The following is a 57,671-nucleotide window of genomic DNA, read 5'->3' on the forward strand; positions in this document are numbered from 1 at the left end:
GATTCAAAAACTCCGGTCGATGATGACTGGAGTTTTTTTTGCAATATGCGGAGTAAGCATCAAGAATGTTATGCAGAGTATGTGCGAGCAGACCCCGCCAAGAATGAGAACGAATGTCTCAAACCCACTGGATATGTTCCCCAAGCAGTAATACATAAAATGTTCTGCCTGGCTGAAAATCAACCGAAGCCAGAAAAAAGGAACATGATATTTCTGGGAAAAACAATTGTTTTTCTATCAAAGCCTTCTCTGTTATAATTCATAATACACACTTATACAGACTCCTAAATAAGAAATCAAATGATTGGGAGTGCGAAAATGAAGGATGTTTCAAAAAATCAAGAAGAAAATATAAGCGATACGGCTTTAACAAATGAACTGATTCATCTTCTTGGCCATTCCCGGCATGATTGGATGAATAAGCTGCAGCTAATTAAAGGAAACTTAAGCTTGCAGAAGTATGACCGCGTCTTTGAAATCATTGAAGAAATGGTGATAGACGCTAAGCACGAATCAAAGCTCTCAAACCTGAAAACACCGCATTTAGCGTTTGATTTTCTTACGTTTAATTGGAAAGCCCAATGTATGACACTTGAATATGAAGTTCTCGGGGAAATTAAGGATTTGTCAGCTTATGATCAAAAATTGGCGAAACTGATGAGAAAGCTGTTTGATCTGTTTGAACAAGCAGTCACTAGAGGCAGTGAAAATCATTTAACCGTTTCGCTTCAAACCGATCATCCTGACAGACAGCTGATTCTGTACCTTGATTTTCACGGCACTTTTGCCAATATATCTGCCTTTGACGATTTTCGGCAAAATGGATATGAGGACTTTGATATCATGCGTTTTGAGATCACAAGTCACGAATGTCTGATTGAAATTGGGTTGAACTAGCGGAGTTTTTTAACGGTTTAGAACGGAGGACATTATGTTTGTAGATCAGGTGAAAGTGTATGTAAAAGGCGGCGACGGAGGCAACGGGATGGTTGCGTTTCGCCGTGAAAAATATGTGCCGAAAGGCGGCCCTGCCGGCGGCGACGGCGGAAAAGGAGGAGACGTCGTTTTTGAAGTGGACGAAGGTCTCCGTACTCTTATGGATTTTAGATATAAAAAACACTTTAAAGCGATTCGCGGCGAGCATGGCATGTCAAAAAACCAGCACGGACGAAATGCTGATGATATGGTCATTAAAGTTCCGCCTGGCACTGTTGTGACAGACGATGATACAAAACAGGTCATTGCCGATTTAACCGAACATGGACAGCAGGCTGTCATCGCAAGGGGCGGAAGAGGCGGAAGAGGGAACTCACGCTTTGCCACACCGGCGAACCCCGCACCTCAGCTCTCAGAAAACGGTGAACCGGGAAAAGAACGCTATGTTGTTCTTGAATTAAAAGTGCTTGCAGACGTCGGGCTTGTCGGGTTCCCAAGTGTAGGGAAATCGACTTTGTTGTCCGTCGTTTCATCTGCAAAACCGAAAATTGCGGATTATCATTTTACGACACTTGTTCCGAATCTTGGCATGGTCGAAACAGATGATGGACGGAGCTTCGTTATAGCCGATTTGCCTGGACTGATTGAAGGGGCTCATCAAGGCGTCGGGCTTGGCCACCAATTTTTGCGCCATATTGAGCGGACCCGTGTTATCGTTCATGTCATTGATATGTCCGGCTTGGAAGGCCGCGATCCGTATGAGGATTATGTGACAATTAATCAGGAATTGAGCGAGTACAATTTGCGTCTCACTGAGCGCCCGCAAATTATTGTCGCAAATAAAATGGACATGCCGCAGGCGGCGGAAAATCTTGAAGGGTTTAAAGAAAAGCTGACGGATGATTATCCGGTGTTCCCGGTCAGTGCAGTGACAAGAGAAGGTCTTCGCGAGCTTCTGTATGAAGTTGCCAATCAGCTGGAAAACACTCCGGAATTCCCGCTGTATGACGAGGAAGAGCTTACGCAAAACCGTGTTATGTACACGATGGAGAATGAAGAAGTGCCATTCAGCATTACGCGAGATCCTGACGGAGTCTTTGTGCTTTCAGGAGACAGTCTTGAGCGGTTATTCAAGATGACTGATTTCTCACGTGATGAATCTGTTAAACGATTTGCAAGACAGATGCGGGGAATGGGTGTTGATGAAGCACTCAGAGAACGCGGGGCCAAAGACGGAGACATTATCAGACTTCTTGAATTCGAATTTGAATTTATTGATTAATGATGGGTGAGAGCCTGGATATCAGGCTCTCTATTTTCAAAAGGGGGGATGCAAGTGAAAGAGGAGACGTTTTATCTTGTCCGTGAAGATGTGTTGCCTGATGCGATGAGAAAAACATTGGAAGTCAAAAAACTGCTGGATCGAAAAAAAGCAGAATCAGTGGCAGATGCCGTTCAAAAGGTGGATTTAAGCAGAAGTGCATTTTATAAATACAGAGATGCCGTTTTTCCTTTTTATACAATGGTTAAAGAGCAAATTATCACACTTTTCTTTCATTTAGAGGATCGCTCCGGGGCGTTATCTCAGCTCCTTCAGGCGGTGGCTGACTCTGGAAGCAACGTTCTTTCCATTCACCAGACCATCCCGCTTCAAGGGAGAGCAAACGTAACGCTGTCTATCAGTACATCTGCAATGGAAGAGGATATTCATACATTAATGAACAAGATGAGAAAGTTTGACTTTGTAGAAAAGGTTGAAATATTAGGTTCAGGAGCGTAAGGGGAGAGAATATTGTCATGAAAGTCGGTTATTTAGGTCCAGCAGCTACATTCACACATCTAGCAGTCAGTTCTTGTTTCCAAAATGGCGCCGAGCATGTTGCTTACCGCACGATACCGGAATGTATAGATGCGGCAGTCGCAGGTGAGGTTGATTTTGCTTTTGTTCCTTTAGAGAACGCATTAGAAGGATCAGTAAATTTAACAATAGACTATTTAATACATGAACAGCCTCTGCCCATCGTAGGTGAAATGACATTACCGATTCATCAGCACTTACTCGTTCATCCTTCCAGAGAAAATGCGTGGAAAGATCTAGACAAAATTTATTCTCACTCACATGCGATTGCGCAGTGCCATAAATTTCTCCATCGGCATTTTTCTTCCGTGCCGTATGAATATGCCAATTCAACCGGAGCGGCGGCAAAGTTTGTCAGTGACCATCCCGAGCTGAATATCGGGGTGATTGCCAATGAAATGGCGGCTTCTACATACGAATTAAAAATCGTAAAACGGGATATACAGGATTATAGAGACAATCATACGCGATTTGTCATTCTGTCTCCTGATGAAAATATAACCTTTGAAGTGAATTCAAAATTGAATTCAAGACCAAAAACAACACTGATGGTGATGCTTCCGCAGGATGATCAGTCCGGAGCGCTGCATAGAGTGCTGTCTGCTTTTTCTTGGAGAAACTTAAACCTGTCAAAAATCGAATCCCGTCCGACCAAAACCGGGTTAGGGAATTATTTCTTTATTATTGATATTGAACAGGCGTTTGATGAAGTATTAATCCCTGGGGCTATGCAGGAGCTTGAAGCGCTCGGATGCAAAGTAAAGCTGCTTGGTACATATCAATCTTATCAATTATAAAAAGCCCTATTAGGGCTTTTTTTAGTCTTCAATCAAAATACCGGCTTCTTCGAGTGCTTGACAGGCTTGATCGATGCGATGTTCATCGGGTGCTGTCAGTGTATGAAGATGCACACCATCTGTCAGCTGTGATAAATAGGCGGCATTTGTGGAATTGATCTTTTTGATGAAATGTTCGACTTCTTTTCGCGTGCCGACTTGGATCGCTGCAGTTAAATCTCCGTATACAGGGTGCTCAATTTTTACGTCTTTTACAGTTACCCCTTCATCCACGATGAGCTGCAATTCTTCTTCTGTCCGTTCAGGCCCGTGCAGACACGCTATGATTCTTTCTGCCTGCTGATGCTTCTGAGCGGCGGCGTCCAGATAGACATAGCCTTGGCTTGTGGCGATAATCGGCTCGTTTCTCGCTTTTAAAAGCGAGATATCCTGAACGATCACCTGTCTCGAAACATTTGCTTTTTTTGCGAGCTCTCCTCCTGTCAGCGGCGATGTGGATTCCTTCAGCCACAAAAGAAGCTGCTCACGCCTATTGGCGCCCAAGAGCTTTAATTCTTCGGTCAATATGATATTCTCCTTTCCTTTGTTCCAAAAGCGCTGTAAACGTATGTAATAACATATCCAGCTGTTCAGTTGTTGTGTTTTTTCCGAAAGAGATGCGGATAAATTGCAGGGCTTCCTGTTCTGTTTTTCTTAACGCTTTCATCGTTTCAGACGGCCCGTGATAACCTGCAGAACAAGCGCTGCCCGTTGAAATGCAAATATTATTCCGATTACATTCTAACATAACATATTGTCCTTCAAATGAGCCAAAAAAACACCCGATAATATGGGGCAGACATTCTGTGTTTGCACCATCTGCCGCAAGGGTTACAGGGAGAGACCGAATACGGATTTGTTCTAAAAAGTATTGTCTTAACATTTGATTATGGGATATCTGACTTTCCATTTCACTTACGATCAGCTCCGCTGCCGCTGTAAAGGCTCCGATACCCGGTACGTTTATCGTGCCTGCTCGAAACCCATTCTCATGAACGGTGTCAGGGTACACCGGTTTCCAATTGACGTCCGGCCGAATATAGACAGCTCCGACTCCTTTAGGGCCGTGAATTTTATGACTGGAAATAGAGAGAGCATCCACCCCCATTTCTTCAGTATGGATGGGCAGTTTGCCGAATGTTTGTACCGCATCACAATGAAGAAGAATTTGCCTGTTGTGAAGATACGATGACAGGTGTTTAATGGGCTGAATAATTCCTGTTTCTGAATTGGCATGCTGAATAGAAACCAGGCCTGTGTCCGGGCGAATATGAGCTGCCAATATTTCCTCGGTAATAAGTCCGTACTCATTAGGCTTAATGATTGTCACGTCAAAGCCAAGATTCTGCAGTAAAGCAGCACAGTTATGGATTGATTGATGTTCCATGGCAGTCGTAATAAAATGTCTTTTTGTTTTTGGCAGGCCGTTTAACAATGATTGAATGGCAAGAAAATTGGATTCAGTGCCGCCGCTTGTAAAATATATACCGCCTGTTTCTCCGCCGATTATGTCAGCTATTTTCCCCCGGCAGTACTCCAGTATATGCTTTGCTTTTCCCCCAGCGTCATGCAAGCTGCTGGCATTCCCGTACATATCAATGCTGAGCTTCTGAAATACGTCCAGTGCTTCCTCGCAAATTGGTGTGGTTGCTGCATAATCTAAATAAATCATCCGGTCTTTCCTCCATATGTTCTTCATAAAAAACTCTTGAGTTTATTTTATCGTTGTGTAAATATAGGTGTCAAGACAGGTGTAAACAACAGGAGGTGGCATATGTCTATAAAGGCGATTGCGGTTATTGGTTCAGGAGCGGCGGCACTTGCCCTGGCTTCTGCACTTCCGCCATCATACCAGGTGACTGTCATCACGAAAAAAAGCACAAAAAACAGCAATTCAAGACATGCACAGGGCGGAATTGCGGCGGCTTATGCAAAAGATGACTCGATTGCGTCTCATATGGAGGATACGTTATATGCAGGCTGCGGACATAACGATCAAAACATCGTATCAGACGTTTTACTTGATGGAAAAACCATCATTGAGAACTTTCTGGAGAATGACTTTCCATTTGACCGGGATAAACAAGGCAAAGTCAGCCTCGGCAGGGAAGGAGCCCATACGCGCAACCGCATTTTTCATGCGGGCGGAGACGCTACAGGCAGCATGCTCATTGATTACTTGCTGAAACAAATCAATAGCCAAATCGAAGTCATCGAGAATGAAACAGCGGTTGAATTGCTGATGAAGAATGGGCGCTGTGCCGGTGTAGTGACGAAAGACGGCCGCGGCCGGATCAATTTGCGGCATGCGGATGAGGTTGTGCTGGCAGCTGGCGGATGCGGAAGCTTGTTTCAGCACCATACGAACGATCCATCTGTCACGGGTGATGGTCTTTCACTTGCTTACCGGGCCGGAGCGGAATTAACTGATTTAGAGTTTACCCAGTTTCATCCTACACTTCTCGTCAAAAATGGCGTCTCGTGTGGGCTTGTTTCAGAGGCAGTCAGAGGTGAGGGCGGTTTTATAACAGACCAAAACGGCCGCCGTATTATGGCCGGACGGCATCCGCTGGAGGATTTAGCACCACGGGACGTCGTCTCGCGGGTGATTCATGAAGAAATAGCAAAAGGAAAACGTGTGTATATTGATTGCAGCGCTATTTCTGACTTCGAAGTGCGTTTTCCCACAATCACCTCTATTTGCGAAAAGGCAGGGGTTGATATTCGTAAAAGAAAAATACCTGTTGCGCCGGGAATGCATTTCTTAATGGGAGGCGTTTCAGTCAATCGGTGGGGAGAAACAACTGTGCCCGGGCTTTACGCGATAGGGGAAACTGCATGCACCGGCTTACACGGAGCCAATCGTCTTGCGAGCAATTCCTTGCTGGAGGCACTTGTATTTGGTAAAAGAGCAGCAGAACATATCATGAGAAAACCGGTTGATAACAGGTATAGTCAATTCAACGGTGAAACCAGCGGTGTTTATGAGGTGCCGAATATTAAGCTTTCTGAACTGCAAAACAGAATGACAAGCGACATGTCCATAGTAAGAGAAAAAGACAGACTGATTGAGATGAGCAATTGGCTTTATGGGCTCCCATCTCAGAAGATAAATGTGAAGGATATCACAATTCCGCAGCTGGAGCTTTCTCACTTGTGGCAGGTCGCAAAGCTGATGACTTCGTCTGCTCTATTGCGGGAAGAAAGCAGGGGGGCGCATTTTCGAGTTGATGTTCCTCAGGCTGATGCAGGCTGGCAAGGCAGACAAATTGTCCATACAAAAAAGGGAACCAAAATGAGAAAAAACGAAGGGATTTGGAAAAATGAATCATTTGCAGCTGAAAAAATTGCTGAATCACTTTTTTCATGAGGATATAGGAACGGGAGATCTTACATCACAGTCCATCTTTGAAGGACAGAACTGTGAGGCCTCAATTGTTGCAAAGTCAGACGGCATTTTCGCCGGAGCTGCGGTGATTAAGGAAGGCTTTGCTTTATTAGATGAAAAGGTTCAGACGTTTTTACACAAAAAAGATGGAGATCATTTGCGAAAGGGTGATGTGATTGCCGTCTTACGCGGGCCGGCCGCTGCTCTTCTTTCTGGAGAGAGGGTAGTATTAAATCTTATTCAAAGGCTGTCGGGTATTGCGACGATGACAAGGCAGGCTGTTGAACGGCTTGATGATGAACAGATTAAGGTTTGTGACACAAGGAAAACGACGCCGGGGTTAAGAATGCTCGAAAAATATGCGGTCAGGGTCGGAGGAGGATATAACCATCGATTCGGCCTGTACGACGGAATCATGATCAAAGATAATCATATTGCAGCTTGCGGTTCCATTGTAAAGGCGTGTGAAAAAGCGCGGCAGGCAGCAGGGCACATGGTGAATATTGAAGTGGAAATTGAATCTGAGGAGCAGCTCAGAGAAGCCATTCTTGCTGAAGCTGATGTCATTATGTTTGACAATTGCCCGCCTGACACTGTCCGCCATTTTGCAAATATCACACCGGATCACATTAAAACCGAAGCTTCCGGAGGAATTACATTAGAATCTCTGCCCGCTTTTAGAGGGACGGGTGTGAATTATATTTCCTTAGGATTTCTGACTCATTCGGTCAGAAGCTTAGATATCAGCATGGATGTAGCGTTAACAAATCAGTCAGTGGAGGAATGCGGTTATGTCAATTCTTGATGCAATCAAACAATTTGAAATGATGCCTGATCATTATAAAGGGCTGTCAATGAAAGAGATGGAGAGACGTGTTGCAGCGATTAAGGAAAAGTTCGGGAGCAGGTTGTTTATTCCAGGCCATCATTACCAAAAGGATGAAGTAATTCAATTTGCTGACCAAACGGGCGATTCACTCCAGCTTGCCCAAATGGCGGAAAAAAATAAGGATGCGGAATATATTGTATTTTGCGGCGTACATTTTATGGCAGAGACCGCTGATATGCTGACAGGTACGGACCAAACGGTCATCCTGCCAGATATGAGAGCGGGCTGTTCTATGGCTGATATGGCTGACATGCAGCAGACGAACAGGGCGTGGGAGAAACTTCAGCATATATTCGGCGACACGATCATACCATTAACCTATGTGAATTCTACAGCGGAGATCAAGGCATTTGTCGGAAAGCACGGCGGAGCGACTGTAACCTCATCCAATGCCAAAAAAGTGCTTGAATGGGCGTTTACACAGAAAAAACGCATTTTATTTCTGCCTGATCAGCATTTAGGAAGGAACACCGCTTATGAACTGGGTATACCGCTTGAGGACATGGCTGTCTGGGACCCGATTCAAGAGCAATTAGAGAACGAGGCAGAACAAAACGATATCAAGGTTATTCTTTGGAAAGGCCACTGCTCTGTACATGAAAAATTCACCGTCAAAAACATAAATGATTTGAGAGAACGAGATTCTGACATCCGGATCATTGTTCATCCTGAATGCTCCCATGAAGTCGTAATGCAAAGCGACGACAGCGGATCAACGAAATATATTATTGATACAATCAGCCACGCTCAGCCGGGAAGCAAATGGGCAATCGGTACAGAAATGAATCTTGTTCAGCGACTGATTCAAGAGCATTCCGACAAACAGATCGAATCACTCAATCCGGATATGTGTCCATGTCTGACGATGAATCGAATTGACCTCCCGCACTTGCTCTGGTCTTTAGAACAAATAGAAAAAGGAGAACCAGCAGGCGTGATCAAAGTGCCGAAAGTCATTCAGGACGATGCCCTTCTTGCGCTGAATCGAATGCTTTCCATCACGTAAACCAGAAATATTTCCCCTCCTGTACTCATAATTTCTTTCGATCAGGCATATGTTGTGAAGAAACATATTGTAATCACAACTGAACTGTTCACGTTTTGCATAGGAGGGGAAAACGTTGAAAATCCATATCGTTCAAAAAGGCGATTCACTCTGGAAAATAGCTGAAAAATACGGAGTTGATGTTGAGGAAGTAAAAAAACTCAATACGCAGCTCAGCAATCCAGATTTAATCATGCCTGGGATGAAAATAAAAGTGCCGTCTGGAGGTGTTCCAGTCAGAAAAGAGATAAAAGCGGGCAAAAGTCCGGCGGCAGTCGGGGATGAGAAGCAAGAACACCCATTTTCTAAGGAGAAGCCTAAATCCGTTGTCGACGTAGAAGACACAAAACCGAAAGAAAAGCAGTCTGTTCCTTTTGTCCCGCCGATGCCGAATTTGCATGATAATGTGTATCCTGAAGCTGATGTGAACGATTATTATGATATGAATCAGCTTTTTCAGCCTTGGTCGCCTCCTAAACCGGAGGAGCCTAAAAAGCATCATGACGGAAATATAGATCATATGTATGACATGCAAGATCAATTTCCACAACAGGAGGCAATGAGTAATATGGAGAATGCAAATTATCCGAATATGCCTAATACGCCTAAAGCGCCAGATGTAGGCGGTATGGAAGAAGAAAACATCCACCACACTGTTCCGAATATGCCGGCAGTTCAGCCATACTATCCGTATCCAGCCCATTTTGTGCCATGTCCGGTTCCTATCTCACCGATTCTCCCTGGATCCGGCCTGTGCTACCCATACTATCCTGCACATGCATTTCCGATGCATCAGCCTTATGGCTACCAGCCAGGTTTTGTATCACCTTCGCAATATGATCCGGGTGAATATGATAACCAGCATCATGAAAACAGCCATCACGGGCATTACGGATATCAGCCTTCGCACGGCGCGCCTCAATATGCATCGCCGGCTTATGGATCTCCTTATGGGCATATGCCATATGGTCCTTATTATGGCGCTCCTCAAGTGATGGGTGCTTATCAGCCAAATATGGCGCATGGTTATATGCCGCCATTTAAGGATCATGATGATTGCGGGTGTGACGATGATCAGCAGCCATACTTCTCAGCACCTGGATATCAGGGAGGAGCATATGGAACTCCTTATATGCCTTACGGAGGAGCAAATCCGAATCCGTATGCAGCCGGAACTTCCATGCCAAATCAGCCTTCAACAAACCAGATGTTTGGACGCCCGGAAGAAGAAAGTGAATGATTGTTCGGGACGATGTAAATCGTTCCTTTTTTTATATTGTCTTACAATCGTCGAATGGTCATAACTGACACGCTTAACATATCTCCCTGATGCACATGATAAAAACGAGCACAACATGCTCAATCAGTCCTCGGGGGGTTTTTCCATTGGGTAGAAAGTTAACAATTGCAGGCCTCATTTTGATGACAGCCGGATTAACAGCATGCGGCGCAAATAATGATGCCCTTAATGATACGCGTAATAACGGTAATAACGGCAATACCCGTCCAATCGGATATTATACAAATGAGAATGATGCTGACAGACAGGGAGACGGGATGGATCACGACGGTCCGGTCTCTGAATTGATGGAGGACCAGAACGGCCAGAACGGCCGTGACCGAAACACAACCAATGTAAACGACCGTGTTACTGCAGATGATCGCGTCCCATTGGCAACTGACGGAACATATAACAACACAAATAACAGAAACATGAACCGAAATGGGACGAACAACAACGGGTATGACAACCAAGAGAACAGAAGACTTGCCGCAAAAATCGCCAATCGTGTGAAACAAGTCAAAAACGTCAACGACACACAAGTGATGGTAACGGATGACAAAGTAGTCATCGCAGTCAGAAGCCACGCTGATTTTACACAGTCTGACAGGCAAAATGTCAAAAAAGCCGCACGAAACTATGCGGATGGCCGTGACGTTCAAGTATCTACAGATAAAGGACTGTTCACAAGACTTCATAAAATGAACAGACGCTAGGACTAAGAAGGCTGCCGGAGAGTGATTCCCGGCGGTCTTTTTCTTTACAACGGCTTGCAATACCCATTAAAGTGTACATAGAAATATCAAGGAAGGTGAAAGCATGGCTGGCCATTCTAAGTGGAAAAACATCCAAAAAAGAAAAAATGCGCAAGACGCAAAGCGCGAAAAAGTATTTATGAAGCTTGCTAAAGAAATCTATGTGGCAGCAAAGCAAGGCGGAGCCGATCCTGAAGCAAATTCAGCATTGCGGCTTGTGATTGAAAAAGCAAAAGGCGCCAATATGCCAAATGATAATATAGACCGTGCCCTAAAAAAAGCCGCAGGAAGCCAGGACGGCAGCAGCTACGAGGAAATCACCTATGAAGGCTACGGTCCCTCAGGGGTTGCCGTCATGGTGGAGTGCTTAACTGATAATAAAAACCGTACGGCGACAAATGTGCGGACAGCTTTCAATAAAAACGGCGGAAGTCTCGGAGAAAGCGGATGTGTAGCATTTTTGTTTGAACGGAAGGGGTACATTGCAATTGACCGCACACATCGGCAAATAGAAGAGGATGACTTGATGCTTGATGTCATAGAAGCGGGCGGCGAAGAGCTGCAGACAGAGGATGAATTCTTTGAGGTATTAACGCGCCTGAACGTTTTGAAGAGGTAAAAACAGCACTTGAAGCAAATTATCCAGTTGATTCAGCTGAAGTAACCATGATTCCGAAAACATATGCAGAGGCTGATGATGAGGCTGTTGAAAAACTGGAAAAATTGATCGATGCGCTTGAAGACGATGATGATGTTCAGGCAGTGTATACAAATTACCAGTAAGATAAAAATGACCGGCGCGAAGTGATCTCAGGCCGGTCTTTTTTCATCTTAAGAGACGCGCTCATTTTCGTGTGTGTATTCTTTCTCCCAGAAATCAGCGTTTTTGATGCCGAGAGCTTTAGGATCAAAGACTGGGTCTAAGCCTTGTTTCTTCTGTTGCTCATAATCCTTTAACGCAATAAGCGCCGGCTTGGCGAGCAAAACAATGGCAATGACGTTCAGCCAAACCATAATGCCAAGTCCCGCGTCACCTAATGCCCAAGCAAGTGTAGCGGTTTTGACAGCACCGTAGAATGTCGCGGCTAAAATGATCAGTTTTAAGCCCAGCATTGCCCACTTGCTTTCTCTGCCTCTCGCTAAATATGCGATATTTGTTTCAGCGATGTAGTAATAAGCCATAATGGTTGTAAAAGCGAAGAAGAACAAAGCGATAGCGACAAAGCCTGCACCAAAGCCGGGCAGCACACTGTCAATGGCGGCCTGAGTGAAGCCCGGTCCAGCTTCTACACCTTTCAGGTGATTGACAATAAATGAACCGTCGGCAGCCTGTGTATTGTACATACCGGTAAATAAAATCATGAATGCTGTAGCGGAACATACAAATAAAGTGTCGATATAAACAGAAAATGCCTGAACCAATCCTTGCTTTACCGGATGAGATACCTCTGCGGCGGCAGCAGGATGAGGGCCTGTTCCTTGTCCGGCTTCGTTTGAATAAATGCCTCGTTTGACGCCCCATGAAATGGCCATGCCGATGAGACCGCCGAATGCGGAATCTAATGCAAAAGCGCTTCTGAAAATCAAAGAAATGACAGCAGGCAGTTCAGAAATATTCATCACAATGATGATCAGAGAGAGCAGAATGTATCCGACTGCCATAAACGGGACAATCATTTGTGCGGCACTGGCGATACGTTTTACACCTCCGAAAATGATAAAACCTAATAAGAGAACAAGAAAACAGCCAGTAATGGCAGGAGAGATGCCGAATGCATTTTGGACGCCCGCTGCAATGGAGTTGGACTGGACCCCTGGCATAAGGAGAGCCATTGCAATAAGGGCCGCAGCCGCAAATAAAACAGCAAACCACTTAATGCCTAATCCTTTTTCTATATAATAAGCGGGTCCGCCTCGATATTGGCCGCCTTGTTTCACTTTATAAATTTGGGCAAGAGTAGATTCAACAAAGGCGCTCGAAGCACCGATAAAAGCAATGGCCCACATCCAGAACACCGCCCCGGGTCCGCCGAACGCAATTGCTGTTGCCACACCTGCAATGTTTCCGGTCCCCACCCTGCCGGACAGAGCGATTGATAATGCTTGAAACGAAGATACCCCTGCCTCTGAGCTCTTGCCTTGAAACATCAGCACAATCATTTCCTTGATGTGTCTGACTTGTAAAAAACGGGTCACAATAGAAAAGATCAATCCAATTCCTAATAAAATATAAATGACGGGTGTACTCCATAAGACCGCGTTTAAACTAGCAACAAAATCTGCCATCAAGCTTCCTCCTCACGTTGTTTCGATTGCTTTATAAAGAGGATTTTGGGTTAATTGAACTATTTTTACAATTATTCTGTCACATTATATAACGTGTAATGATCATGAGAGGGGAGAATGGGGTGAAAAAAAGCGCAGCGTATGAAGTACGCCGCGCTTCTGTTTATAAAGGCATGTGGACACCAATTGTGAAACAGTCTTTGAGAAATAAATAGCCAAGCTGATTGCGTATATAAAAAGCAAAACGAGAAGGATATTTCATTATCTCATCTCACTGATGCTTGCGGCGGTTCCTCACGAATCCAATGATCATCCTTTCGCCAATCATAAGTTTCATCGATATCAAGATGTAAAGTCTGGCCGCCGATTTTTACTGTATTGTTGTTCAACCATTTAACAGCTGGTCTGCTGTCAGGATAATTCCAGTAGATTGTTTTTTTGACAAGTGTTTTTTCATTCACGAGTTCGCCTCTGGCGGCATCTGAGCCTAAGGTATTTTTGGATACATAAGTGTTTAGCGTATAGCTTCCGTCCGGTGATTCCACTGATTGTACGAGGCTGCCTTTCGGAACGTTTTTGAGTGAAAAAAACATCCAATAAACGGCACCGCCGAAGAACAGAAGACATGAGAATATAATAAGAGGGACTTTACTGCGTGTTTTGATGTGACTCTCTCCCTTTTTTTCTCTCATTTTATCATATCGCGGATTTTATACGATCTTTACATTTCTTTAAAATTTCCTCAATAAAGTGAAGGTATGATAAAGGAAAATAGATAAAGGGTGGGGGAGACAGAAATGGAAAACACATATTGTCATTCCAGCGAAAAGAACTCAGACGCGGTTTATTTGAGTGTGAGAGGATATCGCATCAAGCTGTCGCCTGAACAAATGAAATTGATTTCTGCTGTCAGAAAGTAAAAATAAAATGATAAAGGCAGCCGCTTATGCGGCTGCCTTTTCTATGAAGAATATTTTCTTTTCCGTTGTGCAAAGTGCTTCTGAAACCAATCTTTTTTATATAAAAAAGCAATAACCTCAAGCCAAAAGCCCGGGATTTTTTTCGGGAAAATCGGCTTTTTATAAAGCGTATGATACGCCGTTTTTAAATCGTCCCACTGCGTGCACGTTTTCGTCTGTTCAAATCTCGCAACATCAATGACCCGCACTGCTCCGGATTCTGTCAGAATCAGATTGCGCAAATGAATGTCTGACGGGTTGAGGCCAGCTGCACGGGCGTCAGAAAGTGCGTCCTCTACCTGCTGAATCATATCGTCGCTGATTGCGATGCCTTTTTTCAGGCAGTTGTAAAAGGTATCGCCTTTAATATATTCCATTAAAATAAATGAATCACCAGTTTCATAAATGTCAGGGTAGAATGCGGATCCGGCTAATTTTTCATAAATCGCTGCTTCTTTGACGGCTGTCGCTTGATACTCCGGAAAAAATACCTTCAGCGCCATTTTCCGGTCACCTTCTGTTATGGCAAACACATAGGCGCTTCGTCCCTTGCCGATCAATGTTAATTCCTCGGGTTTCTCTTTGACTTTATCAAATCTGCTGTTTTGGCGGTATATGACTGAATGGGCCAGTGCCTCTGCTTTTGTCAGCATTTCATTCACCTTCTTTGCTCTATTTTATGCAGTTGTTTATAGGAAAATCCAAAACTGTTCAGGAAAAAGAGCCTAAATATAGTGTATCTGGTCTTGGGAAAGAAGGCTACCTATAAGCTTTGATTGTGATAAAAGAGACATGAAAACGTTTATTCCACTCCTTGAAAAGCGCTTACAAATGGGATACTATTAATTTGAAATAAAGCGCTTTCGTAAACTATCAAGGGGGAACACGCTATGACGAAACAGATGGTGACAGGAATTATCGGTGCAGGGCGCATCGGCAAACTTCATGTTCAAAATATACATCGGATTCCTCATATGAAAATAAAAGCGGTTTCTGATATTTCTGCAAGCTGTTTACAGGATTGGGCCGCCAGTCACCACATTGAATACATAACCGCTGACTATAGAGATTTATTGCTTGATCCTGATATTGACGCTGTTTTTATCTGTTCGCCAACAAACACACATGCGCAAATCATCAGAGAAGCAGCCGAGGCGAAAAAACATATTTTTTGTGAAAAACCAATCAGTTTTTCTCCTGATGAAACGAAGGAGGCACTTGCGGCCGTGCGGAAACATGGGGTTAAGCTGCAAGTCGGATTTAACCGCCGTTTCGACCCTCATTTTAAGAAAATCAAAACCATTGTCTCAAATGGTGAAATCGGCCCGCCTCATTTATTAAAAATTACGTCACGGGACCCTGAACCCCCGAATGTTGATTATGTCCGCACATCAGGCGGCTTATTTATCGATATGTCGATTCACGATTTTGATATGGCGAGATACATCATGGGAAGTGAAGTGACGGAAGTGTATGCAAAAGGAGCGGCTTTGGTGAATCCGTCCTTTGCAGAGCTGGGGGACATTGATACGGCTGTCATTACCTTGACATTTGCAAACGGTGCCATGGGTGTGATAGACAACAGCCGTCAAGCTGTGTACGGATATGACCAGCGGGTCGAGGTTTTCGGCACGAAAGGCTCGGCAGCAGCGGATAACAGCAGGCCGACGACGGTAGAAGTGTCAACGGCTGACTTTGTCATGAAGGATAAACCGCATTTCTTTTTTCTTGAACGCTATAAGGAAGCCTACACAGAAGAGATTCTTCAGTTTGCAGATGCGATCAAAACCAATCGGGAGACTGCCTCCACCGGCGAGGACGGCTTTCAGGCGGAACGAATAGCAAGGGCGGCTCAGCAGTCGCTCGCTTTAGGCATGCCTGTCAGCATTGAACATACTGAAAAAATTGTTTTTTAATATTCAGATAAAGGGATTACAATACAGCAAGCTTGGGTATATACATTCCATTGATACTTTATAAAAAGTAGGCGGTGGAAATCATGAATACAGCACATGCTAAAGGAAATGCTTTAAACAAAATCGGTATTCCTTCTCACATGATTTGGGGTTATATTGGTGTGGTCATCTTTATGGTTGGAGACGGACTTGAGCAAGGATGGCTGTCTCCTTTTCTTGTTGATCACGGTCTCAGTATGCAGCAATCTGCTTCGCTGTTTACGGTGTATGGCATTGCTGTCACGATTTCGGCTTGGCTATCAGGAACCTTTGTCCAGACTTGGGGGCCAAGAAAGACGATGACGGTCGGTTTACTTGCTTTTATCCTCGGTTCGGTTGCTTTTATCGGCTGGGCGATTCCTCATATGTACTATCCGGCTCTCTTGGGCAGCTACGCGCTCAGGGGCTTGGGATACCCGCTGTTTGCATACTCGTTTCTTGTATGGGTATCATACAGCACCTCTCAGCAAATCCTTGGTAAAGCCGTCGGCTGGTTTTGGTTTATGTTTACGTGCGGCCTGAACGTGCTTGGACCGTTTTATTCGAGCTATGCGGTTCCGGCGATTGGAGAAATCAATACGCTTTGGAGCGCTTTACTATTTGTGGCAGCAGGCGGAGTTCTCGCACTGTTTTTTAATAAAGATAAATTTATGCCTGTACAAAAACAAGATCAGCCGAAATGGAAAGAGCTGTCGAAGGCGTTTACAATTATGTTTGAAAATCCTAAAGTCGGCATCGGCGGCGTAGTCAAGACAATAAATGCTATCGGACAATTCGGATTTGCGATATTTCTTCCGACCTATTTGGCGCGTTACGGCTATTCTGTTTCAGAATGGCTGCAAATTTGGGGGACGCTGTTTTTTGTCAACATTGTATTTAACATCATTTTCGGCGCGGTCGGAGATAAACTGGGCTGGCGCAATACTGTCATGTGGTTTGGCGGAGTCGGCTGCGGCATTTTTACACTGGCGCTCTATTACACGCCGCAATTGATCGGGCATCAGTACTGGGTGCTGATGATCATTGCCTGCTGCTACGGTGCGGCACTGGCCGGATATGTTCCATTAAGCGCGCTTTTGCCGACGCTTGCGCCTGATAACAAAGGTGCTGCCATGTCTGTGTTAAATCTGGGGTCGGGTCTGTGCGCTTTTATTGCTCCCGGCATCGTGAGCCTTTTTATCGGCCCGCTCGGCGCAGGCGGCGTGATATGGATTTTTGCAGCATTATATTTTCTCAGTGCTTTCCTGACACAATTTCTGACGATTTCAGAACGGCACGCCGATATGTATCCAGAGGAACGGTTTGTCAGGAAAAATGTGCAAACAAATTTTGAGGAAACGGTTAAGCAGTAGCCTCTTTGGTCAGACTAGTCATAAACGTGTGCAAAGAGGTGTAAAGGGTGAAACGATTTAGCACTGCGTATCTGTTGCTGGGGATTTTATGCTCAGCCGCAGCTTTTCTAATGGGTGCTCCCCGCGCGTCAGGGGCGGAAGTGGAACACTATGAACCGCTGCAAGTGCATGTGCAGCTTGAAAAAGTGTATTTGGATGGAGAGGTCAGCATCGAGCATAAGCGTGAAAAGGTGCTTTCCATGGATGACTTTTGGGCGGATTATGCGGGATGGACGCTTGTCGAACATAAAAATGGGTACGTTCTATTTCGGAAGCAGGTGGACGATATTTCTCCGCTCAGCAAGGTGAATGGGTATATCGGCGTTTCTGACAGCGGAGTAATTTCCACCTTTCATGGACGGCCGGAGTCGGATTCTGAACCGATTCAATCTTTTTTTCAAATTGACTTAGAAAGACTGGAGAGCCATATGCAAAAAAATCTCGAAAAAGGCATTCCGTTTCGGACGAAAGCGGAGTTTGAAGATGTCATAGAACATATCAAGACGTACAGCGGGTGACCACTGCTGATTGAAGACATGTGCTCATGTCTTTTTTTTCGTGGAACAATGAATGAGAAGCGAACATATGTTAACTTTTCTTTAAGCCTTTGGCTGTTTTTATGGTACAATGAAGAACAGTCAAAGAGGTGAATTTTCGTGATCGAATTTGTTAAAGGGACGATTGATTATGTATCTCCCCAATATATTGTGATAGAAAACGGCGGCATCGGCTATCAGATTTTTACGCCAAATCCGTTTATATATAAGGAGAGAAGTCAAGAAACCATTTTTACGTACCATCATGTAAGAGAAGATGCGTTTTTACTATACGGCTTTTCAACAAGGGAGGAAAAAGCGCTCTTTACAAAGCTGTTAAATGTGACCGGAATCGGTCCAAAAGGGGCACTCGCCATTTTGGGATCAGGTGACCCGGGAGCGGTCATTCAAGCAATTGAAAATGAAGATGAAGCCTTTTTAGTCAAGTTTCCGGGTGTCGGCAAAAAAACTGCCCGCCAGATTATCCTTGATTTAAAAGGAAAGCTGGCTGACGTCGTGCCTGAAATGATTGAAAATCTGTTCAATCATGAAGAAAGACTTGAAAAACAAACGGCAGAAACGGCGCTTGAAGAAGCACTCGAGGCCCTCAGGGTACTTGGTTATGCCGAAAAAGAAATCAAAAAGGTACTTCCTCACTTAAAAGAGGATATTGGTCTGACAACAGACCAGTACGTAAAAAAAGCATTACAAAAACTATTGAAGTAAGGTGATGTTCATGGATGAACGGCTCGTCTCAAGTGAAGCAGACAACCATGAATCAGTGATAGAGCAAAGCCTGAGGCCTCAGCGCCTGGTTCAATACATCGGGCAGCATAAGGTAAAAGAGAATTTGCGTGTTTTTATAGATGCCGCAAAAATGAGACAGGAAACGCTTGATCATGTTCTTTTATACGGTCCGCCAGGGCTTGGAAAAACGACGCTTGCTTCCATCGTTGCCAACGAAATGGGAGTGGAGTTGCGGACGACTTCGGGACCTGCGATTGAAAGGCCGGGTGATTTGGCTGCGATCTTAACGGCGCTCGAGCCGGGGGATGTATTATTTATCGATGAGATACATAGGCTGCACAGATCGATTGAAGAGGTGCTTTATCCGGCAATGGAAGATTTTTGTCTTGATATTGTCATTGGAAAAGGGCCTTCTGCCCGTTCAGTCCGTCTTGATCTTCCGCCTTTTACACTGGTCGGCGCCACGACAAGAGTAGGGCTTTTGACGGCGCCGTTAAGAGATCGATTCGGCGTCATGTCGCGGCTTGAGTATTATACACAAGAAGAGCTTGCTGATATTGTTACGAGAACGGCTGATGTGTTTGAGGTTGAAATTGATCAGCCGTCAGCGCTTGAGATTGCCAGAAGATCAAGAGGAACGCCGCGGGTGGCCAACCGCCTGCTGAGAAGGGTCCGGGATTTTGCACAGGTGTTAGGCGACAGCCGGATTACAGAAGAGGTTTCTCAGGACGCTTTGGAGCGGCTTCAAGTCGACCGTCTCGGCTTGGATCACATTGATCACAAGCTGCTGATGGGAATGATCGAAAAATTTAACGGCGGTCCGGTGGGGCTTGATACGATTTCAGCCACAATCGGCGAAGAAGCGCATACGATTGAAGATGTATACGAACCGTATCTTCTGCAAATCGGTTTTATCCAGAGAACGCCGCGGGGAAGGATCGTCACACCGGCCGTTTATCATCATTTTCAAATGGAGGCTCCCCGATATGACTGAATTTCCGAAGATCATTATGATTCTTGGTGCTGTTTTGCTTATTATCGGAGCGGTTTTGCATTTTGTCGGCAAGATGCCGGGAGATATTTTTGTGAAAAAAGGAAATGTGACGTTTTTCTTCCCGGCTGTCACTTGTATTATCATAAGTGTGGTATTATCAATCTTGCTTAATCTTTTCGGCAGAATGAAATAACAAAAGACTAGAATAAAGGTGAAATTATGAAAGTTGATTTATTTGATTTTGAACTTCCGGAACGTTTAATTGCACAGGTGCCATTGGAACAGCGTGACGCTTCAAGGCTGATGGTGCTTGATAAACATACAGGAGAGCTGACAGACAGCTCGTTTAAACAGATCATCAGTTTCTTTAAAGAAGGGGATTGTCTCGTGCTGAACAATACCCGCGTTTTGCCTGCCCGGTTATTTGGAACAAAAGAGGATACGGGGGCAAAAGTAGAACTGCTTTTGCTGAAACAGGAAGCCGGTGACAGGTGGGAAACGCTCGTCAAACCGGCAAAACGGGTAAAAAAAGGAACCGTTGTAACATTTGGGGACGGCAGATTAAAAGCTGTCTGCACGGAAGAGCTGGAGCATGGCGGCAGAAAAGTTGAGTTCCAATACGACGGTATTTTTTACGAGGTGCTGGAATCACTCGGAGAAATGCCGCTTCCGCCATATATTAAGGAACAGCTTGATGACAGAGAGCGCTACCAAACTGTGTTTTCAAAAGAAATCGGATCTGCCGCTGCGCCTACAGCCGGACTTCATTTCACGGAAGACATTTTACAGCAGCTGAAGGACAAAGGTGTTCAGATTGAGTTCATCACACTGCATGTCGGTCTCGGAACGTTTCGTCCGGTCAGTGCCGATGAAGTGGAAGAGCATAATATGCATGCAGAGTTCTATCAAATGTCAGAAGAAACGGCCGCGGCTTTAAACAGCGTAAGGGAAAAGGGCGGACGGATTATTTCTGTCGGCACGACCTCAACCCGCACGCTTGAAACGATTGCCGGTGAACATGATGGGCGATTTAAAGCATCAAGCGGATGGACATCTATTTTTATTTATCCGGGCTATGAATTCAAAGCCATTGACGGAATGATTACAAACTTTCACTTGCCGAAATCATCATTGATTATGCTGGTCAGTGCGCTTGCAGGCAGAGAAAACGTTCTGCGTGCGTATAACCATGCGGTTGAAGAAGAATACCGTTTCTTCAGCTTCGGCGACGCAATGCTGATTATATAAATTGAGAACAGGAGGCCTCATAAAAAGTGGCTGAACAACCAATACGCTATGAATTTATAAAAGAATGCAAACAAACAGGGGCGCGCCTGGGCAGAGTGCATACTCCCCACGGCTCCTTTGAAACGCCTGTTTTTATGCCGGTCGGCACACTGGCGACAGTTAAAACAATGGCGCCTGAAGAGCTGAAGGCAATGGACGCGGGCATCATATTAAGCAACACATATCACCTATGGCTTCGCCCGGGACAGGATATTGTAAAAGAAGCGGGCGGACTCCATAAATTTATGAACTGGGACCGCGCAATTTTAACAGATTCCGGCGGTTTTCAGGTCTTTTCATTAAGCAAGTTTCGTAATATAGAGGAAGAGGGCGTTCACTTCCGCAATCACTTAAATGGAGATAAGCTGTTTTTATCTCCGGAAAAAGCGATGGAGATCCAAAACGCACTCGGCTCTGATATTATGATGGCATTTGACGAATGCCCGCCATATCCGGCAGAATACGATTACATGAAACGGTCAGTTGAGCGGACAAGCCGCTGGGCTGAACGATGTCTGAATGCCCATGCCCGGCAGGACGAGCAAGGCCTGTTTGGTATTGTTCAGGGGGGAGAATACGAAGATTTGCGTACACAAAGCGCGAAAGACTTGATTTCCCTTGATTTTCCGGGATATGCTATAGGTGGATTGTCCGTTGGTGAACCGAAAGACGTTATGAACCGGGTGCTTGAATTTACGACACCGCTTTTACCGAAGGATAAGCCGAGGTATCTGATGGGAGTCGGTTCTCCGGATGCTCTGATTGACGGAGCGATCCGCGGAGTAGACATGTTTGACTGTGTGCTGCCTACCCGTATTGCACGGAACGGCACGGTGTTTACTGCTGAAGGACGGCTCAATATGAAAAACGCAAAATTTGAGAGAGACTTCCGTCCGATTGATGAAGAGTGTGATTGCTACACATGTAAAAATTACACACGGGCGTATATCAGACACTTGATTCGCTGCAATGAAACGTTTGGACTCCGATTAACAACTTACCATAACCTTCATTTTCTGTTACACTTAATGGAGCAGGTAAGACAGGCTATTCGCGAGGATCGTCTGGGTGATTTCAGAGAAGAGTTCTTTGAGCGTTACGGCTATAACAAGCCAAATGCGAAAAGCTTCTAATATAAAAAGCCATAATGGCAAGTTTGTTTCAGAAAGGGGGGAAAAAGATGACAGGTACTTTAGGTACATTAGTTCCTATTATTTTAATGTTTGCGGTTCTTTATTTCTTGCTGATCCGTCCGCAGCAGAAGCAGCAAAAAGCTGTGCGTCGAATGCAGGAGGAACTGAAAAAAGGCGATTCAGTCGTGACAATCGGTGGATTGCACGGTACAGTTGACTCTATCGACGAAAGCAAAGTCGTCATTAAGACTGGTGATAACACACGTCTTACTTTCGACCGCCGCGCGATCAGAGAAACTTCTGCTGCTGAATAACAGCAGGAGTTCATACATAGCAAACAAAAAAGAGCGGGTAACCCCCGCTCTTTTTTTATTAGGAAGATCTGCTTCCTCTCAAATTCACTCCGAAAATGCCGCCAAGCATACATACGCCTAAAAAGCCAAGATGGAAGAGCAGCTGTTCTGCTGTAAATGTTTTTCCGAATCCCAGATATTGAAACAGTAAAATAATCAAGGAAAAGCTTAAAGCAGTCAATGCCCCAATCAGCCATCCTCTTTCCTTCCCTTTCCCGCCAGATATGAATCCGCCGATAAATAAAGAAAGAAATGATACGGCGGTGATCAGCCAGTTAAATGATGATTCTTCAAGCGAGGTTGCTGTCAGTAAAAGTGAAACGGCTAAACTCGTTAGGAGCATGGCTGAAAAAATAGCGATTAAGCCGTAGAGTATGCCTTTTCCAACTTGTTTCGTTTCCTCCATGAATTTCTCCTCCCTGCCTATCTATAAAGGCTTCTGTTCTTTTTAAACAAAGCCTCAGACATGCTGATGGCTCGTCTTTGTAAAAATGTATTCCCTCGTTCCGTGAATTAGACGTAAAAGCTTTATGAAATACGATCACTTTTTCTTACATAAATCGTTTGTTTTGTTGCATGCTATGATGAGTTGGAGGTGCATGATGGAAGAGCTTCTTACTATAACGTTTCGCACAGTCGTATTATATTTTGTGATCCTGATTATTTTTCGTTTCATGGGCAAGCGGGAGATCGGAGAGCTTAGTATATTAGATCTCGTTGTCTTTATCATGATGGCAGAAATTGCTGTCCTGGCCATAGAAAACGTAGAGGACCATCTGTTTCATACCATTTTGCCAATGCTTGTGCTAATGATGATCCAAGTGACGTTTGCATACATATCCTTAAAAAATCGGAACGTACGTCAGCTTCTTGACGGCAAGCCCACCATTATCATTAAATACGGAAAAATTGACGAAAACGCCATGAAATCACAGCGTTATAATTTTGATGATTTGATGGTTCAGCTAAGAGAAAATAATATCGACAGAGTGGCTGATGTATCATTTGCTATATTAGAGCCGTCAGGCAAACTGACTGTCGTAAAAAAACAAAACAATGATGAACATAGACAGCTGGAGATGCCGCTTATCATTGACGGTGACATTCAAACTGAGAACCTGGCTCGGATCGGCAAAGATAACCAGTGGCTTGAGGAGAATTTATTGAAACAGGGATATACGAATCCTTCAGCTATATCATTTTGTTCGTTTACTGACGGCGAATTTTTTATTGATGAAAAAGATGGGCACCGCACTTGATTTTCATCGGACGATCAGGCGTCCGATAATAGGGATGCGGCGAAGCTCATCTTTTTTGATTAAACGGAAAACGAGCAGCAAGATGATATAGAAAACAGCGCTTATCGCAATCCATCCGGCAACATTCACAGCCTCCGACTCTCCGAACCGCACATATTGTTTGACAGCAGAGCTGAGGAACCCGCATATAAAAATAACCGCAAAGCAGAGCACGTACTCTTTTATTTTGATGCTGATCGGCAGCACTTTGCTCACTGTCGCTGCATGCAAAAGGGTGACGAGCACCATGCCCGTTACAATCGCTAATGCAGCACCCATGATGCCGAGAGACGGTCTCGTGGCAAGGACGAAAATAAGGCCTGTTTTTACAAGGGCTCCGATCAAGCTGTTCATCATTGCAGCTCCTGCTAAATTGAGCGCCTGCAGCACAGCCTGAAGCGGACCCTGGAAATAATAAAGCAGAAAAAACGGAGCCATGACTTTTATAAACACGGCTGCACCTGAGGACCCATACATCACGCTCATCAGCTCATCCGCAAACACATATAAAATCACTACTGAAATGCCCCCGCTAAGCAGGCACAGCCGCATGGCCTGCTCCAATCGGTATTCAACCACCTGAAGTTTTTTCTGTTCCATTCCTTCACTTATCGCAGGAACAAGCGCGGTCGACAAAGAATATGTAATAAAGCTGGGCAGAGTCAGCAGCGTCATGGCAAAGCCGGTCAGTTCCCCGTATTGCTTTGTAGCCGCAACTGTCGCCACTCCGGCAATTGCAAGGCTTTGCGCGACAACAATGGGTTCAAAAAACCAAGACAGGTTGCCGATAAAACGGCTGCCGGTTGTAGGAAGTGAGACGCTCATTAATTGAGAAAAAGTTTCTTTTCCATTTTTAATCGATTGAAAAAAATGTTTTCTGATTTTCATTGTCTTTTTGAATTTGAAACAAATGAATAAATAAACAAGTGATGCCAGCTCTCCTGCAACTGAAGAAAGCATGGCTCCCGCTGCGGCATATTCAATTCCGTAAGGGAGAAAAATCGTCGTACATACAGCCACGAGAGAAATGCGGACGACCTGTTCCAGGACTTGTGAAACGGCAAGCGGGTTCATGTTTTGTTTTCCTTGAAAATACCCTCTCAGCACACTGGATATGGCGATAATCGGCACGACCGGAGTAATGGCCAAGAGGGGGTACAGCGTCCTCTGATCTGTCAGCATGGTTTCCGCCATTACCGGGGCGAAAAATAAAAACAGCGGTGTGAAAATCAGGCTGAGAATCCCAGTGATGGTAAGAGACATGACTAAAATATTTTTCGTTTTTTGATGATCTCCGCGTGCGCTGGCTTCAGCGACAAGCTTACTGATCGCGACGGGAAGACCGAATTGAGTTAATGTAGTGGCTAAGAAAAAGGTAGGAGCCGCCATCATATAGAGCCCGACCCCTTCTTCACCGATAAATCGGGCGATGACCACCCGGTTGACAAAGCCGAGCATTCTTGTGACCATCCCTGCTGCGATAAGGATAAGAGTGCCCTTTAAAAACGTCTGTTTCGCCATTTTTACCCCCTGCCTTCTCAAACTACCTGGAATCATATACAATAAAGATATGCGTATATATCGTCCAAGCATGACAAGTCTTCTTGAAAAACAATAAAAAAGGAGCGTGGAATTCGTGGATAAGCATCCAGCCGATCTGTATAAAGACCACGTAAGGCCGTTTCTTTACAGCAAACTGGAAGAGTTTAAGATTCTGGGATATGATGATGTTGAACTCGAAAGCTTGTGGTCATACTTAAAAAACAAGAAGTGGAAAAAGAAATCGGAGCTGCACATCTATGAACTGACAAGGGATATTTTATCAGTGAAAATTGGAGAATTTATGAACTATGCAACTGTTGAGTCATTTAAAACGTCTAATTGGCTGGGCAGTGAAGAAGGTCAGGAAGCATTGGAAGAACTACTGAGGTAGCAGTTGATCTGCATAGGTTTAAGGGAGGATATACATAATGAAAAAAGGACGCTTGATTGCGTTTTTCCTTTTCGTTCTATTGATTGGCACGGGGCTGGGCTACTTTACAAAGCCTGCTGCAAACAATATTACGTTAGGATTGGATTTGCAAGGCGGATTTGAGGTGCTGTATGACGTACAGCCCGTAAAAAAAGGTGACAAAATCACAAAAGACGTTCTGGTCAGCACAGTAGAGGCTTTGAACCGCAGGGCGAATGTCCTCGGTGTCAGTGAACCGAACATCCAAATTGAAGGAAATAACCGGATTCGTGTTCAGCTCGCTGGTGTGACAAACCAAAACAGAGCGCGGGAAATTTTAGCGACTGAGGCTCAGCTTTCTTTCAGAGATACAAATGACAAAGAATTGCTGAACGGTTCTGATCTCGTTGAAAACGGGGCAAAACAAACATACGACGCCAAAACAAATGAACCGATTGTCAGTATTAAACTGAAAGATGCTGATAAATTCGGTGAAGTGACAAAAAAGGTCATGAAAATGGCGCCAAACAACCAGCTTGTCATTTGGATGGATTACGAAAAAGGAGACTCTTTTAAGAAAGAAGTTCAAAAAGAGCACCCTAAGTATGTTTCCGCTCCGAATGTAAGCCAGGAATTAAACACAAAAGACGTTACAATTGAAGGGCATTTTAAAGTCCAGGAAGCGAAAGATTTAGCCAGCATTTTAAATGCCGGGGCGCTGCCTGTTAAACTGACTGAAAAATACTCAACATCAGTAGGCGCACAATTTGGACAGCAGGCGCTGCACGATACGGTGTTTGCAGGTATTGTCGGAATAGCTATTATTTTCCTATTCATGCTTTTCTATTACCGCCTGCCAGGATTGATTGCGGTGATTACGCTATCAGTTTATGTATACATTACGCTCCAGATTTTTGACTGGATGAACGCTGTTCTCACTCTTCCGGGAATAGCCGCACTCATTTTAGGGGTCGGGATGGCTGTAGATGCCAACATCATCACCTATGAGCGGATTAAGGAAGAGCTTAAGCTAGGAAAATCCGTCCGTTCTGCCTTCCGCTCAGGAAACAGACGGTCATTTGCGACGATTTTTGACGCGAATATTACAACCATTATTGCAGCGGTTGTGCTCTTTGTCTTTGGGACAAGCTCTGTTAAAGGGTTTGCGACAATGCTGATTCTGTCGATTCTGACAAGCTTTATTACCGCAGTCTTCTTATCAAGATTTCTGCTCTCGCTTCTTGTGGAAAGCAGATGGTTAGACCGGAAAAAAGGCTGGTTTGGCGTCAAAAAGAAACATATTGTGGACATCCAGGACACAGATGAAAATACAGAACCGTATACGCCGTTCCAAAAATGGGATTTTACGAGCAAGCGAAACTTTTTCTTTATTTTCTCAAGTGCAGTTACCGTTGCCGGGATTATTATTCTGCTTGTATTTAAACTGAATCTGGGCATTGACTTTGCGAGCGGCGCACGGATTGAAGTGCAAAGTGACCATAAGCTCACGACAGAGCAGGTGGAGAAGGACTTTGCATCACTTGGCATGGAACCTGACACGGTTGTCTTGTCAGGCGAAAAGAGCAATATTGGTGTTGCCCGCTTTGTAGGAGTGCCTGATAAAGAAACCATTGCAAAAGTGAAAGATTACTTTAAAGACAAGTACGGATCCGAGCCGAATGTCAGCACGGTGTCACCTACTGTTGGTAAAGAACTGGCGAGAAATGCATTGTACGCAGTAGCCATTGCTTCAATCGGAATCATTATTTACGTTTCCATCCGATTCGAGTACAAAATGGCGATTGCTGCGATTGTTTCACTGCTTTATGATGCTTTCTTTATCGTCACATTTTTCAGCATTACAAGGCTGGAGGTAGATGTTACCTTTATTGCGGCCGTCCTGACGATTGTCGGTTATTCGATTAACGATACAATCGTTACATTTGACAGGGTTCGCGAGCATATGAAAAAGCGCAAGCCGAAAACGTTTGCCGATTTGAGCCATATCGTAAACCTAAGCTTGCAGCAAACCTTTACAAGATCCATTAATACTGTATTAACTGTAGTGATTGTTGTCATAACACTGCTGATCTTTGGGGCATCTTCTATTACAAACTTCTCAATCGCTCTATTGGTTGGGCTGTTAACAGGTGTTTATTCATCTCTCTACATTGCCGCGCAAATTTGGCTTGTTTGGAAAGGGAAAGAATTAAAAAAAGGTACGGAACTATAGAGTAACTGTCAGGCTGTCCATTATGGGCAGCCTGATTTTTTGGCGTTTGATTGATCTTAAAATAGACATTTGCTATAATGACATACGCTTACAATTAAACATATAAATGGTGTGAAGAGGATTTGTGACAGGTTTTCATTTATGTGGGAGGGTTTGGGTATGAAGGTTCGCGAGTCGGAGCTGCCGGGTATCGGGCAAAAAGTTGAGATTGTCACCAGAAACCAAGATAAAATATCAATTATCATTCATGACGACGGCAGAAGAGAGCTGTATTATTTTGACGAAAATGATCATGAAGAATGTGTGACATCCGTACAGTTTGATGATGCGGAAGCGAGGCAGATTTCTGCGATTCTGGGCGGGATGGCATATAAACCGAAAGCGTTAGAAACCGTGGAAGTGGCTCTTGACGATTTGATCATAGAATGGTTTAAAGCAGAAGCAGGAGCACCAGCCGTTCACAAGACAATCGGGGATTTGGACGTGCGGCAGGAATATCAAGCGACAGTCATCGCTATATTAAAGAAGAATCAGAAAAAGCAATTGAATCCAGGGTCTGAAACAGTGATAGAAGAAGGAGATACACTCGTCATCTCTGGAGAGAGAGACGGACTGAAGAGGCTGATCCGTGAAAAATTAACCGCACTGGGGGCTTGACTCGCGTCAAGCCATGTTTAAAACCAATGTGAATAGGGAAACTAACCTCAATAAGTGAAGTTTGGGGGTAATCGAATGAACAAACAATGGACGATTATATTTGCACTTATTTTTACGTTGCTTGTCGCTGTTTTCGCAGTCATTAATGTAAGATCCGTAGAAGTTGATTACCTGTTTGGCAGATCAGAGTGGCCGCTTATTCTAGTCATTTTAGGTTCAGTACTGATGGGGGCGCTGATCGTTTTTTCTGCCGGAATTTTTCAAGTCATGAAATTAAAGAGAGAAATAAAAGCGTTGCGGAAAGAAACCAAAACCGCACAGGATGTGATACATAACCAAGAGGATGCTCATTTGAATGATGTTCAAGCCGACACACAGGATGCATCCGCCATTATTGAGAAAAAAGACTAGTTTTCGAATTATATTTGAAACCCCTCAGCATGCTCTAGTATAATAGGGTGGTTGAGGGGTGAATTTATGTTAGCGTCAAAAATGCGATGGGAAATCCAGCGACCAGATCAGGAAAAGGTCAAATCACTCACAGAACAATTGGACATAACACCTCTTGTTGCGTCGCTGCTTGTAAAAAGAGGCTTTGATACGGCAGAAAACGCGAGGCTGTTTTTACATACAAAGGATGCCGAATTCTATGATCCCTATGAGATGAAGGGGATGAAAGAAGCGGTAGAACGAATAAAACAGGCGATTTCACAACAAGAACAGATTATGATATATGGCGATTATGACGCCGATGGAGTTACCAGTACGTCAGTGATGCTGCACACTTTGCAAAAGCTGTCGGCGCAAGTTGATTTTTATATACCTGACCGGTTTAAAGAAGGCTACGGCCCTAATGAACAGGCATTTCGCTCGATTAAAGAACGAGGCTTCTCACTCATTATTACGGTTGATACGGGGATTGCCGCTGTCCATGAAGCGAAGGTAGCAAAGGAACTTGGCTTAGATGTCATCATTACCGACCACCATGAGCCTGGACCGGAGCTTCCGGATGTCCATGCGATCGTTCACCCGAAGCAGCCTGGCTGCACCTATCCTTTTAAGGAGCTTGCAGGAGTGGGCGTGGCGTTTAAGCTTGCCCACGCATTATTGGGCGAATTGCCAGATGAACTTCTTGACCTGGCGGCAATCGGCACCATTGCCGATCTAGTTCCGTTGCATGATGAAAACAGATTAATTGCAACATTAGGTCTCGAAAAGCTCCGGCGGACGAACCGGCTTGGCTTAAAAGAACTGATTAAGCTCTCAGGCGGAGAAATCGGAGAAGCGAACGAAGAAACCGTCGGATTTCAGCTCGCACCGAGACTGAATGCAGTCGGAAGAATTGAACAGGCCGATCCTGCTGTTCATTTGCTGATGTCAGAGGACCCGTTTGAAGCGGAAGAGCTTGCCGCTGAAATCGATCAGCTTAATAAAGAACGGCAAAAGATGGTTAGCAAAATGACGGATGAAGCGATTGAAATGGTTGAACAAGAAGGGCTTAATCAAACTGCGATTGTCGTGGCAAAAGCAGGGTGGAATCCCGGAGTCGTCGGAATTGTAGCTTCAAAGCTTGTAGACCGTTTTTACCGCCCGGCCATTGTCCTTGGAATTGATGAAGAAAAAGGGATCGCCAAAGGTTCGGCACGAAGCATCAGGGGATTTAATTTGTTTGAAAGCCTTTCTGAATGCAGAGATATTCTTCCGCACTTTGGAGGCCATCCAATGGCGGCTGGCATGACGCTGAATGCCGAAGATGTGCCGGAATTGCGGAACAGGCTGAATGAGATAGCTGACAATACGCTTACAGAAGAAGATTTTATTCCTGTACAGGAAGTAGACCTCGTATGCAGCGTGGAGGACATTACGGTTGAAAGCATCACAGAGATGAATCTGCTTTCCCCCTTCGGCATGCTGAATCCGAAACCGCATGTGATGGTAGAAAACGCAGTGCTGGAAGATGTCCGCAAAATCGGGGCGAATAAAAATCATGTCAAAATGACGATTAGAAACGATTCCTCCCAGCTTGACTGCGTCGGTTTCAATAAAGGCGAGCTTGAGGAAAATATTGTGCCCGGTTCAAAAATTTCGATTGTTGGTGAAATGTCGATCAACGAATGGAATAACAGAAAAAAACCGCAGCTGATGATCAAGGATGCGGCTGTTGCTGAATGGCAGCTGTTTGACTTAAGAGGAAAACGCACGTGGAAAGATACGGTTTCCGCCCTTCCGTCTGATAAACGAGTCATTGTCTCCTTCAAAGAAGAAACCAAAGTGCTTCTTCAGTCTGAAGATTTTCGCCATGACGTGCACGTTATCAGTTCTGAGGACCAAGCGAAGGCATATGAATTTGACAATGCATATATTGTATTACTGGATTCTCCGCCTTCGCTGGACATGCTCGCACGTTTGCTGGAAGGCAAAGCGCCTGAGCGGATTTACTTCATCTTTCTCAACCATGAGGAACACTTTTTATCATCTTTTCCGGCAAGAGACCACTTTAAATGGTATTATGCATTCTTGCTGAAAAGAGGCACTTTTGACTTGAATAAACACGGCTCAGAGCTTGCGAGGCATAAAGGCTGGTCCGTTGAAACAATCAATTTCATGACAAAGGTGTTTTTTGATCTCGGTTTTGTTAAAATAGAGAATGGTGTGCTGTCTGTAATAAGCGGAGCGAAAAAACGCGATTTAACAGACTCGCAAACATATCAAGCAAAACAGCAGCTGATGGAGCTGGATCAAAAGCTGAATTATTCTGCGGCTGAAGAGCTGAAGGAATGGCTGAATAAGCTGATGAAACAAGATTCAGAGGCTTATGAAAGTACGAGGAGGACATAAAACAGATGGATTTAAAACAATACGTAACAATTGTACCGGATTACCCGAAAGAGGGCGTGCAATTTAAAGATATTACGACACTGATGGATAAAGGCGATGTCTATCGCTATGCAACAGATCAAATTGTGGAATATGCGAAAGAAAAACAAATTGATTTGGTTGTCGGTCCAGAGGCACGCGGCTTTATTATCGGCTGTCCGGTTGCCTACGCGCTTGGCGTCGGTTTTGCACCGGTGCGCAAAGAAGGCAAATTGCCGCGTGAGGTCATCAAAGTGGATTACGGTTTGGAGTATGGCAAAGACGTATTAACGATCCACAAAGATGCGATTTTACCAGGCCAGCGTGTGCTTATTACAGATGACCTGCTTGCAACAGGCGGCACAATTGAAGCAACAATCAAACTAGTTGAGGAGCTTGGCGGCATTGTAGCTGGTATCGCTTTCTTAATCGAGCTTTCTTACCTTGATGGCAGAAATAAACTTGATAATTATGACATCTTAACATTAATGAAATACTAAAGATAACCTCATAAAGGAAAAAGCACTCGATACAGGGTGCTTTTTTCCTATTGTTTTGCATTTATTTGATATATTATTTGGTGATTTGAACTTCTGCTCTTTACATCTATCGTTTTTTTCTTGATAATAAACTACAATACAGTTTACATTTTAAAAAAGGTGATTCCATGGCGAACGAACAAGTATTGACTGCCGAGCAAGTTATTGATAAAGCGCGCAGTTATCTATCCGATGAGCATATCGCATTTGTCGAAAAAGCATACCTGTACGCTGAAGATGCTCATCGCGAGCAATACCGCAAATCAGGTGAGCCTTACATCATTCATCCGATTCAGGTTGCGGGAATTCTCGTTGATCTTGAAATGGATCCATCCACAATCGCGGGCGGATTTCTGCATGATGTAGTGGAGGATACTGATGTGACGCTTGATGACCTGAAGGAAGCATTCTCCGAGGAAGTGGCAATGCTTGTGGACGGTGTAACGAAGCTCGGTAAAATTAAATATAAATCTCAAGAGGAACAGCAGGCGGAAAATCATCGCAAAATGTTTGTCGCTATGGCTCAAGATATCCGGGTCATACTGATCAAGCTGGCGGATCGTCTTCACAATATGCGGACGCTGAAACATCTTCCCCAAGAAAAACAGCGTAGAATTTCTAATGAAACGCTGGAAATTTTTGCTCCTTTGGCTCATCGCCTCGGGATTTCAAAAATTAAATGGGAACTGGAAGATACGGCGCTCCGTTATTTGAATCCTCAGCAATATTACAGAATTGTCAACCTCATGAAGAAAAAACGCGCAGAACGCGAGCTTTATGTCGACGAGGTTGTCAATGAGGTGAAAAAACGTGTCGAAGAAGTCAACATCAAGGCTGACTTCTCAGGCCGGCCGAAACATATTTACAGTATCTATAGAAAAATGGTGCTGCAAAATAAGCAATTCAATGAAATATATGATCTGCTTGCTGTCCGGATTCTCGTGAACAGTATAAAGGACTGCTACGCGGTGCTCGGCATTATTCATACATGCTGGAAGCCGATGCCCGGCAGGTTCAAAGATTATATCGCAATGCCGAAGCCGAACATGTATCAATCGCTTCATACAACAGTTATAGGGCCTAAAGGCGACCCGCTGGAAGTGCAGATCCGCACCTTTGAAATGCATGAAATCGCGGAATATGGGGTTGCGGCTCACTGGGCTTATAAAGAAGGAAAAGCAGCGAGTGAAAGCGCAACATTTGAGAAAAAGCTTTCATGGTTTCGCGAAATTTTGGAATTCCAAAATGAATCAACAGATGCCGAAGAATTTATGGAATCGCTCAAAATCGATTTGTTCTCGGATATGGTGTACGTCTTTACGCCAAAAGGAGATGTCATCGAGCTTCCGTCCGGTTCTGTCCCGATTGATTTCTCTTACCGGATTCACTCTGAAATCGGCAATAAAACAATCGGTGCGAAGGTCAACGGAAAAATGGTGACCCTTGACCATAAGCTTCGGACAGGTGATATCGTTGAAATTCTCACCTCCAAGCATTCCTATGGTCCGAGTCAGGATTGGGTGAAGCTTGCTCAAACCTCACAGGCGAAGCATAAGATCCGTCAATTCTTTAAGAAACAGCGGCGCGAAGAAAATGTCGAAAAAGGCCGTGAATTGGTTGAAAAAGAAATTAAAAATCTGGACTTTGAAGTGAAGGACGTCCTGACACCGGAGAACATCCAAAAAGTTGCAGATAAATTTAATTTCTCAAATGAAGAAGACATGTACGCAGCGGTCGGCTACAATGGCATCACAGCCCTGCAGGTGGCGAACCGGCTGACGGAAAAAGAAAGAAAACAGCGCGATCAGGAAGAACAAGAAAAAATTGTTCAGGATGTCGCTGCGGAGCCTAAACCGTATCCGCAAGGAAGAAAGCGGGAAGCTGGCGTTCGCGTCAAGGGGATCGACAATCTCCTTGTGCGTTTATCGAAATGCTGTAATCCTGTGCCTGGTGACCATATTGTCGGTTTCATTACAAAAGGCAGAGGGGTTTCCGTCCATCGTGACGACTGCCCGAATGTCAAAACGAATGAAGCGCAGGAGCGGCTGATCCCCGTAGAGTGGGAACATGAGTCACAGGTGCAAAAACGCAAGGAATACAATGTTGAGATCGAGATTCTTGGGTATGACCGCCGCGGATTGCTTAACGAGGTGCTTCAGGCAGTGAATGAAACGAAAACAAATATTTCTTCTGTCTCTGGCAAATCGGATCGCAACAAAGTGGCAACCATTCATATGGCTATTTTTATCCAGAACATCAATCATCTGCATAAAGTCGTCGAGCGCATTAAGCAAATAAGGGATATATATTCTGTGCGCCGCGTCATGAATTAAAGGAGTCAGAAAATGAAATTAGTCGTTCAGCGAGTAACAGAAGCAAGCGTAACCGTTGATGGAGATGTGATCGGCCAAATTGGACAAGGCATTATGGTCCTGGTCGGCATCACTCACGATGATACAGAAGAGGACGCCGCTTACTTAGCGGATAAAGTGGTGAATCTTCGCATTTTCGATGACAGTGATGGAAAAATGAATTTGTCGCTTCTGGATACAGGCGGAGAGGTTTTGTCTGTTTCACAGTTTACGCTTTACGGAGATACAAGAAAAGGACGGCGCCCGAACTACATGAACGCCGCAAAACCTGATAAGGCTTTGGGCCTTTATGAAAAATGGAATGATCTGCTTCGTGAAAAAGGAATCAAAGTAGAAACCGGTAAATTCGGCGCCATGATGGATGTAAAGCTCACTAACTCCGGACCGGTTACTTTGATTATGGATTCAAAATAAAAAAGCTGCCAAAAGGCAGCTTTTTTTATTGAAAATATTTCTCCAATCCGCTCTCAATTCCGTCTGTTACTTTTTCTTGATATGAATTGCTATGTACAATGGCTTCTTCCTGCGGATGGCTTACATATCCTAGCTCGTACAGCATAGCGGGCTGTTTGTTTTCACGGAGCACATAATAATCTCCGAACAGTACGCCGCGGTCAGGAATTGAAGATCGCTTAACCACTTCAGAGTGTACATCTGATGCCAGTTCCTGATCCTTTGCAGGACTGTAGTAATAAGCTGTGCTTCCCCTTGTAGAAGTATCCGCAAAGCTGTCGTAATGAATGCTGATGAAGGCGTCTGCATTGCGGTAGTGAGACGTCGAGACTCGTGACTGTAAGCTGACAAATGTATCATCCTGCCGTGTCACATACACGTCTGCTCCTGCTGATCTAAGTTTGCTGGCCAGCAGTTTCGCCGTTTTGATCGTCAGTTTTTTCTCGAATTGGCCTGAATAGCCGATTGTTCCGCTGTCTTTTCCTCCATGCCCCGGATCGACAACAATCGCTTTGTTTTTCAGCGACCCGCTTCCGGAAGCGGAATCAGCGACAGGCGGCTCTCCGGATTCTTCAGCGCTTTTAGACGTCTGTACCACCCAGTTGGCGACATAAGCGGTCTGCCCATTGTCAAGTTTTACTTCATACCAGCTGCCCTTTGATCCGGTAATGGAGTACGCATCGCCTTTGGCTGCGCGTTTAACGATAGAAGCTGATGTTGAAGCATCGCTTCTTAAATTCGTTCCTCCGTATACGATATAGGCTTTTTTTGTACTGTCTGAACTTCTGACATCAGCTGAATCTTCAGCTGGGTCAGAACTGGTCACAATGTAATGGCTTGCGACCCAGCCTTTTAGCCCATTCACTTCAATATGGAGCCAGCCGTTTTTCTCTTCGAGGATTGTAAGTTTCGTTCCTCGCGAGAGTTTTGTTATAATCGCTGCATCATGTGAGGCGGACCCTCTGACATTCAGTGAAGAAACGCCAACCGTGCCCGTTGTTGAACCAGATGATTCTGTCTGATCACTTTCCTCAGACGCTGAACTGCCGCTGCCTGAAGTGACGTATTCGGAAGATACCCATCCGGTGGAATTTCGATATGATATTTTGATCCAGCCGGAATCCTTGTCAATCACTGCGGCTTGGCTGCCCTGCGGGAATTTGCCGATGACTTCGTATGAAGTACCAGGGCCTGTTCTCATCCGTAAATCGGGATCTGTTGATGTTACAGTTTCACTGCTGTCTGTAGAGCTTGTGCCTGACTGTTTTTCCTTAGTAATAAGCCAGGAGACAACCCACCCTTTATCTCCGGAACCAAGCTGTATTTGCACCCAGTCTCCGTCTTCTTTCAAGATGGGGTAGCGTTCTCCTTTTTTCACCTCCGCCATGATGCCGTAGCTAAGCCCCGGGCCGCTTCTGACGTTCATTTCATCTGTTGCGATGACCGCTTCTCCCTGAGCGGCTGTAACGGCAGAAAAAGGCGGGAAAAGCGCCCCGGCGACGATAATACATACAATAAGGACAAAGTGTTTCTTGCTCATTGTGTCCTCCTTTCTAATGATCATAAAAAAAAGCATTCTTTCTTAATATCGTAAAGTCCTTTCTGATTTTTAAATAAAAATAAAATGATTTGTTTATACTAGGCATAAATCCAATGAAAAAGGTGTGCAAATCATGAAATATCATCCAAAAATGGGACGTGCATTTCACGACGGCGAAGGAAACCTGCATTTCAGTGATCATGCCGATCCTGATACAATCGGTTATCTCACTGAAACGGCAACGGAATTTGGTCTTATGTCCAAAGAAGCATCACAGCAGAAAAACAACCGGAATAAAGCTTGACAGAGTACAGCAATGCCATTATTATAATAGAAATCGAGTACATAATAAATAATAATTAAACTGAACCAATAATGGAGAAGAGTAGGTCAGATTGCATGGCTAGAGAGGAACCGCCCCAGGCTGAAAGCGGCTCCCATTGCGTCTTTCTCGAAACAACACTCCGGAGGTTTCCTGCTGAACGCGTGATACCGTCATTAGGCAGTGAACGTGAACCTGCGTTAAAGGATCGAGCGGGAATACGAAAATATTCCAACTAGGGTGGCACCACGGGTATAACTCTCGTCCCTACTATATGTGTATAGTAGGGGCGGGAGTTTTTTTATTTTTCATCATTGACGATAAATGTATATTTTATAAGGGATACATAAGGAGGTCTACACATGGGATATAACATTCCAAGAGGAACACAAGATATTCTGCCCGGAGAATCAGAGCGCTGGCAGTATGTTGAACAAATCATGAGAGACACTTGCCGAACTTATCAATATAAAGAAATCCGCACGCCGATTTTTGAGCATACAGAATTGTTCGCCAGAGGCGTCGGGGAGTCTACGGATATTGTACAAAAAGAAATGTACACCTTCCAGGACCGCAAAGGCAGAAGCCTGACGCTTCGCCCCGAGGGAACTGCTGCAGCAGTTCGCGCTTTTAATGAAAATAAATTATTTGCGAATCCTGTTCAGCCGACAAAGCTGTATTATGTCGGGCCGATGTTCCGTTACGAACGTCCGCAGACAGGCCGTTACCGCCAGTTTTATCAGTTTGGAATCGAAGCGATTGGATCGAAAGACCCTGCAATAGATGCTGAAGTAATGGCGCTGGCGATGGGTATTTATCAGAAGGCCGGATTGAAAAACGTCAAGCTTGTGATAAACAGTCTTGGCGATCGGGACAGCCGCAAAAGCTACAGAGAAGCGCTCGTGAAACACTTTGAGCCGCGCATCGAGGAATTTTGTTCAGACTGTCAGTCACGTCTGCACACCAATCCGCTCAGAATTTTGGATTGCAAAAAGGACCGGGATCATGAGCTGATGAAATCGGCACCTTCTATTCTTACTTACTTAAATGAAGAATCAGCCGCTTATTTTGAAAAAGTGAAGCAATATTTAAACGATCTCGGCATTTCTTATGAAATTGATCCTAACCTTGTGAGAGGGCTGGATTATTATAATCATACCGCATTCGAAATCATGAGCAATGCGGAAGGCTTTGGCGCTATTACAACGCTTGCCGGCGGCGGACGCTATGACGGATTGGTCGAGCAAATCGGCGGACCAGAAGCGCCCGGTATCGGATTTGCGATGAGCATTGAACGCCTGCTTGCCGCAATTGATGCTGAAAAAAGAGAACTGCCTGTTGATCAGGGGATTGACTGCTATATCGTGACGCTTGGCGAAAAAGCGAAGGATTATTCCGTTTCGTTGGTGTACAAACTGAGAGAAGCAGGCATTTCCAGTGAAATTGATTACGAAAATAAGAAAATGAAAGGCCAGTTTAAAACCGCTGACCGCCTCAACGCCAGATTTATTGCGATTTTGGGAGAGGATGAGCTTGCTCAAAACAAAATCAATGTAAAGGATGCAAAAACAGGCGAACAGATTGTAGTGGCTCTTGATGAATTTATACATGTGATGAAAGCAAACCAAAAGGGATAAGGAGTGGAACGCATTGTTTGGAAGAACATATTATTGCGGCGAAATGACTGAAAAAGCAATTGGCGAATCTGTAACGCTGAAAGGCTGGGTCCAAAAAAGACGGGACCTCGGCGGATTGATTTTTATTGACTTGCGTGACCGTACGGGAATTGTTCAAGTCGTTTTTAACCCTGATGTATCAAAAGAAGCGCTTGCTATTGCGGAAGGCATCAGAAACGAATACGTACTTGATATTCAAGGAAAAGTGGTTGCGCGCGAAGAAGGTACAGTGAATAAGAATTTGAAAACAGGCGCGATTGAAATTCACGCTGATGCAGTGACTGTATTGAGTGCTGCGAAGACGCCTCCGTTCGCCATTTCTGATCAAGCGGATGATGTATCAGAGGACGTGCGTTTAAAATACCGTTACTTAGATTTGCGCAGACCGGCTATGTTTCAAACGATCCAGCTGCGCCATAACGTGACGAGAGCTGCTCGGAGCTTTTTAGATGAAAAAGGGTTTCTTGATATTGAAACGCCGATTTTAACAGGAAGCACACCTGAGGGCGCACGTGACTACTTGGTGCCGAGCCGTGTGCACGAAGGTGAATTCTATGCGCTCCCTCAATCTCCGCAGCTATTTAAACAGCTTCTGATGGTCTCAGGCGTTGAACGCTATTATCAGATTGCCCGCTGTTTCCGCGATGAGGACTTGCGTGCGGACCGCCAGCCTGAGTTTACGCAAATCGATATTGAAATGTCCTTTATGAGCCAGGAAGACATTATGTCATTGGCTGAGGATATGATGGCAAAGATTATGCGTGAAACGAAAGGTGTGGAACTCAAGCTTCCTCTGCCTCGAATGACGTATGACGAGGCGATGAACAAATACGGTTCTGATAAACCGGATACTCGCTTTGACATGCTGTTGACAGATGTATCTGACATTGTAAAAGATACTGAATTTAAGGTGTTCTCATCAGCTGTGGCAAACGGCGGAGTAGTCAAAGCCATCAATGTAAAAGGCGGGGCAGGCGATTACTCAAGAAAAGACATCGATGCTCTAGGTGCGTTTGCTGCAAATTACGGAGCGAAAGGACTTGCTTGGGTGAAGGTCGAAGCGGACGGAGTGAAAGGCCCGATCGCCAAATTCTTTGATGATGAAAAGCAGTCTAAGCTGATTGAAGCACTTAATGCCGCTGAGGGTGACTTGCTGCTGTTCGGAGCGGATAAATTCGAAGTTGTTGCCGCATCACTCGGCGCCCTGCGCTTAAAGCTTGGGAAAGAACGGGGACTCATTGACGAAAACCTCTTCAATTTCTTATGGGTTATTGACTGGCCGCTCTTAGAGCATGATGCTGAGGAAGGCCGTTTTTACGCAGCGCACCATCCGTTTACAATGCCTGTCCGTGAAGACCTTGAGCTGATTGAAACAGCGCCTGAGGACATGAAAGCGCAAGCCTATGACCTCGTCTTAAACGGCTATGAGCTTGGCGGCGGTTCGATCCGTATTTTCGAAAAGGATATTCAGGAAAAAATGTTTGCACTGCTTGGTTTCACAAAAGAAGAAGCAGCAGAACAGTTTGGATTCCTTCTTGAGGCATTTGAATACGGCGCTCCTCCGCACGGCGGAATCGCGCTTGGCTTAGACCGTCTCGTGATGCTTCTTGCCGGCCGGACGAATCTGAGAGATACGATTGCTTTCCCGAAAACGGCAAGTGCAAGCTGTCTGATGACAGATGCGCCGGGAGAAGTAAGCGACGCGCAGCTTGATGAACTTCATCTTTCTATTAAAACAAAAGTAAAGAACTGAATGTGCAGTTCGATTCTTGAAAATCAAAATCGTCTATGATATGATTTTGACAAGTTAAATAAAGTCCTGATGTGTTAGTTGTACACCTAGTTTTGACCGAACATTTTTTTGATTTGGGAGCCCGCATTTTTAAATGGCGTACATGCCTCTTTTCATTCGGTAAAGAGGACTTACAAGATTTAAAAGAGGGCACCCACCTGCTGAGAGCGGGTTCAAAACAAAGGAAAGCTGCAACGGCACGATTGGGACTTTATTTTTTATGCGCAGAAAAAACGGCTGTTTCTGTAATAGCCATTTATCATATGAAAACCAGATTACGAATGTGGAGTGAGGTTCTTGTTACACCAGTTTTCACGCAATGAATTAGCTATCGGAAAAGAAGGCCTTGAAACGCTGAAAAACAGCACGGTTGCTGTGCTTGGAGTTGGAGGCGTCGGATCGTTCGCAGCGGAGGCGCTTGCACGTTCAGGCGTTGGACGCATCCTGCTTGTCGATAAGGATGATGTGGACATCACAAACGTAAACCGTCAGCTTCACGCTCTTCTTTCAACTGTCGGTCAGCCGAAAGTGGATTTAATGAAAGCGCGTATTGCAGACATTAACCCTGAGTGTGAAGTGATTTCGTTAAAAATGTTCTATACGGAAGAAACGTATGAGCAATTCTTTGAGTATAACCTTGACTACGTAATTGATGCGTCAGACACCATTCATTATAAAATCCATTTAATGAAAGAATGTCTGAAACGGGATATTCCGCTGATCTCCAGCATGGGTGCGGCGAATAAGACAGACCCGGCACGTTTCCAAATTGCAGATATTTCTAAAACACATACTGACCCAATTGCAAAGGTAGTTCGTACGAGACTCCGTAAAGAAGGCATCAAAAAGGGCGTTCAAGTGATTTTCTCCGATGAAAGCCCGATTGTAATCCGGGAAGACGTCAGAAAAGAAGTCGGAAATGACGATGCGAAAATCCGCAAAGCCAAAATGCCGCCGTCCTCTAATGCTTTTGTGCCGTCAGTTGCGGGATTGATTATGGGCGGTCATGTTGTCATGGATCTTTTGAAAGATATTGAAATCAAACGCGTGAAGGATAAATAATGAATAAAAAACAGCCTTGAAGCATATTCAAGGCTGTTTTTTTATTTTCTTTTTATTAATTTATCGTACACTTGCTTTAACGCAGATTCAAATTTACCAGTTTGCTTCGGTTTGTAATATTGCTTGTTCTTTAAAGGATCAGGGAGGTACTGCTGTTCAACCCATCCATTTTCGTAATTATGAGGGTATTTATAGTCGATTCCTCTTCCAAGTTCCTGTGCTCCTTTATAATGCGCGTCTTTTAAATGTTTTGGGACATCGCCGATTTTTCCTGCTCTGATGTCCGCGAGCGCTTCATCGATTGCTAAAATAGCTGAATTGGATTTTGGCGAGAGACAGAGCTCAATGACCGCATTGGCCAGCGGTATGCGCGCTTCAGGGAAGCCGATACGTTCGGCGGTCTGAACTGCATGCAGCACTCTCGGCCCGGCCTGCGGGCTGGCTAAGCCGATATCCTCATAGGCGATAACCAACAGTCTTCTCGCGATGCTTTCCAAGTCACCCGCTTCAATTAATCTGCCCAAATAGTGAAGAGCGGCGTTGGCATCAGAGCCGCGGATCGATTTTTGAAAAGCGGACAAGACGTCATAATGCGCATCACCGTCTTTATCGTGAGAAAAACTCTTTTTCTGCAGGCATTCTTCCGCAGACTCTAACGTGATGTCAATCACGCCGTCCGCAGACTCCTTCGTTGACAATACGGCAAGCTCAAGCGCATTTAAAGCGGAACGGACATCTCCTCCGCATCCGTGGGCAAAATGCTCCATCGCCTGGTCATCAATTGAAACGGAATATGTGCCAAGCCCCCGGTGCTCATCATGAAGAGCTCGCTCTAATGCCTGTTTAATCAATTCAGGTGTTAATGGCTCTAGCTCAAAAATCTGCGTTCGGCTTCTGATGGCCGGATTTATGGCGTGATATGGGTTAGCTGTAGTGGCGCCGATTAAAATAATCATGCCATTTTCTAAATAAGGCAAAAGAAAATCCTGTTTTCCTTTATCCAGTCTGTGGACTTCATCCAAAATCAAAATGACCTGGCCGGACATTTTGGCTTCTTGGGCTACGATCTCCATATCCTTTTTATTGTTAATAACGGCATTCAGCTTGCGGAAAGCAATACTTGTTGAACCGGCGATTGCTGTTGCGATTGAGGTTTTTCCAATTCCGGGCGGCCCGTACAAAATCATGGATGACAAATGTTTTGCCTGAACCATTCTGCCGATAATTTTATCTTCAGCCACCAGATGCTGCTGGCCGATAATATCCTCTATTTTCGTCGGACGCATCCGATATGCCAATGGCTTCATCATCATCTCTCCTTACTTAATTACAGGGTAACGGAAAACCGGAAATTAGAAAAGGGGGAAGCCCCGTTTCCGCCAGCTTCCATGAAAATTCGCAGAAGGTATGCTATAATAGCAGTTGGTCTATTATTTAATAAACGGACGAATTATATAGAAATTACCATTATATATGTGGAAAATCATGAAATAACAGAGGTGTTCATGTTGAAAATATCAACTAAAGGAAGATACGGTCTCACCATTATGATCGAGCTCGCGAAAAAGCATGGTGAAGGCCCGACTTCATTAAAAAGCATCGCACAGACAAATAATTTGTCAGAGCATTATTTAGAGCAGCTGGTCTCACCGCTCAGAAATGCCGGCTTAGTCAAAAGCATCAGAGGCGCATACGGCGGATACGTATTAGGCAGTGAGCCGGATGCCATTACAGCTGGAGACATCATCCGCGTGCTTGAAGGTCCGATCAGCCCTGTGGAAGTGCTCGAAGACGAGGAGCCTGCCAAGCGGGAGCTGTGGATCCGCATACGGGATGCCGTCAAAGAAGTGTTAGACAGCACAACATTAGAGGACCTTGCCAGCTATACAGATGGGGAGCAAGAAGCTTATATGTTCTATATTTAAATCAGAGGTGTAAAACAAAATGGAACGGATTTATTTGGATCACGCCGCAACGTCTCCGATGGATGATCGCGTGCTGGAGAAAATGATACCGCATTTCTCCGGAAATTTCGGCAATCCATCCAGCATTCATTCATTTGGAAGAGAATCACGCAAATGGGTGGACGAAGCAAGAGCGCAGATTGCAGCTGAAATTGGTGCGGCAGAACAGGAAATTATTTTCACTAGCGGGGGAACGGAAGCCGACAACTTAGCGATAATGGGAACTGCGCTTGCCAGAAAAGATCAGGGAAAACATATCATCACGACAAAAATTGAGCATCACGCCGTGCTTCACACTTGCGAAAAACTGGAGGAAGACGGATTTGAAGTGACGTATCTGGATGTTGATGAAAACGGCAGAGTCAGTGCAAATCAGGTGAAAGAAGCACTACGTGATGATACAATCCTTGTGACAGTGATGTATGGAAATAACGAAGTCGGAACTGTGCAGCCGATCGATGAAATCGGCGAGCTGCTGAAGGAACACACGGCTTATTTTCATACCGATGCTGTTCAGGCATTCGGGTTTTTTTCCAATTGATGTGAAAAGCAGCCATATTGACCTTCTGTCTGTTTCTGGGCACAAGCTCAACGGGCCAAAAGGGACAGGCTTTTTATATGCAAGTAAGGATGTAAAGCTTTCTCCGCTGTTATTCGGAGGAGAGCAAGAAAGAAAACGCCGTGCCGGAACAGAAAATGTTCCGGGAATTGTCGGGCTGAAAGAAGCGGTCAAGCTGTCGGGCGAAGAACGGGACGAAAAAAACGAGAAGTATCAATCGTTTAAAACAATCATTGCCGGTACGCTTAAGGATGCCGATGTGGCATTCGAGATCAATGGAGATCAAGAGCATAGCCTTCCGCATGTCATGAACCTTTATTTTCCCGGTGCATCTGTGGAGGCACTGCTGGTAAATCTTGATATGGCGGGAGTTGCGGTCTCCAGCGGATCAGCGTGCACCGCTGGTTCAGTCCTGCCGTCACACGTTCTGACTGCCATGTTCGGTGAAGAGAGCGACCGGCTGACGTCCTCAATTCGAATCAGCTTCGGTCTCGGCAATACGGCTGAGCAAGTGAAAACCGCTGCCGAACATGTGGCTGCTGTTGTAAAGCGGCTGACACAATAAGGCGGACTTAATTATTGGAGTGAATGAAATGGAAAAACGGCCGGAGGATACAAGAGTCGTTGTCGGCATGTCCGGCGGAGTAGACTCATCTGTGGCGGCTCTGCTGTTAAAAGAACAGGGCTATGACGTGATCGGAATCTTTATGAAAAACTGGGATGATACGGACGAAAACGGTTTTTGCACGGCGACAGAGGATTATGAAGATGTCATCCGCGTCTGCAATCAAATCGGAATTCCGTACTATGCCGTTAATTTTGAAAAGCAATATTACGAGAAGGTATTTCAATACTTCCTCGATGAATATAAAGCAGGCAGAACACCAAACCCGGATGTGCTGTGCAACAAAGAAATTAAATTCAAGGCATTTTTGGAGCATGCCCTGTCACTTGGCGCCGATTATTTAGCGACTGGCCACTATGCAAGGGTCGACAGAAGCGGCGGCAAAGTAAGAATGCTGCGCGGCATTGATGAAAACAAAGATCAAACGTACTTCTTGAATCAGCTGACAGAAGATACGCTAAGCAAAGTCATGTTCCCGATCGGCGAGCTTCAAAAAAGCCGTGTGCGTGAAATTGCCAAAGAAGCAGAACTTGCAACGGCAACGAAAAAAGACAGCACAGGCATCTGTTTTATCGGCGAACGCAACTTCAAAACGTTTCTTAGCCAATATCTCCCTGCACAGCCGGGCGATATGATGACGATGGACGGCGAAGTAAAAGGACGCCATGACGGGTTAATGTACTACACGATCGGACAGCGTCACGGCCTTGGCATCGGCGGAAGCGGCGAGCCGTGGTTTGCGGTCGGTAAAGATCTTGAAAAGAACATCCTTTACGTGGATCAAGGGTTCCACAACCCGCTCCTTTACTCCGATAAAATCACAGCAACCAATATCAGCTGGGTTCGTTCGGATATCATGAAGGGCGAAGAGATTTCCTGCACGGCTAAATTCCGTTACCGTCAAGAAGACCATAAAGTCACGGTTCGAATGACTGGGGAAGGCGAAGCGGAGGTTATCTTCGACGAACAGGTCCGTGCTGTCACACCGGGACAAGCCGTTGTCTTTTATGATGGCGAAGAATGCCTTGGCGGCGGAACCATCGATGACGTATATAAAGACGGAACAAAATTGTGGTATGTATAAAATGAAAAAAACCTCAACAGCGAGTTGGGGTTTTTTAATGAAAGGAAGATGTCTGTGGACTACAATCAAGCCGGTATAGAGGCAATGCAGGAAGGCGATTACGAAAAAGCGGCAGAGGCTTTTACAAAAGCGATTGAAGAGAACAAAGAAGACGCAATTCCGTATATTAACTTTGCTAACCTGCTTTCATCAGTAAATGAACTGGAACGGGCGCTTGCGTTTTATGAAAAAGCGCTTGACTTAGACAGTGGGGCAGCCACTGCTTATTATGGAGCAGGAAATGTCTATGTTGTAAAAGAAATGTACAAAGAAGCGAAAGACATGTTTGAAAAAGCGCTGCGTGCCGGAATGGAGAACGGTGATCTTTTCTACATGCTTGGAACCGTTCTCGTAAAGCTTGAGCAGCCTAAGCTCGCTCTGCCATATTTACAAAGAGCCGTCGAGCTGAATGAAAACGATGCAGAAGCGCGTTTCCAATTCGGGATGTGCTTAGCGAACGAAGGCATGCTGGACGAAGCACTCAGCCAATTCGAAGCTGTAACAGAGCAAGACCCGGGGCACGCGGATGCGTTTTATAACTCCGGTGTCGCTTATGCTTATAAAGAAAATCGTGAAAAAGCGCTTGAAATGCTGGACAAGGCAATCGAAATCCAGCCCGATCATATGCTGGCGCTTCATGCAAAAAAACTGATCGACCCATCATAAAAAGCTCAGGAGGAGGGACGGCTCGTGCAGCAGCACCCGGATCAGCTGAAAATGGAGGAGGAGCCCTTTTTAAAAGGGACAGTAAACACCGTCATTTATCACAATGACGCCAATTTATATACGGTTCTGAAAGTGAAAGTCACAGAGACCTCCGAAGCTATTGAAGATAAAGTCGTATCCGTGACGGGCTACTTCCCTGCGCTTCAAGAAGAAGAGACCTACACGTTTTACGGAAAAACCGTTACTCACCCAAAGTTCGGACTGCAATTTCAAGCTGAGCATTTCAAAAAGGAGATCCCGACAACAAAAGAAGGCGTCATTCAGTATTTGTCGAGCGATCTGTTTGAAGGAATCGGTAAAAAAACCGCTGAAGAGATTGTGAAAAAACTGGGTGACAGTGCGATTAATAAAATTTTGGCTGATTCTTCAGTCCTTTATGATGTTCCGAGACTGTCAAAAAAGAAAGCTGACACCCTTGCCGGTGCTTTGCAGCGGCATCAGGGACTGGAGCAAATTATGATTTCGCTGAATCAATTTGGGTTCGGCCCTCAGCTGTCTATGAAAATCTATCAGGCCTATGAATCCGAGACGCTGGAGAAAATTCAGGAAAACCCTTATCAGCTTGTGAGAGACGTGGAAGGCATAGGCTTTGGAAAAGCAGATGAGCTTGGCGGAAGAATGGGGCTCTCAGGTAATCATCCTGAGCGGATAAAAGCGGCTATTTTGTACACGCTTGAAACGACATGCCTTTCAGAAGGGCATACGTACATAGAAACGAAGCAGCTGATTATCGAAACCCAAACGCTGTTAAATCAGTCAGCGGCAGATGGACAGCGCATTACAGAAATGGATGCCGCTAATGCAATGATTGCGCTAGGAGAGAATAAGGATATTGTCATTGAAGATGAACGATGTTACTTTCCGTCGCTGTTTTTCGCTGAACAAAATGTTGCAAAGCGTGTGAAACAGATCGCAAGCCAAACCGAATATGACGACCAGTTTCCTGAATCAGAATTCCTTCTGGCTTTAGGGGAATTGGAAGAGCGTATGAATGTTCAGTACGCGCCGAGTCAGAAGGAAGCGATACAAAAAGCGCTGTCGTCACCGATGCTTCTTTTAACGGGAGGACCGGGTACCGGTAAAACAACGGTCATCAGAGGCATTGTGGAATTGTATGGAGAACTCCACGGTGCTTCGCTTGATCCGTCGGATTATAAAAAAGATGAAGCCTTTCCGATTGTGCTGGCCGCGCCTACAGGTAGAGCGGCGAAACGAATGAGTGAGTCAACGGGGCTTCCGGCGGTTACGATACACCGGCTGCTCGGCTGGAACGGCGCGGAAGGATTTACTCATACAGAGGACCAGCCGATTGAAGGGAAGCTTTTGATTATCGATGAAGCGAGTATGCTTGATATATGGCTTGCGAATCATTTATTCAAAGCGATCCCTGACCATATTCAAATCATCATTGTCGGAGACGAAGACCAGCTGCCTTCCGTCGGACCCGGTCAAGTGCTCAGAGACCTTTTGGCATCCCAGGTGATTCCGACCGTAAGACTGACTGACATCTACCGGCAAGCGGAAGGATCGTCGATTGTCGAACTTGCCCACGAGATGAAAAACGGGCTGCTTCCGAACAACCTGACGGCCCCGACAAAGGATCGTTCCTTTATTCGCTGCGGTGGTTCGCAAATTAAAGAAGTGGTTGAGAAGGTTGTCGCGAATGCATTGAAAAAAGGATATACGGCAAAAGATATACAGGTCCTCGCCCCAATGTACAGAGGGAAAGCCGGAATCAATGAGCTGAATGTGATGCTGCAGGATATTTTAAACCCTCCAAAAGAAAAGCGGAGGGAAATTAAGTTCGGTGACGTTGTCTATAGAACCGGGGATAAAATTTTGCAGCTTGTCAATCAGCCGGAAAACAATGTGTTTAACGGCGATATTGGAGAAATCACTTCAATTTTCTATGCGAAGGAAAATACAGAAAAAGAAGACATGGCTGTTGTCTCTTTTGACGGCAATGAAATGACGTTTACGAAAAAAGACTTCAGTCAGTTTACTCATGCGTATTGCTGCTCTATTCATAAATCGCAGGGCAGTGAATTTCCGATCGTGGTTCTTCCAGTAGTGAAGGGCTACTATAGAATGCTCAGAAGAAACCTTCTATATACCGCCATAACGAGGGCGAAGAAATTTCTCATTTTATGCGGGGAAGAGGAAGCGCTGGAGTGGGGCGTGAAAAATAATGACGCGACTGTCAGACAGACCTCATTAAAAAACAGGCTGTCAGCGCATGCGGCTGAAATGGATGCTGAGCTTGCGGCTTTGCAAAAAGAGCTCCCGTTCAGCGTGCACGACGCAAATATCGGAATGGAAGGCATTACGCCATTCGATTTTATGAAAGAAGAACAGCTGTAAAAAGGGCTCCCGTGTTTGCGGGAGCTTTTTTCATTGGGGGTGGAAGTGATTTCATCGTATGTGTCAAAGGTGAAAAGCAAAACCTAAGCCTGTTCAACAAAAGGTGGTTGATCACACTTTGAGAACATGCCATGAGGTAGAAGGTTTTCCTGTATATTCAGAACAAACTTCTTTTTATCTTGGGACGATTTCTGATATTTGTTTTTCTCTTGAAGGAAATTGTCTTGGATTTATTCTTGAACAAAAACGTCTTTTTCATAACCATCATGCGCTTTTACGAGCATGTGATATCAGTTGCATTCTTCATGACCGGATATTGGCCGCAGTCAATTCAGAACAGCTTTTGCCTCTTCCGAAATCATGCTTCACATATGAGCAGATGAAAATGAAGCTCGTGAAATCGCAAGAGGGTGATATTTTGGGGATGCTGGAAGATGTATACTTTTGTTTGGACAAGGGCATAATCGTAGCATATGAACTCTCGGACGGTTTCTTTTCTGACTTGGCGGGGTGCAAACGCCAGATCCAAAGAGCGGATTCGCTTGTAGAGGTGCGGAAAGACGAGATCGTTCTGAACGGATAGAGGTGTGAGATATGCTTATATGCCCGAACTGCAAAAGTAAGGATATCGGGAAAATCGGCGTGAACCAATATTATTGCTGGGGCTGTTTCATTGAGCTGACAGTGGTCAAAGGGAAGATTGAAACTCATCAAGTGGAAGAAGACGGAACGCTAAGCAGCCTGGATGATTTGTTTTCTGAGGATGAACGCAGCATCAATTTTTAATAACGAAAGGAGATGCGCAGGATGAATCGGACAATGACTTCTCTTTTGGCGCTGGGAGCCGGGGCTCTCGTGTACCGAATGGCAACTCAATCTGACATGCTGAATAATCGAAGCATGAAGCGGATGAGAAAAAGAATGATGAAGATGTTTTAAGGAATGAAGGATACTCTCTTTAGAGTATCCTTTTTATGTCTGCCGTGCCTCTAGGCGTCTGGCTGCAAGTGAAAGACTGTAATTGACTGCAAAATACATCAATGCCGCCAGCAGAAAAATCGGGAAAAAATAACTACCGTCAGCGCTTTGCCCGTTTAAAATCTGCGCGTTATGAATAAGCTCAGGCAGGGCAATCACAACAGCTAGCGATGTATCCTTTAATAAAGAAATAAACTGGCTTACGATCGGCGGAACCATCCGGCGAAGCGCCTGAGGCATCACAATAAAGAAAAGTGTCTGTGTATAGCTAAGACCGGAGGAACGCGCCGCTTCAATCTGCCCTTTGTCAACTGAATTCAGGCCGCTCCGTATGATTTCAGAAAGCATGGCGGATTCAAAGATTGTTAAGGCTGTAATAGCGGCAGCTGTAATTTCAAGTTTGATCCCGATTTCCGGCAGGGCGAAAAACGTAAAGAAAATAATTAATAATAAGGGGAGATTTCTGATCGTTTCAACGAGAACGGCAATCAGTTGAGAAAGAATTGGGATTTTCGCATAGCGGAGAGTACCTGCGATCAACCCAAAAATAAAGCTCAGAATGATAGAAATAAATGCAACGTACAGTGTGACGAGAAAGCCGTCCCATAAAAAAGCTAAATGTTCAGATGAATAAGCTCCGATGAAATCCAATGTTTTTCACTCCTTATCAATAGCTTCTTTCCAGCCGTTTTTCCAAATAGTTAACACCGATACTAAGCGGTATCGTCAGCACTAAGTAAAAGAGTGCCACAAAGATATAGACATCAAAAACGACGAGCGTGCTTGATGACACCAAATCCGCCTGATACATGAGATCCAATCCGGCAACAACCCCGAGAATAGACGAGTTTTTGACCAAGTTTAAAAATTGATTGCCCAAGGGGGGGATCACAATTTTGATCGCCTGGGGCAAAATGATATATATCATTGCCTGGCTGTAGGTAAAGCCTGACGATCTTGCTGCTTCCATTTGCCCTTTTGAAACAGACTGGATGCCGGCTCTGATGGCTTCTGCGATAAAAGCAGACGTATAAATTGTGAGCGCAACGGTACCCGCTTGGAATCCATCCAGCCTCAGACCCGCATTTGGAAGTCCAAAGTAAAAGACAAATGTAATCAAAAGCAAGGGGATATTGCGGATAAATTCGACATAAGCCGTCCCGAGCCATTGCAAGGGCTTAAATACTGTTATTCTCATCACCGCGACAAGAACGCCAAGCGCAAAGCTGCCGGCCAGCGCGATCAGGCTTGCGAGCAGCGTGTGGTAAAAACCGTCCATATACATGTCGAAGTTATCGAATAGAATAGACACATTCATATGCTTTATTCACTCTCCTTATAAAATCGGGATGAGCATCGCCTGCTCACCCCGGGATGTTCGTTATTCAGCTGGTTCTTCTTTAATCCATTTTTTATAAATCTCGTCATATCTACCGTCCGATTTCATCTTTTCGAGAGAAGCGTTAATTTCTTTTGCGAGAGCCGATTGTCCTTTTTTTACGGCAATTCCATATGGCTCATCCGTGAATGGTTCTCCTGTTAATTGATAATTTTTATTCTCGTCAGCCATTCCGTATAAAATGGCATTATCCGTTGTGAGAGCATCGCCTTGACCGGATTTCAGCGCTGTAAAGGCTTCGGTGTAGTTTTCGAACTCTAATACACTCGCATCAGGCGCCTTTTCGCGTATGTTTTGAGAGGAAGTGGAGCCTTTTACAGCGAGAACTTTCGAGCCTTTGCCAAGGTCCTCAATACTTTTGATCTTGCTGCCTTTTTTCACGAGAAGTGATTGGCCTGCTTCAAAATAGACATCGGAAAAGTCAACTTCCTTTTTTCGTTCATCAGTGATCGTCATCGTTGCGACAATGGCGTCGATATCTCCGTTTTGAAGCATCGGGATCCTTGTTTTTGATGTGACTTCTTTAAATTCAGCTTTGTTTTCGTCGCCTAAAATATCTTTAGCGATTTGTTTGGCAATGTCGATGTCAAATCCCTCGATATCACCTGAGCTTGGGTTTTTCAGGCCGAACAGCCTGGTGTCGGTTTTAACACCGAAAACAATTTTGTCTTGATCTTTAATGGCAGCTAATGTATCTTTTTTGCTATCCTTTGCGCTTTCTCCGTTTGACCCCTTGCTTCCGCATGCAGCAAGCATGACAACAGCGATTAAAGAAATCAATGCTAACGATAAAATCTTTTTCATACAAACTCCCCCATTTCTCTTTTTAATGATTTAAAATACGGCTCAAGAATAGGCGTGCCCGTTCTTCCTTCGGGTTTGCGTAAAACTCAGCCGGTGCTGCTTCCTCCAGAATATTTCCTTCATCAATAAAGACAATACGATCCGCCACTTCTCTCGCAAACCCCATTTCATGCGTCACGACAACCATTGTCATGCCTTCTTTGGCGAGGTTCTTCATCACATCAAGCACTTCACCGATCATTTCCGGATCGAGCGCCGATGTCGGCTCGTCAAACAGCATGACCTCCGGCTTCATCGCCAGTCCCCGGGCAATAGCCACACGCTGCTGCTGCCCGCCGGAAAGCTGGGAAGGGTAGGCGTTTGCTTTCTCAGGGATTCCGACTTTTTCAAGGTAATACAGCGCAGTTTCCTTCGCTTGTTCAGCGGATTGTCCGAGTACTTTTACGGGCGCCAGCATAATATTTTGCAGCACGGTTTTATGAGGATATAAATGAAAGTGCTGAAACACCATTCCGATATTTCGCCGTACGTTATTAATGTCAGTTTTTCTGTCATTAATAACTGTGCCGTTTACGGTAAGTGTTCCTTCGTTAATCGTCTCCAGCCTGTTGATGCATCTGAGCAAAGTGCTTTTTCCGGAACCTGATGGGCCGATAATGACGACGACTTCACCTTTTTCGATTTGCAGGTTAATCTGCTTTAGCACATGAAAATCTCCGTAATGCTTGTTTACATTTTGAAATGAGATCATCGCAATCCTCCTAACAGAAACTTCAATAATTATGTGTAAATGTAACTAACTTACAAGGTTGAGGATAGTAACAACACGATATGATGCATACCTTAGTGAGAAAGGGTCAAACTTTTCTGAAAATTCAGCGTGGGAAAATATCCAACCATTTGTAGGTGTAAAGAAAACATAAGAGAATAATTCCCTATAATCCTCAAAAGATATAGAAGAGGTGAAAGCAGATGCTCCAGAAACCGGTGCAGCTTTTGTTATGGGTGGCCATTTGTTTATTGGTCCTGTTAACAGTCTATGTCTTTTGTATGCTAGATATGTTATGGTCTCCCCTGTGGCTCGTCATAAAATCGATCTTTATTCCCTTGATCATTTCTATTTTTATTTCTTATTTATTACTTCCGGTCACTGAGTGGCTTCATGACAAAGGTCTGCCAAGGACTTTAAGCATTTTGGTGATTTACGTCCTTTTTTTTGGCGGACTGGGCTGGGCATTATATAAAGGTGTGCCTGTTCTAATCGTGCAGCTGACGGATCTGTCAGAAAATATACCTATGTTTGCCGAGACGTACAATGGGCTCCTTCTCCATGTGCATAACCATACAGATGACTGGCCGGACGGCATGCATCAGCGCATAGACAAAATGATTAGGCAGACAGAGGCGTTTTTCGCCGGCACAATCGAAGGGGCAATTAGCGGAATCCGTAAAGTGCTCGACTATTTCTTAATTGCGGCAACGATTCCTTTTCTCGTATTTTATATGGTCAAGGACATCGAATTGATGAAAAAAACGGTGTGGTATTTGACGCCGAAGTCGTGGAGGAAGCGGGGCAGCGCTTTTTTGCTTGATGTAGATGATTCTCTCGGTGATTACATTCGCGGCCAGCTGCTCGTCTGCTTGATTCTCGGAGCCGTAGCCGGTATTACATTTTGGATATTTGGCCTTCCGTATCCGCTGATACTGGGTCTTATCTCGGGTATTACGAATGTCATCCCGTACTTCGGTCCCTTTATCGGCGCTGTTCCTGCGCTTTTGATTGCAATGACGATTTCTGTGAAGGCCGTTCTTGTCGTTGTCATTACGGTGTTTGTACTTCAATTTTTGGAAGGAAATGTCCTCAGTCCGTTTATTGTCGGCAGAAGTCTCAAGATGCACCCGGTAGTGATCATGCTTGCGCTTCTTGCCGGAGGTGAGCTGGCGGGGATTGTCGGCATGATACTGGCAGTGCCTGCTGCGGCTGTTTTAAAAGTAATGATGATCCATTTTCTGCGGATGCGGACGGAGCATTGACATTGGCGTGCCGCTTGTCTATAATTTCTCGTAGAATACATACGAATCTCGAGTGACGGATCTGAGTACGCCGAAGCCCTGTTAAAGAGAGAAGCTCCGTAAGCTGAAAGGAGCTTTATCAGAAGATCGGAGGAAGCTAATCCTGAGTGCAGTTAATCGCTGCCGCACATCCTGCGTTATTGGATGAAAGGTGACGGGCGAATCATAAGGCCCGTAATCAGGGTGGTACCGCGAGACAGCTCTCGTCCCTGTGTAAACGTGTGTTTGCATAGGGGGAGGGCTTTTTTGCTGTCACTGAAGAGAATTTCGATTTTTATAGAGGAGGAAATACAATGAAACACTTAACTTCTGCTGAAGTGCGTCAAATGTTTTTGGATTTCTTTAAAGAAAAAGGACATGCTGTAGAGCCGAGCGCGTCATTAGTGCCTCATGAAGATCCTTCACTGCTTTGGATCAACAGCGGTGTTGCGACGCTGAAAAAATATTTTGACGGCCGCGTTGTGCCGGAAAATCCAAGAATCGTAAACGCTCAAAAAGCAATCAGAACAAACGATATTGAAAATGTGGGTAAAACCGCGCGCCATCACACATTCTTTGAAATGCTCGGAAACTTTTCCATCGGTGATTATTTTAAAGAAGAAGCGATCACATGGGCTTGGGAATTTTTAACGAGTGACAAGTGGATTGGTTTTGACGAAGAGCTTCTTTCTGTTACAGTTCATCCGGAAGATGAAGAAGCGTATGAGTTTTGGGCGAAAAAAATCGGTGTTCCGGAAGAAAGAATTATTCGCCTGGAAGGGAACTTCTGGGACATCGGCGAAGGGCCGAGCGGACCGAACACAGAAATTTTCTACGACCGCGGTGAAGCGTACGGGAACGATCCTGACGATCCGGAGCTTTATCCTGGGGGAGAAAATGACCGCTATCTTGAAGTATGGAACCTTGTATTCTCTGAGTTCAACCATAATCCGGACGGCACGTATACGCCGCTTCCGAAGAAAAACATCGATACAGGGATGGGGCTTGAAAGAATGGTATCTGTCATTCAAAATGTCCCGACAAACTTTGATACTGATTTGTTTGTCCCAATCATCAAAGCGACAGAAACGATTTCCGGTGAAGCATACGGCCAAGATCATGTAAAAGACACTGCATTTAAAGTCATCGCCGACCACATCAGAACGGTTGCTTTTGCTGTCAGTGACGGGGCGCTTCCGTCAAATGAAGGACGCGGCTATGTATTAAGACGTTTATTGCGACGCGCTGTGCGTTATGCCAAAACGATTAATATCAACCGTCCGTTCATGTACGATCTTGTGCCGGTTGTTGCTGAGATCATGGCTGCTTTCTACCCTGAAGTAAAAGAGAAGGAAGAATTCATTTCAAAGGTCATTAAAACGGAGGAAGAACGCTTCCACGAAACACTGAATGAAGGACTTGCCATCTTATCAGAAATGATCAAAAAGGAAAAAGATAAGGGCAGCAGCGTCATTTCAGGTGCGGATGTCTTTAAACTTTACGACACCTACGGATTCCCGGTTGAACTGACTGAAGAATATGCAGAAGACGAGAACATGACAGTTGACCATAAAGGCTTCGAAGAAGAAATGAACCAGCAGCGCGAGCGGGCCAGAAATGCACGTCAGGATGTCGGCAGCATGCAGGTGCAGGGCGGCGCATTACGCGACGTAACAGAAGAAAGCACATTTGTCGGCTACTCCCAAACAAAGGCTGATGCCAATGTGATTGTGCTTCTGCAGGACGGCCAGTTAATTGAAGAAGCACATGAAGGCGAAACTGTACAGATCATTCTTGACGAAACACCTTTCTATGCGGAAAGCGGCGGTCAAATCGGCGACAAAGGCTTTTTGCGCAGCGAGCAGGCAGTGGTAAAAGTGAAAGATGTGCAAAAAGCGCCGAACGGCCAGCATGTGCATGAAGGCGTTGTCGAGAGCGGAACCGTTCAAAAAGGCATGCATGTAACAGCTGAGGTTGAAGATCATATGAGAAGCGGCGTGATTAAAAACCATACGGCAACGCACTTATTGCACCAGGCCTTGAAGGATGTTCTTGGAACGCACGTCAATCAGGCGGGCTCCCTTGTGAATGAAAACCGCCTTCGTTTTGACTTCTCACACTTCGGGCAAGTGACAAAAGAAGAACTCGAACGAATTGAAGTCATTGTAAACGAAAAGATTTGGGCAAGCATCCCGGTCAGCATTGATCTGAAACCGATCGCTGAAGCAAAAGAAATGGGAGCTATGGCTCTGTTCGGAGAAAAATACGGTGATATTGTAAGGGTTGTTCAAGTCGGAGATTACAGCCTTGAGCTTTGCGGCGGATGCCATGTCAGCAACACAGCGGAAATCGGCTTATTTAAAATCGTATCTGAGTCTGGAATCGGAGCGGGCACTAGACGGATTGAAGCTGTAACAGGACAAGGCGCTTACGTGGAAATGAACAGCCAGATCTCAGTTTTGAAGCAGACTGCCGACGAACTGAAAACAAATATCAAAGAAGTGCCGAAGCGCGTTGCTGCGCTGCAGGCTGAGCTGAAGGAAGCACAAAGAGAAAATGAATCTCTTCTGGCGAAACTTGGCAACGTTGAAGCAGGCGCGATTCTATCAAAAGTAAAAGAAGTTGATGGTGTCAGCGTGCTTGCGGAAAAGGTAAACGCCAAAGACATGAACCATCTCCGCACAATGGTTGATGAACTGAAAGCAAAAATCGGCTCTGCGGTCATCGTGCTTGGCGCTGTGCAAAATGATAAAGTCAATATTTCTGCCGGTGTTACAAAGGATCTGATTGAGAAAGGCCTTCATGCCGGCAAGCTTGTCAAACAAGCCGCGGAAGTTTGCGGCGGCGGCGGCGGAGGCCGTCCTGACATGGCACAGGCGGGCGGCAAACAGCCGGAAAAATTAGAAGAAGCATTGGCTTCTGTAGAAGATTGGGTGAAATCCGTTTTATAATTTGCCCATGTAGTGTAGAATGATGGTAAGATTAGGACCCCAGGCTGAACTTTGCCTGCGAATTTGGGAAAGAGGTGCAAAACGGTGAGCTCGTTTGATAAAACGATGAAATTTAATTTCTCCGATGATTCTGCCGAGACTAACGTAAATGAGGTGCTGATTACTGTGTATGACGCGCTTCAGGAAAAGGGCTACAATCCAATCAATCAGATTGTCGGATACTTGCTGTCAGGTGATCCCGCTTATATTCCTAGGCATCGTGACGCTCGCAATTTAATTCGCAAACTTGAAAGAGACGAATTAATCGAGGAATTGGTGAAGTCTTATTTAGAACAGCATAAAGAGGCGTAAATAAACAATGAGAATATTAGGGCTCGATTTAGGAACCAAAACACTCGGTGTTGCTCTGAGCGATGAAATGGGCTGGACTGCTCAAGGCATTGAGACCATAAAGATAAATGAAGCAGAGGGCGATTACGGATTACCCCGTTTATCTGAACTGACAAAAGACTATACTATAGATAAGATCGTGCTCGGCTTTCCTAAAAACATGAATGGAACAGTCGGCCCGAGAGGTGAAGCCAGCCAAACATTTGCGAAAGTGCTTGAAACCACGTACAATGTTCCTGTTGTGCTGTGGGACGAGCGTCTTACCACAATGGCGGCTGAAAAAATGCTGATTGCCGCTGATGTCAGCAGGCAGAAACGAAAAAAAGTCATTGATAAAATGGCGGCTGTTATGATTCTG

The 57,671-nt window shown here is 44.9% G+C and carries 57 protein-coding genes, 1 other RNA gene, 2 pseudogenes and 1 other annotated feature (1 of these 61 cut by a window edge); of the genes and pseudogenes, 46 read left to right on the plus strand and 14 right to left on the minus strand.

What is annotated here, in order from left to right; translation table 11 throughout:
- Positions 1-118: 118 nt before the first annotated feature.
- Positions 119-241 carry a hypothetical protein gene (locus H7F27_RS07205; RefSeq protein WP_125825434.1) on the minus strand — a complete coding sequence of 41 codons (123 nt, stop codon included), beginning with the start codon at positions 239-241 and terminating at the stop codon, positions 119-121.
- A gap of 77 nt (positions 242-318) precedes the next feature.
- Between H7F27_RS07205 and H7F27_RS07210 the strand changes: the two genes are divergently transcribed.
- Genes H7F27_RS07210 through pheA form a run of 4 tightly spaced genes read left to right on the plus strand, consistent with a single transcriptional unit; the run spans position 319 to position 3,591 of the window.
- Positions 319-897 (plus strand): sporulation initiation phosphotransferase B, encoded by a 579-nt coding sequence (locus H7F27_RS07210; RefSeq protein WP_095714292.1) that lies wholly within the window; start codon positions 319-321, stop codon positions 895-897.
- Between the two features lie 34 nt (positions 898-931).
- Complete coding sequence (obgE, locus tag H7F27_RS07215) at positions 932-2,218, plus strand: GTPase ObgE (protein ID WP_024122348.1); 1,287 nt, start codon at positions 932-934, stop codon at positions 2,216-2,218.
- Between the two features lie 54 nt (positions 2,219-2,272).
- The gene (gene thrR, locus H7F27_RS07220) at positions 2,273-2,716 is read left to right on the plus strand and encodes a transcriptional regulator ThrR (protein WP_010335153.1); all 444 of its coding nucleotides are present in this window, start codon (positions 2,273-2,275) and stop codon (positions 2,714-2,716) included.
- A 17-nt stretch (positions 2,717-2,733) separates the two neighbouring features.
- Positions 2,734-3,591, plus strand: coding sequence for a prephenate dehydratase (pheA, locus tag H7F27_RS07225; protein ID WP_024122347.1), 858 nt, complete (start codon positions 2,734-2,736; stop codon positions 3,589-3,591).
- Positions 3,592-3,612: 21 nt separating this feature from the next.
- Here the strand turns inward: pheA and H7F27_RS07230 are convergent, their stop codons facing one another.
- Together H7F27_RS07230 and H7F27_RS07235 are read right to left on the minus strand one after the other, a co-directional pair.
- Positions 3,613-4,155: a transcription repressor NadR gene (locus tag H7F27_RS07230; RefSeq protein ID WP_095714293.1), complete on the minus strand. Its 543-nt coding sequence runs from the start codon at positions 4,153-4,155 to the stop codon at positions 3,613-3,615.
- Complete coding sequence (locus tag H7F27_RS07235; RefSeq protein ID WP_024122345.1) at positions 4,121-5,302, minus strand: IscS subfamily cysteine desulfurase; 1,182 nt, start codon at positions 5,300-5,302, stop codon at positions 4,121-4,123. The genes H7F27_RS07230 and H7F27_RS07235 overlap by 35 nt, the downstream gene beginning before the upstream one ends.
- Before the next feature lie 102 nt (positions 5,303-5,404).
- Here H7F27_RS07235 and nadB point away from each other — a divergent pair, with 102 nt between their 5' ends.
- The 6 genes and pseudogenes from nadB (at position 5,405) to H7F27_RS07265 (ending at position 11,772) form a co-directional block, all read left to right on the plus strand.
- Complete coding sequence (gene nadB / locus H7F27_RS07240; RefSeq protein ID WP_185848754.1) at positions 5,405-7,000, plus strand: L-aspartate oxidase; 1,596 nt, start codon at positions 5,405-5,407, stop codon at positions 6,998-7,000.
- Positions 6,954-7,823 carry a carboxylating nicotinate-nucleotide diphosphorylase gene (nadC, locus tag H7F27_RS07245; RefSeq protein ID WP_106020195.1) on the plus strand — a complete coding sequence of 290 codons (870 nt, stop codon included), beginning with the start codon at positions 6,954-6,956 and terminating at the stop codon, positions 7,821-7,823. The genes nadB and nadC overlap by 47 nt, the downstream gene beginning before the upstream one ends.
- Positions 7,810-8,913, plus strand: coding sequence for a quinolinate synthase NadA (gene nadA, locus H7F27_RS07250; RefSeq protein WP_185848755.1), 1,104 nt, complete (start codon positions 7,810-7,812; stop codon positions 8,911-8,913). The genes nadC and nadA overlap by 14 nt, the downstream gene beginning before the upstream one ends.
- Positions 8,914-9,028: 115 nt before the next feature.
- Positions 9,029-10,192 (plus strand): spore coat assembly protein SafA, encoded by a 1,164-nt coding sequence (safA, locus tag H7F27_RS07255; RefSeq protein ID WP_185848756.1) that lies wholly within the window; start codon positions 9,029-9,031, stop codon positions 10,190-10,192.
- A gap of 146 nt (positions 10,193-10,338) precedes the next feature.
- Positions 10,339-10,950 carry a YhcN/YlaJ family sporulation lipoprotein gene (locus H7F27_RS07260; RefSeq protein ID WP_024122340.1) on the plus strand — a complete coding sequence of 204 codons (612 nt, stop codon included), beginning with the start codon at positions 10,339-10,341 and terminating at the stop codon, positions 10,948-10,950.
- Between the two features lie 103 nt (positions 10,951-11,053).
- Positions 11,054-11,772: pseudogene (locus H7F27_RS07265) on the plus strand (YebC/PmpR family DNA-binding transcriptional regulator).
- A gap of 48 nt (positions 11,773-11,820) precedes the next feature.
- Here H7F27_RS07265 and H7F27_RS07270 read toward each other — a convergent pair.
- Positions 11,821-13,275: an alanine/glycine:cation symporter family protein gene (locus tag H7F27_RS07270; protein WP_185848757.1), complete on the minus strand. Its 1,455-nt coding sequence runs from the start codon at positions 13,273-13,275 to the stop codon at positions 11,821-11,823.
- Between the two features lie 266 nt (positions 13,276-13,541).
- Positions 13,542-13,868, minus strand: coding sequence for a DUF5412 domain-containing protein (locus H7F27_RS07275; RefSeq protein ID WP_260627347.1), 327 nt, complete (start codon positions 13,866-13,868; stop codon positions 13,542-13,544).
- Positions 13,869-14,072: 204 nt separating this feature from the next.
- Between H7F27_RS07275 and H7F27_RS07280 the strand changes: the two genes are divergently transcribed.
- On the plus strand, positions 14,073-14,195 hold the full coding sequence (locus tag H7F27_RS07280; RefSeq protein WP_024122335.1) for a hypothetical protein: 123 nt from the start codon (positions 14,073-14,075) through the stop codon (positions 14,193-14,195).
- Positions 14,196-14,236: 41 nt separating this feature from the next.
- Here the strand turns inward: H7F27_RS07280 and H7F27_RS07285 are convergent, their stop codons facing one another.
- Positions 14,237-14,887 (minus strand): phosphotransferase, encoded by a 651-nt coding sequence (locus H7F27_RS07285; RefSeq protein ID WP_024122334.1) that lies wholly within the window; start codon positions 14,885-14,887, stop codon positions 14,237-14,239.
- A 237-nt stretch (positions 14,888-15,124) separates the two neighbouring features.
- Here H7F27_RS07285 and iolG point away from each other — a divergent pair, with 237 nt between their 5' ends.
- From iolG to yajC, 9 genes are all read left to right on the plus strand, one after another.
- On the plus strand, positions 15,125-16,150 hold the full coding sequence (gene iolG / locus H7F27_RS07290) for an inositol 2-dehydrogenase (protein ID WP_185848759.1): 1,026 nt from the start codon (positions 15,125-15,127) through the stop codon (positions 16,148-16,150).
- A gap of 83 nt (positions 16,151-16,233) precedes the next feature.
- On the plus strand, positions 16,234-17,541 hold the full coding sequence (locus H7F27_RS07295; protein WP_185848760.1) for an MFS transporter: 1,308 nt from the start codon (positions 16,234-16,236) through the stop codon (positions 17,539-17,541).
- A 47-nt stretch (positions 17,542-17,588) separates the two neighbouring features.
- Entirely contained in the window at positions 17,589-18,098 is a 510-nt protein-coding gene (locus H7F27_RS07300) for an intercompartmental signaling factor BofC (RefSeq protein ID WP_024122331.1), read from the plus strand.
- Between the two features lie 138 nt (positions 18,099-18,236).
- The gene (gene ruvA / locus H7F27_RS07305; RefSeq protein ID WP_024122330.1) at positions 18,237-18,842 is read left to right on the plus strand and encodes a Holliday junction branch migration protein RuvA; all 606 of its coding nucleotides are present in this window, start codon (positions 18,237-18,239) and stop codon (positions 18,840-18,842) included.
- Between the two features lie 10 nt (positions 18,843-18,852).
- Entirely contained in the window at positions 18,853-19,857 is a 1,005-nt protein-coding gene (gene ruvB / locus H7F27_RS07310) for a Holliday junction branch migration DNA helicase RuvB (RefSeq protein ID WP_101861159.1), read from the plus strand.
- Positions 19,850-20,050, plus strand: coding sequence for a DUF2905 domain-containing protein (locus tag H7F27_RS07315; RefSeq protein WP_101861158.1), 201 nt, complete (start codon positions 19,850-19,852; stop codon positions 20,048-20,050). The genes ruvB and H7F27_RS07315 overlap by 8 nt, the downstream gene beginning before the upstream one ends.
- Before the next feature lie 26 nt (positions 20,051-20,076).
- Complete coding sequence (gene queA, locus H7F27_RS07320) at positions 20,077-21,105, plus strand: tRNA preQ1(34) S-adenosylmethionine ribosyltransferase-isomerase QueA (RefSeq protein ID WP_024122327.1); 1,029 nt, start codon at positions 20,077-20,079, stop codon at positions 21,103-21,105.
- A gap of 26 nt (positions 21,106-21,131) precedes the next feature.
- Positions 21,132-22,277 carry a tRNA guanosine(34) transglycosylase Tgt gene (tgt, locus tag H7F27_RS07325; RefSeq protein ID WP_024122326.1) on the plus strand — a complete coding sequence of 382 codons (1,146 nt, stop codon included), beginning with the start codon at positions 21,132-21,134 and terminating at the stop codon, positions 22,275-22,277.
- A 47-nt stretch (positions 22,278-22,324) separates the two neighbouring features.
- Positions 22,325-22,591: a preprotein translocase subunit YajC gene (gene yajC, locus H7F27_RS07330; protein ID WP_024122325.1), complete on the plus strand. Its 267-nt coding sequence runs from the start codon at positions 22,325-22,327 to the stop codon at positions 22,589-22,591.
- Between the two features lie 58 nt (positions 22,592-22,649).
- Here the strand turns inward: yajC and H7F27_RS07335 are convergent, their stop codons facing one another.
- Positions 22,650-23,036 carry a TIGR04086 family membrane protein gene (locus tag H7F27_RS07335; RefSeq protein ID WP_024122324.1) on the minus strand — a complete coding sequence of 129 codons (387 nt, stop codon included), beginning with the start codon at positions 23,034-23,036 and terminating at the stop codon, positions 22,650-22,652.
- Positions 23,037-23,232: 196 nt separating this feature from the next.
- On the opposite strand from H7F27_RS07335, the gene H7F27_RS07340 reads away from it, so the two are divergent.
- Complete coding sequence (locus H7F27_RS07340) at positions 23,233-23,889, plus strand: DUF421 domain-containing protein (RefSeq protein WP_024122323.1); 657 nt, start codon at positions 23,233-23,235, stop codon at positions 23,887-23,889.
- Between the two features lie 3 nt (positions 23,890-23,892).
- Here the strand turns inward: H7F27_RS07340 and spoVB are convergent, their stop codons facing one another.
- Positions 23,893-25,449, minus strand: a complete 1,557-nt coding sequence (gene spoVB, locus H7F27_RS07345) for a stage V sporulation protein B (protein ID WP_024122322.1) — start codon at positions 25,447-25,449, stop codon at positions 23,893-23,895.
- Positions 25,450-25,564: 115 nt separating this feature from the next.
- On the opposite strand from spoVB, the gene H7F27_RS07350 reads away from it, so the two are divergent.
- The 8 genes from H7F27_RS07350 to dtd all read left to right on the plus strand — a co-directional run bounded on the left by H7F27_RS07350 (position 25,565) and on the right by dtd (position 34,950).
- On the plus strand, positions 25,565-25,861 hold the full coding sequence (locus H7F27_RS07350; RefSeq protein ID WP_024122321.1) for a post-transcriptional regulator: 297 nt from the start codon (positions 25,565-25,567) through the stop codon (positions 25,859-25,861).
- Between the two features lie 37 nt (positions 25,862-25,898).
- Positions 25,899-28,112 carry a protein translocase subunit SecDF gene (gene secDF / locus H7F27_RS07355; protein WP_101861157.1) on the plus strand — a complete coding sequence of 738 codons (2,214 nt, stop codon included), beginning with the start codon at positions 25,899-25,901 and terminating at the stop codon, positions 28,110-28,112.
- 159 nt (positions 28,113-28,271) lie between these two features.
- The gene (locus tag H7F27_RS07360) at positions 28,272-28,769 is read left to right on the plus strand and encodes a cation:proton antiporter regulatory subunit (RefSeq protein WP_024122319.1); all 498 of its coding nucleotides are present in this window, start codon (positions 28,272-28,274) and stop codon (positions 28,767-28,769) included.
- A gap of 75 nt (positions 28,770-28,844) precedes the next feature.
- On the plus strand, positions 28,845-29,180 hold the full coding sequence (locus tag H7F27_RS07365; protein ID WP_024122318.1) for a LapA family protein: 336 nt from the start codon (positions 28,845-28,847) through the stop codon (positions 29,178-29,180).
- A 66-nt stretch (positions 29,181-29,246) separates the two neighbouring features.
- Positions 29,247-31,607, plus strand: a complete 2,361-nt coding sequence (gene recJ, locus H7F27_RS07370) for a single-stranded-DNA-specific exonuclease RecJ (protein ID WP_185848761.1) — start codon at positions 29,247-29,249, stop codon at positions 31,605-31,607.
- A gap of 5 nt (positions 31,608-31,612) precedes the next feature.
- The gene (locus tag H7F27_RS07375; RefSeq protein ID WP_010335123.1) at positions 31,613-32,125 is read left to right on the plus strand and encodes an adenine phosphoribosyltransferase; all 513 of its coding nucleotides are present in this window, start codon (positions 31,613-31,615) and stop codon (positions 32,123-32,125) included.
- 167 nt (positions 32,126-32,292) lie between these two features.
- Complete coding sequence (gene relA / locus H7F27_RS07380) at positions 32,293-34,497, plus strand: GTP diphosphokinase (protein ID WP_044154273.1); 2,205 nt, start codon at positions 32,293-32,295, stop codon at positions 34,495-34,497.
- A gap of 12 nt (positions 34,498-34,509) precedes the next feature.
- Positions 34,510-34,950 (plus strand): D-aminoacyl-tRNA deacylase, encoded by a 441-nt coding sequence (gene dtd, locus H7F27_RS07385; protein ID WP_010335121.1) that lies wholly within the window; start codon positions 34,510-34,512, stop codon positions 34,948-34,950.
- Between the two features lie 25 nt (positions 34,951-34,975).
- Here the strand turns inward: dtd and H7F27_RS07390 are convergent, their stop codons facing one another.
- Complete coding sequence (locus tag H7F27_RS07390) at positions 34,976-36,529, minus strand: N-acetylmuramoyl-L-alanine amidase family protein (protein ID WP_106020185.1); 1,554 nt, start codon at positions 36,527-36,529, stop codon at positions 34,976-34,978.
- A 133-nt stretch (positions 36,530-36,662) separates the two neighbouring features.
- Here H7F27_RS07390 and H7F27_RS07395 point away from each other — a divergent pair, with 133 nt between their 5' ends.
- From H7F27_RS07395 to H7F27_RS07415, 5 genes are all read left to right on the plus strand, one after another.
- Positions 36,663-36,833, plus strand: a complete 171-nt coding sequence (locus H7F27_RS07395) for a YrzK family protein (protein ID WP_010335119.1) — start codon at positions 36,663-36,665, stop codon at positions 36,831-36,833.
- 59 nt (positions 36,834-36,892) lie between these two features.
- Positions 36,893-37,123 (plus strand) — a binding site (T-box leader).
- A 90-nt stretch (positions 37,124-37,213) separates the two neighbouring features.
- Positions 37,214-38,488, plus strand: a complete 1,275-nt coding sequence (gene hisS / locus H7F27_RS07400) for a histidine--tRNA ligase (protein WP_105953505.1) — start codon at positions 37,214-37,216, stop codon at positions 38,486-38,488.
- 13 nt (positions 38,489-38,501) lie between these two features.
- The gene (gene aspS / locus H7F27_RS07405; RefSeq protein WP_105990304.1) at positions 38,502-40,280 is read left to right on the plus strand and encodes an aspartate--tRNA ligase; all 1,779 of its coding nucleotides are present in this window, start codon (positions 38,502-38,504) and stop codon (positions 40,278-40,280) included.
- Positions 40,281-40,340: 60 nt separating this feature from the next.
- Positions 40,341-40,533, plus strand: a non-coding RNA gene (gene ssrS / locus H7F27_RS07410) — 6S RNA.
- A gap of 83 nt (positions 40,534-40,616) precedes the next feature.
- Positions 40,617-41,381: a tRNA threonylcarbamoyladenosine dehydratase gene (locus H7F27_RS07415; protein ID WP_185848762.1), complete on the plus strand. Its 765-nt coding sequence runs from the start codon at positions 40,617-40,619 to the stop codon at positions 41,379-41,381.
- Positions 41,382-41,422: 41 nt separating this feature from the next.
- Here H7F27_RS07415 and H7F27_RS07420 read toward each other — a convergent pair whose 3' ends face one another.
- A complete protein-coding gene (locus H7F27_RS07420; protein WP_103672583.1) occupies positions 41,423-42,688 on the minus strand; it encodes a replication-associated recombination protein A in 1,266 nt (421 codons plus the stop codon).
- Between the two features lie 201 nt (positions 42,689-42,889).
- Between H7F27_RS07420 and cymR the strand changes: the two genes are divergently transcribed.
- The 8 genes and pseudogenes from cymR (at position 42,890) to H7F27_RS07460 (ending at position 49,678) form a co-directional block, all read left to right on the plus strand.
- On the plus strand, positions 42,890-43,306 hold the full coding sequence (gene cymR / locus H7F27_RS07425) for a cysteine metabolism transcriptional regulator CymR (RefSeq protein ID WP_003225879.1): 417 nt from the start codon (positions 42,890-42,892) through the stop codon (positions 43,304-43,306).
- A 19-nt stretch (positions 43,307-43,325) separates the two neighbouring features.
- Positions 43,326-44,469, plus strand: a pseudogene (locus tag H7F27_RS07430) (cysteine desulfurase family protein).
- Positions 44,470-44,497: 28 nt separating this feature from the next.
- Positions 44,498-45,613, plus strand: a complete 1,116-nt coding sequence (gene mnmA / locus H7F27_RS07435; RefSeq protein ID WP_004398509.1) for a tRNA 2-thiouridine(34) synthase MnmA — start codon at positions 44,498-44,500, stop codon at positions 45,611-45,613.
- Between the two features lie 84 nt (positions 45,614-45,697).
- Positions 45,698-46,318 carry a tetratricopeptide repeat protein gene (locus tag H7F27_RS07440; protein ID WP_081638347.1) on the plus strand — a complete coding sequence of 207 codons (621 nt, stop codon included), beginning with the start codon at positions 45,698-45,700 and terminating at the stop codon, positions 46,316-46,318.
- Positions 46,319-46,342: 24 nt separating this feature from the next.
- Positions 46,343-48,739 carry an SF1B family DNA helicase RecD2 gene (locus H7F27_RS07445; RefSeq protein ID WP_185848763.1) on the plus strand — a complete coding sequence of 799 codons (2,397 nt, stop codon included), beginning with the start codon at positions 46,343-46,345 and terminating at the stop codon, positions 48,737-48,739.
- A 118-nt stretch (positions 48,740-48,857) separates the two neighbouring features.
- Positions 48,858-49,322 carry a PRC-barrel domain-containing protein gene (locus H7F27_RS07450; RefSeq protein ID WP_095714637.1) on the plus strand — a complete coding sequence of 155 codons (465 nt, stop codon included), beginning with the start codon at positions 48,858-48,860 and terminating at the stop codon, positions 49,320-49,322.
- An 11-nt stretch (positions 49,323-49,333) separates the two neighbouring features.
- Positions 49,334-49,525 carry a hypothetical protein gene (locus tag H7F27_RS07455; RefSeq protein ID WP_010335110.1) on the plus strand — a complete coding sequence of 64 codons (192 nt, stop codon included), beginning with the start codon at positions 49,334-49,336 and terminating at the stop codon, positions 49,523-49,525.
- 21 nt (positions 49,526-49,546) lie between these two features.
- Positions 49,547-49,678 carry a YrzQ family protein gene (locus H7F27_RS07460; RefSeq protein WP_024122308.1) on the plus strand — a complete coding sequence of 44 codons (132 nt, stop codon included), beginning with the start codon at positions 49,547-49,549 and terminating at the stop codon, positions 49,676-49,678.
- Between the two features lie 33 nt (positions 49,679-49,711).
- Here the strand turns inward: H7F27_RS07460 and H7F27_RS07465 are convergent, their stop codons facing one another.
- From H7F27_RS07465 to H7F27_RS07480, 4 genes are all read right to left on the minus strand, one after another.
- On the minus strand, positions 49,712-50,368 hold the full coding sequence (locus H7F27_RS07465; RefSeq protein WP_024122307.1) for an amino acid ABC transporter permease: 657 nt from the start codon (positions 50,366-50,368) through the stop codon (positions 49,712-49,714).
- 16 nt (positions 50,369-50,384) lie between these two features.
- Complete coding sequence (locus H7F27_RS07470) at positions 50,385-51,035, minus strand: amino acid ABC transporter permease (RefSeq protein WP_024122306.1); 651 nt, start codon at positions 51,033-51,035, stop codon at positions 50,385-50,387.
- A gap of 63 nt (positions 51,036-51,098) precedes the next feature.
- A complete protein-coding gene (locus H7F27_RS07475) occupies positions 51,099-51,920 on the minus strand; it encodes a transporter substrate-binding domain-containing protein (protein ID WP_024122305.1) in 822 nt (273 codons plus the stop codon).
- A 22-nt stretch (positions 51,921-51,942) separates the two neighbouring features.
- Complete coding sequence (locus tag H7F27_RS07480) at positions 51,943-52,671, minus strand: amino acid ABC transporter ATP-binding protein (RefSeq protein ID WP_024122304.1); 729 nt, start codon at positions 52,669-52,671, stop codon at positions 51,943-51,945.
- Positions 52,672-52,892: 221 nt separating this feature from the next.
- On the opposite strand from H7F27_RS07480, the gene H7F27_RS07485 reads away from it, so the two are divergent.
- The 4 genes from H7F27_RS07485 to ruvX form a co-directional block, all read left to right on the plus strand.
- Positions 52,893-53,954 (plus strand): AI-2E family transporter, encoded by a 1,062-nt coding sequence (locus tag H7F27_RS07485; protein WP_024122303.1) that lies wholly within the window; start codon positions 52,893-52,895, stop codon positions 53,952-53,954.
- Positions 53,955-54,286: 332 nt separating this feature from the next.
- The gene (gene alaS, locus H7F27_RS07490; protein ID WP_095714639.1) at positions 54,287-56,923 is read left to right on the plus strand and encodes an alanine--tRNA ligase; all 2,637 of its coding nucleotides are present in this window, start codon (positions 54,287-54,289) and stop codon (positions 56,921-56,923) included.
- Between the two features lie 84 nt (positions 56,924-57,007).
- Positions 57,008-57,274: an IreB family regulatory phosphoprotein gene (locus H7F27_RS07495; RefSeq protein ID WP_003225903.1), complete on the plus strand. Its 267-nt coding sequence runs from the start codon at positions 57,008-57,010 to the stop codon at positions 57,272-57,274.
- Between the two features lie 7 nt (positions 57,275-57,281).
- Positions 57,282-57,671, plus strand: the 5' portion of a protein-coding gene (ruvX, locus tag H7F27_RS07500) for a Holliday junction resolvase RuvX (protein WP_024122301.1). Its footprint extends 27 nt past the window's final position; 390 of the gene's 417 nt are visible here — the first part of the coding sequence; its start codon is at positions 57,282-57,284; its stop codon lies beyond the right edge, outside the window.

This window comes from Bacillus sp. PAMC26543 (genome assembly GCF_014250375.1).
In the GTDB taxonomy this organism is placed as follows: domain Bacteria; phylum Bacillota; class Bacilli; order Bacillales; family Bacillaceae; genus Bacillus; species Bacillus halotolerans.

Excerpts from the sequence above, each read along its gene's own strand:
- H7F27_RS07470 (WP_024122306.1), bottom strand. The coding sequence starts at position 51,035 with ATGAATGTGTCTATTCTATTCGATAACTTCGACATGTATATGGACGGT.
- H7F27_RS07295 (WP_185848760.1), top strand. The coding sequence starts at position 16,234 with ATGAATACAGCACATGCTAAAGGAAATGCTTTAAACAAAATCGGTATT.
- pheA (WP_024122347.1), top strand. The coding sequence starts at position 2,734 with ATGAAAGTCGGTTATTTAGGTCCAGCAGCTACATTCACACATCTAGCA.
- relA (WP_044154273.1), top strand. The coding sequence starts at position 32,293 with ATGGCGAACGAACAAGTATTGACTGCCGAGCAAGTTATTGATAAAGCG.
- H7F27_RS07420 (WP_103672583.1), bottom strand. The coding sequence starts at position 42,688 with ATGAAGCCATTGGCATATCGGATGCGTCCGACGAAAATAGAGGATATT.
- H7F27_RS07390 (WP_106020185.1), bottom strand. The coding sequence starts at position 36,529 with ATGAGCAAGAAACACTTTGTCCTTATTGTATGTATTATCGTCGCCGGG.
- mnmA (WP_004398509.1), top strand. The coding sequence starts at position 44,498 with ATGGAAAAACGGCCGGAGGATACAAGAGTCGTTGTCGGCATGTCCGGC.
- queA (WP_024122327.1), top strand. The coding sequence starts at position 20,077 with ATGAAAGTTGATTTATTTGATTTTGAACTTCCGGAACGTTTAATTGCA.
- secDF (WP_101861157.1), top strand. The coding sequence starts at position 25,899 with ATGAAAAAAGGACGCTTGATTGCGTTTTTCCTTTTCGTTCTATTGATT.
- H7F27_RS07270 (WP_185848757.1), bottom strand. The coding sequence starts at position 13,275 with ATGGCAGATTTTGTTGCTAGTTTAAACGCGGTCTTATGGAGTACACCC.
- obgE (WP_024122348.1), top strand. The coding sequence starts at position 932 with ATGTTTGTAGATCAGGTGAAAGTGTATGTAAAAGGCGGCGACGGAGGC.
- H7F27_RS07455 (WP_010335110.1), top strand. The coding sequence starts at position 49,334 with ATGCTTATATGCCCGAACTGCAAAAGTAAGGATATCGGGAAAATCGGC.
- H7F27_RS07275 (WP_260627347.1), bottom strand. The coding sequence starts at position 13,868 with ATGTTTTTTTCACTCAAAAACGTTCCGAAAGGCAGCCTCGTACAATCA.
- H7F27_RS07480 (WP_024122304.1), bottom strand. The coding sequence starts at position 52,671 with ATGATCTCATTTCAAAATGTAAACAAGCATTACGGAGATTTTCATGTG.
- H7F27_RS07210 (WP_095714292.1), top strand. The coding sequence starts at position 319 with ATGAAGGATGTTTCAAAAAATCAAGAAGAAAATATAAGCGATACGGCT.
- H7F27_RS07460 (WP_024122308.1), top strand. The coding sequence starts at position 49,547 with ATGAATCGGACAATGACTTCTCTTTTGGCGCTGGGAGCCGGGGCTCTC.
- hisS (WP_105953505.1), top strand. The coding sequence starts at position 37,214 with ATGGGATATAACATTCCAAGAGGAACACAAGATATTCTGCCCGGAGAA.
- recJ (WP_185848761.1), top strand. The coding sequence starts at position 29,247 with ATGTTAGCGTCAAAAATGCGATGGGAAATCCAGCGACCAGATCAGGAA.
- nadA (WP_185848755.1), top strand. The coding sequence starts at position 7,810 with ATGTCAATTCTTGATGCAATCAAACAATTTGAAATGATGCCTGATCAT.
- H7F27_RS07360 (WP_024122319.1), top strand. The coding sequence starts at position 28,272 with ATGAAGGTTCGCGAGTCGGAGCTGCCGGGTATCGGGCAAAAAGTTGAG.
- H7F27_RS07280 (WP_024122335.1), top strand. The coding sequence starts at position 14,073 with ATGGAAAACACATATTGTCATTCCAGCGAAAAGAACTCAGACGCGGTT.
- H7F27_RS07375 (WP_010335123.1), top strand. The coding sequence starts at position 31,613 with ATGGATTTAAAACAATACGTAACAATTGTACCGGATTACCCGAAAGAG.
- H7F27_RS07395 (WP_010335119.1), top strand. The coding sequence starts at position 36,663 with ATGAAATATCATCCAAAAATGGGACGTGCATTTCACGACGGCGAAGGA.
- dtd (WP_010335121.1), top strand. The coding sequence starts at position 34,510 with ATGAAATTAGTCGTTCAGCGAGTAACAGAAGCAAGCGTAACCGTTGAT.
- yajC (WP_024122325.1), top strand. The coding sequence starts at position 22,325 with ATGACAGGTACTTTAGGTACATTAGTTCCTATTATTTTAATGTTTGCG.
- H7F27_RS07440 (WP_081638347.1), top strand. The coding sequence starts at position 45,698 with ATGCAGGAAGGCGATTACGAAAAAGCGGCAGAGGCTTTTACAAAAGCG.
- iolG (WP_185848759.1), top strand. The coding sequence starts at position 15,125 with ATGACGAAACAGATGGTGACAGGAATTATCGGTGCAGGGCGCATCGGC.
- H7F27_RS07335 (WP_024122324.1), bottom strand. The coding sequence starts at position 23,036 with ATGGAGGAAACGAAACAAGTTGGAAAAGGCATACTCTACGGCTTAATC.
- H7F27_RS07365 (WP_024122318.1), top strand. The coding sequence starts at position 28,845 with ATGAACAAACAATGGACGATTATATTTGCACTTATTTTTACGTTGCTT.
- ruvB (WP_101861159.1), top strand. The coding sequence starts at position 18,853 with ATGGATGAACGGCTCGTCTCAAGTGAAGCAGACAACCATGAATCAGTG.
- H7F27_RS07340 (WP_024122323.1), top strand. The coding sequence starts at position 23,233 with ATGGAAGAGCTTCTTACTATAACGTTTCGCACAGTCGTATTATATTTT.
- H7F27_RS07235 (WP_024122345.1), bottom strand. The coding sequence starts at position 5,302 with ATGATTTATTTAGATTATGCAGCAACCACACCAATTTGCGAGGAAGCA.
- H7F27_RS07315 (WP_101861158.1), top strand. The coding sequence starts at position 19,850 with ATGACTGAATTTCCGAAGATCATTATGATTCTTGGTGCTGTTTTGCTT.
- spoVB (WP_024122322.1), bottom strand. The coding sequence starts at position 25,449 with ATGGCGAAACAGACGTTTTTAAAGGGCACTCTTATCCTTATCGCAGCA.
- H7F27_RS07485 (WP_024122303.1), top strand. The coding sequence starts at position 52,893 with ATGCTCCAGAAACCGGTGCAGCTTTTGTTATGGGTGGCCATTTGTTTA.
- H7F27_RS07475 (WP_024122305.1), bottom strand. The coding sequence starts at position 51,920 with ATGAAAAAGATTTTATCGTTAGCATTGATTTCTTTAATCGCTGTTGTC.
- alaS (WP_095714639.1), top strand. The coding sequence starts at position 54,287 with ATGAAACACTTAACTTCTGCTGAAGTGCGTCAAATGTTTTTGGATTTC.
- nadC (WP_106020195.1), top strand. The coding sequence starts at position 6,954 with ATGAATCATTTGCAGCTGAAAAAATTGCTGAATCACTTTTTTCATGAG.
- nadB (WP_185848754.1), top strand. The coding sequence starts at position 5,405 with ATGTCTATAAAGGCGATTGCGGTTATTGGTTCAGGAGCGGCGGCACTT.
- H7F27_RS07285 (WP_024122334.1), bottom strand. The coding sequence starts at position 14,887 with ATGCTGACAAAAGCAGAGGCACTGGCCCATTCAGTCATATACCGCCAA.